At 70.6% G+C, this 54,684-nt stretch carries 60 protein-coding genes, 1 rRNA gene and 2 pseudogenes (1 of these 63 only partly in view); 31 read left to right on the top strand and 32 right to left on the bottom strand.

What is annotated here, in order from left to right; all coding sequences use genetic code 11:
- A protein-coding gene (locus AB0I73_RS24790; RefSeq protein ID WP_363040752.1) for an HAD family hydrolase crosses the window boundary here: on the bottom strand, positions 1-411 show its 5' end (the start). Its footprint begins 423 nt before the window's first position; only the first 411 of its 834 coding nucleotides appear in the window; its start codon is at positions 409-411; its stop codon lies beyond the left edge, outside the window.
- Positions 357-1,241, bottom strand: a complete 885-nt coding sequence (locus tag AB0I73_RS24785) for a GntR family transcriptional regulator (protein WP_363040750.1) — start codon at positions 1,239-1,241, stop codon at positions 357-359. The genes AB0I73_RS24790 and AB0I73_RS24785 overlap by 55 nt, the downstream gene beginning before the upstream one ends.
- 163 nt (positions 1,242-1,404) lie before the next feature.
- Between AB0I73_RS24785 and AB0I73_RS24780 the strand changes: the two genes are divergently transcribed.
- Complete coding sequence (locus tag AB0I73_RS24780) at positions 1,405-1,593, top strand: hypothetical protein (RefSeq protein WP_363040748.1); 189 nt, start codon at positions 1,405-1,407, stop codon at positions 1,591-1,593.
- A 27-nt stretch (positions 1,594-1,620) separates the two neighbouring features.
- Here the strand turns inward: AB0I73_RS24780 and AB0I73_RS24775 are convergent, their stop codons facing one another.
- The 3 genes from AB0I73_RS24775 to AB0I73_RS24765 form a co-directional block, all read right to left on the bottom strand.
- Positions 1,621-2,526, bottom strand: coding sequence for a winged helix-turn-helix domain-containing protein (locus tag AB0I73_RS24775; RefSeq protein WP_363040746.1), 906 nt, complete (start codon positions 2,524-2,526; stop codon positions 1,621-1,623).
- A 346-nt stretch (positions 2,527-2,872) separates the two neighbouring features.
- Positions 2,873-4,144 carry a GNAT family N-acetyltransferase gene (locus tag AB0I73_RS24770; RefSeq protein ID WP_363040744.1) on the bottom strand — a complete coding sequence of 424 codons (1,272 nt, stop codon included), beginning with the start codon at positions 4,142-4,144 and terminating at the stop codon, positions 2,873-2,875.
- A gap of 79 nt (positions 4,145-4,223) precedes the next feature.
- Positions 4,224-5,012 (bottom strand): hypothetical protein, encoded by a 789-nt coding sequence (locus AB0I73_RS24765; protein ID WP_363040742.1) that lies wholly within the window; start codon positions 5,010-5,012, stop codon positions 4,224-4,226.
- A gap of 177 nt (positions 5,013-5,189) precedes the next feature.
- On the opposite strand from AB0I73_RS24765, the gene dtd reads away from it, so the two are divergent.
- Positions 5,190-5,615: a D-aminoacyl-tRNA deacylase gene (gene dtd / locus AB0I73_RS24760; RefSeq protein ID WP_109379231.1), complete on the top strand. Its 426-nt coding sequence runs from the start codon at positions 5,190-5,192 to the stop codon at positions 5,613-5,615.
- A gap of 47 nt (positions 5,616-5,662) precedes the next feature.
- Here the strand turns inward: dtd and AB0I73_RS24755 are convergent, their stop codons facing one another.
- The 6 genes from AB0I73_RS24755 to AB0I73_RS24730 form a co-directional block, all read right to left on the bottom strand.
- Entirely contained in the window at positions 5,663-6,628 is a 966-nt protein-coding gene (locus AB0I73_RS24755) for a folate-binding protein (RefSeq protein WP_363040740.1), read from the bottom strand.
- A gap of 9 nt (positions 6,629-6,637) precedes the next feature.
- Complete coding sequence (locus tag AB0I73_RS24750; protein ID WP_109379229.1) at positions 6,638-7,075, bottom strand: transcriptional repressor; 438 nt, start codon at positions 7,073-7,075, stop codon at positions 6,638-6,640.
- 53 nt (positions 7,076-7,128) lie between these two features.
- Positions 7,129-7,704, bottom strand: a complete 576-nt coding sequence (locus AB0I73_RS24745; RefSeq protein ID WP_363040738.1) for an FABP family protein — start codon at positions 7,702-7,704, stop codon at positions 7,129-7,131.
- Positions 7,705-7,942: 238 nt separating this feature from the next.
- Positions 7,943-8,797: a hypothetical protein gene (locus AB0I73_RS24740; protein ID WP_363040736.1), complete on the bottom strand. Its 855-nt coding sequence runs from the start codon at positions 8,795-8,797 to the stop codon at positions 7,943-7,945.
- Positions 8,794-9,747, bottom strand: coding sequence for a hypothetical protein (locus AB0I73_RS24735; protein ID WP_363040734.1), 954 nt, complete (start codon positions 9,745-9,747; stop codon positions 8,794-8,796). Before AB0I73_RS24735 ends, AB0I73_RS24740 begins: the two co-directional genes overlap by 4 nt.
- The gene (locus AB0I73_RS24730) at positions 9,744-10,424 is read right to left on the bottom strand and encodes a hypothetical protein (RefSeq protein ID WP_363040732.1); all 681 of its coding nucleotides are present in this window, start codon (positions 10,422-10,424) and stop codon (positions 9,744-9,746) included. Before AB0I73_RS24730 ends, AB0I73_RS24735 begins: the two co-directional genes overlap by 4 nt.
- Positions 10,425-10,669: 245 nt before the next feature.
- Between AB0I73_RS24730 and AB0I73_RS24725 the strand changes: the two genes are divergently transcribed.
- Positions 10,670-11,032: a DsrE family protein gene (locus AB0I73_RS24725; protein ID WP_042174837.1), complete on the top strand. Its 363-nt coding sequence runs from the start codon at positions 10,670-10,672 to the stop codon at positions 11,030-11,032.
- A gap of 21 nt (positions 11,033-11,053) precedes the next feature.
- Here AB0I73_RS24725 and AB0I73_RS24720 read toward each other — a convergent pair whose 3' ends face one another.
- The 8 genes from AB0I73_RS24720 to AB0I73_RS24685 form a co-directional block, all read right to left on the bottom strand.
- Positions 11,054-11,323: a DUF3099 domain-containing protein gene (locus tag AB0I73_RS24720; protein WP_363040729.1), complete on the bottom strand. Its 270-nt coding sequence runs from the start codon at positions 11,321-11,323 to the stop codon at positions 11,054-11,056.
- A gap of 110 nt (positions 11,324-11,433) precedes the next feature.
- Positions 11,434-11,721, bottom strand: coding sequence for a DUF1416 domain-containing protein (locus AB0I73_RS24715; RefSeq protein WP_006139129.1), 288 nt, complete (start codon positions 11,719-11,721; stop codon positions 11,434-11,436).
- Positions 11,722-11,771: 50 nt separating this feature from the next.
- A complete protein-coding gene (locus tag AB0I73_RS24710; RefSeq protein WP_202279703.1) occupies positions 11,772-12,617 on the bottom strand; it encodes a sulfurtransferase in 846 nt (281 codons plus the stop codon).
- A 150-nt stretch (positions 12,618-12,767) separates the two neighbouring features.
- Entirely contained in the window at positions 12,768-12,875 is a 108-nt protein-coding gene (locus AB0I73_RS24705) for an Ms5788A family Cys-rich leader peptide (RefSeq protein WP_350849312.1), read from the bottom strand.
- A 231-nt stretch (positions 12,876-13,106) separates the two neighbouring features.
- A complete protein-coding gene (locus AB0I73_RS24700) occupies positions 13,107-13,847 on the bottom strand; it encodes a DUF2993 domain-containing protein (RefSeq protein ID WP_363040726.1) in 741 nt (246 codons plus the stop codon).
- A gap of 163 nt (positions 13,848-14,010) precedes the next feature.
- On the bottom strand, positions 14,011-15,216 hold the full coding sequence (locus AB0I73_RS24695) for a hypothetical protein (protein WP_363040724.1): 1,206 nt from the start codon (positions 15,214-15,216) through the stop codon (positions 14,011-14,013).
- 3 nt (positions 15,217-15,219) lie between these two features.
- On the bottom strand, positions 15,220-15,474 hold the full coding sequence (locus AB0I73_RS24690) for a MoaD/ThiS family protein (RefSeq protein WP_363040722.1): 255 nt from the start codon (positions 15,472-15,474) through the stop codon (positions 15,220-15,222).
- Positions 15,475-15,515: 41 nt separating this feature from the next.
- Positions 15,516-16,397 carry an alpha/beta fold hydrolase gene (locus AB0I73_RS24685; protein WP_363040720.1) on the bottom strand — a complete coding sequence of 294 codons (882 nt, stop codon included), beginning with the start codon at positions 16,395-16,397 and terminating at the stop codon, positions 15,516-15,518.
- 324 nt (positions 16,398-16,721) lie between these two features.
- Between AB0I73_RS24685 and AB0I73_RS24680 the strand changes: the two genes are divergently transcribed.
- From AB0I73_RS24680 to AB0I73_RS24655, 6 genes are all read left to right on the top strand, one after another.
- Positions 16,722-17,501 carry a response regulator transcription factor gene (locus AB0I73_RS24680; RefSeq protein ID WP_363040718.1) on the top strand — a complete coding sequence of 260 codons (780 nt, stop codon included), beginning with the start codon at positions 16,722-16,724 and terminating at the stop codon, positions 17,499-17,501.
- Between the two features lie 117 nt (positions 17,502-17,618).
- On the top strand, positions 17,619-18,641 hold the full coding sequence (locus AB0I73_RS24675) for a LacI family DNA-binding transcriptional regulator (protein ID WP_363040716.1): 1,023 nt from the start codon (positions 17,619-17,621) through the stop codon (positions 18,639-18,641).
- Between the two features lie 153 nt (positions 18,642-18,794).
- Positions 18,795-19,814 carry a trypsin-like peptidase domain-containing protein gene (locus tag AB0I73_RS24670; RefSeq protein ID WP_363040714.1) on the top strand — a complete coding sequence of 340 codons (1,020 nt, stop codon included), beginning with the start codon at positions 18,795-18,797 and terminating at the stop codon, positions 19,812-19,814.
- Positions 19,815-19,883: 69 nt separating this feature from the next.
- Positions 19,884-20,078 (top strand): hypothetical protein, encoded by a 195-nt coding sequence (locus AB0I73_RS24665; RefSeq protein ID WP_363040712.1) that lies wholly within the window; start codon positions 19,884-19,886, stop codon positions 20,076-20,078.
- A 150-nt stretch (positions 20,079-20,228) separates the two neighbouring features.
- On the top strand, positions 20,229-20,969 hold the full coding sequence (locus AB0I73_RS24660; RefSeq protein ID WP_363040710.1) for a response regulator transcription factor: 741 nt from the start codon (positions 20,229-20,231) through the stop codon (positions 20,967-20,969).
- Positions 20,966-22,420 (top strand): HAMP domain-containing sensor histidine kinase, encoded by a 1,455-nt coding sequence (locus tag AB0I73_RS24655; protein WP_363040708.1) that lies wholly within the window; start codon positions 20,966-20,968, stop codon positions 22,418-22,420. Before AB0I73_RS24660 ends, AB0I73_RS24655 begins: the two co-directional genes overlap by 4 nt.
- A 214-nt stretch (positions 22,421-22,634) precedes the next feature.
- Here AB0I73_RS24655 and AB0I73_RS24650 read toward each other — a convergent pair whose 3' ends face one another.
- From AB0I73_RS24650 to AB0I73_RS24640, 3 genes are all read right to left on the bottom strand, one after another.
- Complete coding sequence (locus AB0I73_RS24650) at positions 22,635-23,558, bottom strand: immunity 49 family protein (protein ID WP_363040706.1); 924 nt, start codon at positions 23,556-23,558, stop codon at positions 22,635-22,637.
- A 264-nt stretch (positions 23,559-23,822) separates the two neighbouring features.
- Positions 23,823-24,029: a DUF397 domain-containing protein gene (locus AB0I73_RS24645; RefSeq protein ID WP_363040704.1), complete on the bottom strand. Its 207-nt coding sequence runs from the start codon at positions 24,027-24,029 to the stop codon at positions 23,823-23,825.
- On the bottom strand, positions 24,026-24,853 hold the full coding sequence (locus AB0I73_RS24640; protein ID WP_363040702.1) for a helix-turn-helix transcriptional regulator: 828 nt from the start codon (positions 24,851-24,853) through the stop codon (positions 24,026-24,028). The genes AB0I73_RS24645 and AB0I73_RS24640 overlap by 4 nt, the downstream gene beginning before the upstream one ends.
- A 138-nt stretch (positions 24,854-24,991) precedes the next feature.
- Here AB0I73_RS24640 and AB0I73_RS24635 point away from each other — a divergent pair.
- From AB0I73_RS24635 to AB0I73_RS24620, 4 genes and pseudogenes are all read left to right on the top strand, one after another.
- Positions 24,992-25,255, top strand: a pseudogene (locus AB0I73_RS24635) (hypothetical protein); the annotation flags it as partial.
- A 123-nt stretch (positions 25,256-25,378) separates the two neighbouring features.
- Positions 25,379-25,705: a DUF6247 family protein gene (locus AB0I73_RS24630; RefSeq protein ID WP_363040762.1), complete on the top strand. Its 327-nt coding sequence runs from the start codon at positions 25,379-25,381 to the stop codon at positions 25,703-25,705.
- On the top strand, positions 25,702-25,941 hold the full coding sequence (locus tag AB0I73_RS24625; protein WP_363040700.1) for a hypothetical protein: 240 nt from the start codon (positions 25,702-25,704) through the stop codon (positions 25,939-25,941). Before AB0I73_RS24630 ends, AB0I73_RS24625 begins: the two co-directional genes overlap by 4 nt.
- A gap of 30 nt (positions 25,942-25,971) precedes the next feature.
- Positions 25,972-26,172 (top strand): DUF1737 domain-containing protein, encoded by a 201-nt coding sequence (locus tag AB0I73_RS24620; protein ID WP_363040698.1) that lies wholly within the window; start codon positions 25,972-25,974, stop codon positions 26,170-26,172.
- Between the two features lie 232 nt (positions 26,173-26,404).
- Here AB0I73_RS24620 and AB0I73_RS24615 read toward each other — a convergent pair whose 3' ends face one another.
- A complete protein-coding gene (locus AB0I73_RS24615; RefSeq protein ID WP_363040696.1) occupies positions 26,405-28,261 on the bottom strand; it encodes a bifunctional metallophosphatase/5'-nucleotidase in 1,857 nt (618 codons plus the stop codon).
- Between the two features lie 270 nt (positions 28,262-28,531).
- On the opposite strand from AB0I73_RS24615, the gene mshD reads away from it, so the two are divergent.
- The 8 genes from mshD (at position 28,532) to pstB (ending at position 38,621) form a co-directional block, all read left to right on the top strand.
- Positions 28,532-29,482, top strand: a complete 951-nt coding sequence (gene mshD, locus AB0I73_RS24610) for a mycothiol synthase (protein ID WP_363040694.1) — start codon at positions 28,532-28,534, stop codon at positions 29,480-29,482.
- A 721-nt stretch (positions 29,483-30,203) separates the two neighbouring features.
- Entirely contained in the window at positions 30,204-32,441 is a 2,238-nt protein-coding gene (locus tag AB0I73_RS24605) for an RNA degradosome polyphosphate kinase (protein WP_363040692.1), read from the top strand.
- A complete protein-coding gene (locus tag AB0I73_RS24600) occupies positions 32,422-33,651 on the top strand; it encodes a CHAD domain-containing protein (RefSeq protein WP_363040690.1) in 1,230 nt (409 codons plus the stop codon). The genes AB0I73_RS24605 and AB0I73_RS24600 overlap by 20 nt, the downstream gene beginning before the upstream one ends.
- A gap of 11 nt (positions 33,652-33,662) precedes the next feature.
- Positions 33,663-34,127 (top strand): NUDIX hydrolase, encoded by a 465-nt coding sequence (locus AB0I73_RS24595; protein WP_363040688.1) that lies wholly within the window; start codon positions 33,663-33,665, stop codon positions 34,125-34,127.
- A 374-nt stretch (positions 34,128-34,501) separates the two neighbouring features.
- Positions 34,502-35,629, top strand: coding sequence for a phosphate ABC transporter substrate-binding protein PstS (gene pstS, locus AB0I73_RS24590; RefSeq protein WP_363040686.1), 1,128 nt, complete (start codon positions 34,502-34,504; stop codon positions 35,627-35,629).
- Positions 35,630-35,735: 106 nt separating this feature from the next.
- Positions 35,736-36,740, top strand: coding sequence for a phosphate ABC transporter permease subunit PstC (gene pstC, locus AB0I73_RS24585; protein WP_363040684.1), 1,005 nt, complete (start codon positions 35,736-35,738; stop codon positions 36,738-36,740).
- The gene (gene pstA, locus AB0I73_RS24580; protein ID WP_363040682.1) at positions 36,737-37,801 is read left to right on the top strand and encodes a phosphate ABC transporter permease PstA; all 1,065 of its coding nucleotides are present in this window, start codon (positions 36,737-36,739) and stop codon (positions 37,799-37,801) included. The genes pstC and pstA overlap by 4 nt, the downstream gene beginning before the upstream one ends.
- Positions 37,802-37,844: 43 nt before the next feature.
- Positions 37,845-38,621 carry a phosphate ABC transporter ATP-binding protein PstB gene (pstB, locus tag AB0I73_RS24575; protein ID WP_363040680.1) on the top strand — a complete coding sequence of 259 codons (777 nt, stop codon included), beginning with the start codon at positions 37,845-37,847 and terminating at the stop codon, positions 38,619-38,621.
- Between the two features lie 111 nt (positions 38,622-38,732).
- Here pstB and AB0I73_RS24570 read toward each other — a convergent pair whose 3' ends face one another.
- On the bottom strand, positions 38,733-39,734 hold the full coding sequence (locus AB0I73_RS24570; RefSeq protein WP_363040678.1) for an inorganic phosphate transporter: 1,002 nt from the start codon (positions 39,732-39,734) through the stop codon (positions 38,733-38,735).
- An 8-nt stretch (positions 39,735-39,742) separates the two neighbouring features.
- On the bottom strand, positions 39,743-40,363 hold the full coding sequence (locus tag AB0I73_RS24565) for a DUF47 family protein (RefSeq protein ID WP_363040676.1): 621 nt from the start codon (positions 40,361-40,363) through the stop codon (positions 39,743-39,745).
- A 241-nt stretch (positions 40,364-40,604) separates the two neighbouring features.
- Between AB0I73_RS24565 and AB0I73_RS24560 the strand changes: the two genes are divergently transcribed.
- Positions 40,605-41,009: a metal-sensitive transcriptional regulator gene (locus AB0I73_RS24560; protein WP_363040674.1), complete on the top strand. Its 405-nt coding sequence runs from the start codon at positions 40,605-40,607 to the stop codon at positions 41,007-41,009.
- On the opposite strand, the gene AB0I73_RS24555 is transcribed toward AB0I73_RS24560, so the two are convergent.
- From AB0I73_RS24555 to AB0I73_RS24535, 5 genes are all read right to left on the bottom strand, one after another.
- Positions 40,998-41,213, bottom strand: coding sequence for a hypothetical protein (locus AB0I73_RS24555; protein ID WP_363040672.1), 216 nt, complete (start codon positions 41,211-41,213; stop codon positions 40,998-41,000). The genes AB0I73_RS24560 and AB0I73_RS24555 overlap by 12 nt on opposite strands.
- Positions 41,214-41,294: 81 nt before the next feature.
- Complete coding sequence (locus AB0I73_RS24550; protein WP_363040670.1) at positions 41,295-42,149, bottom strand: hypothetical protein; 855 nt, start codon at positions 42,147-42,149, stop codon at positions 41,295-41,297.
- Positions 42,150-42,490: 341 nt separating this feature from the next.
- Complete coding sequence (locus AB0I73_RS24545; protein WP_363040668.1) at positions 42,491-43,183, bottom strand: phosphatase PAP2 family protein; 693 nt, start codon at positions 43,181-43,183, stop codon at positions 42,491-42,493.
- Between the two features lie 208 nt (positions 43,184-43,391).
- Entirely contained in the window at positions 43,392-44,402 is a 1,011-nt protein-coding gene (locus tag AB0I73_RS24540; protein WP_363040666.1) for a bifunctional lytic transglycosylase/C40 family peptidase, read from the bottom strand.
- A 118-nt stretch (positions 44,403-44,520) separates the two neighbouring features.
- Positions 44,521-44,928 carry an ATP-binding protein gene (locus AB0I73_RS24535; RefSeq protein WP_363040663.1) on the bottom strand — a complete coding sequence of 136 codons (408 nt, stop codon included), beginning with the start codon at positions 44,926-44,928 and terminating at the stop codon, positions 44,521-44,523.
- A 206-nt stretch (positions 44,929-45,134) separates the two neighbouring features.
- Here AB0I73_RS24535 and AB0I73_RS24530 point away from each other — a divergent pair, with 206 nt between their 5' ends.
- The 9 genes and pseudogenes from AB0I73_RS24530 (at position 45,135) to AB0I73_RS24490 (ending at position 53,706) form a co-directional block, all read left to right on the top strand.
- Complete coding sequence (locus AB0I73_RS24530) at positions 45,135-45,980, top strand: helix-turn-helix transcriptional regulator (protein ID WP_363040661.1); 846 nt, start codon at positions 45,135-45,137, stop codon at positions 45,978-45,980.
- An 11-nt stretch (positions 45,981-45,991) separates the two neighbouring features.
- Positions 45,992-46,138 (top strand): annotated as a pseudogene (locus tag AB0I73_RS24525) (DUF397 domain-containing protein); the annotation flags it as partial.
- A 33-nt stretch (positions 46,139-46,171) separates the two neighbouring features.
- Positions 46,172-46,345 carry a hypothetical protein gene (locus AB0I73_RS24520; RefSeq protein WP_363040766.1) on the top strand — a complete coding sequence of 58 codons (174 nt, stop codon included), beginning with the start codon at positions 46,172-46,174 and terminating at the stop codon, positions 46,343-46,345.
- 208 nt (positions 46,346-46,553) lie between these two features.
- Positions 46,554-46,862, top strand: coding sequence for a hypothetical protein (locus AB0I73_RS24515; RefSeq protein WP_042174769.1), 309 nt, complete (start codon positions 46,554-46,556; stop codon positions 46,860-46,862).
- A 201-nt stretch (positions 46,863-47,063) separates the two neighbouring features.
- Entirely contained in the window at positions 47,064-47,891 is an 828-nt protein-coding gene (locus AB0I73_RS24510) for a hypothetical protein (protein WP_363040659.1), read from the top strand.
- Complete coding sequence (locus AB0I73_RS24505; protein WP_363040657.1) at positions 47,881-49,224, top strand: hypothetical protein; 1,344 nt, start codon at positions 47,881-47,883, stop codon at positions 49,222-49,224. Before AB0I73_RS24510 ends, AB0I73_RS24505 begins: the two co-directional genes overlap by 11 nt.
- Complete coding sequence (locus tag AB0I73_RS24500; RefSeq protein WP_363040655.1) at positions 49,221-50,780, top strand: SCO6880 family protein; 1,560 nt, start codon at positions 49,221-49,223, stop codon at positions 50,778-50,780. The genes AB0I73_RS24505 and AB0I73_RS24500 overlap by 4 nt, the downstream gene beginning before the upstream one ends.
- Before the next feature lie 12 nt (positions 50,781-50,792).
- Positions 50,793-52,202: an ATP-binding protein gene (locus AB0I73_RS24495; RefSeq protein WP_202279670.1), complete on the top strand. Its 1,410-nt coding sequence runs from the start codon at positions 50,793-50,795 to the stop codon at positions 52,200-52,202.
- A gap of 31 nt (positions 52,203-52,233) precedes the next feature.
- Positions 52,234-53,706: a type VI secretion protein gene (locus tag AB0I73_RS24490; protein WP_363040652.1), complete on the top strand. Its 1,473-nt coding sequence runs from the start codon at positions 52,234-52,236 to the stop codon at positions 53,704-53,706.
- Positions 53,707-53,716: 10 nt separating this feature from the next.
- Here AB0I73_RS24490 and AB0I73_RS24485 read toward each other — a convergent pair whose 3' ends face one another.
- Together AB0I73_RS24485 and rrf are read right to left on the bottom strand one after the other, a co-directional pair.
- Positions 53,717-54,301 carry a GNAT family N-acetyltransferase gene (locus AB0I73_RS24485; protein ID WP_363040650.1) on the bottom strand — a complete coding sequence of 195 codons (585 nt, stop codon included), beginning with the start codon at positions 54,299-54,301 and terminating at the stop codon, positions 53,717-53,719.
- A gap of 108 nt (positions 54,302-54,409) precedes the next feature.
- Positions 54,410-54,526, bottom strand: a 5S ribosomal RNA gene (gene rrf, locus AB0I73_RS24480).
- Positions 54,527-54,684 lie beyond the last annotated feature (158 nt).

Genomic DNA, 54,684 nt, shown 5'->3' with positions numbered 1-54,684 from the left:
GGTGGCCCGCAGTTCCTCCTCGGTGAGCCGTGCCTCCAACTCCTCCACCAGGTCGCTGCCCGGGTGCCGGCGGTCCACGGCGCGGAGCACCACGTGCGGGTCCAGGGACTCGCGTTCGGCCTCCGTCAGCAGGCCGTGCAGGCCCCGCCCCTCCAGCCGGTCGACGAGCACCTTCGCCACCCGCTGCGCCGAGTGGCCCGCGAACAGTCGGCAGACAGGGCCGTCGAAGTCCCACAGCACCGCACGGGCGCCCCCGATCAGATCGTTCAGCTCGCTCGGATCGTTCGGATCCGTGGAAGGCTTCCGGTCCCTCTCGGGCTCGTGTGTCACCGGATCGGTCCGCGTCGCATCAGAAGTCACCAGGAGAGTGTCAGGTCCGTCGTGATGGTTTCCCAGAGGGCGTCGAACCACTTCTGCGATTCCTCCACGAACGCCTGGTCCCGTTGCCCGGCCTGTCTGGCGAAGAGGAAGAGCAGGGACTGGGAGCCGAGGGCGTCGTACATGTCCAGGGTCTGGGTGCCCCACTCCTCCTCGCGCCTGGCGAGCATGTAGTACCCGAGGAGTGCCTCCTGCCCGTTGAGCAGGTAGAGCTTCACCGGCGGGGTGAAGGGCAGGGCCCGGAAGGAGACGCGGACGTCGATGCCGTGGGTGTGGCGGACTGCCTGCAGGTTGTGCTGGAGCACCTGGGCCTGTGCGTTGCGCATCTGCAACCACCGCTCGTGCACCGGGTCGCCGCCCTCGGCGTCCTCGGCGACCAGGACGGGGAAGGCCAGGTTGATCTTCCGGGACGGCAGGAGGACACGGAACTCGATCGACTCGGGGCGGAGCGTGCCCTCATGGATCAGCCGCACGGGTTCACCGAGGGCGACCATCAGGGTCTCGGACGTGTGGCACACGACGTCGATACGGACGTGCGCCGCCGAGAAGGCCTCGGTGAGGCGGGGGGCCAGGCCGACCATGGTCCGCTGGGGTTCCTCGGGGACCGAGGTCGGTACGGCGACCCGGGGCGGGCTGCCCTTGCTGACGTTGCTCAGGAGGCCGTCCTCCCGAAGGACGCGCAGGGCCTGACGGACGACGCCGCGCTCCACGCCGAACTCCACGGCGAGCTCGGCCTGGGTGGGCAGGCGCTCGCCGACCTTGAGCTCCCCGGCGCGGATGCGTTCGCGCAGGGTGTCGGCGATCTCCTGGGGCGTTTTCCTCTTGTCACCGTTCACTGCGACGTTCTCCTGGGTCACGACCAAACGCTACAACTTTGATCCATCTATGGGGAGTTGTTTGGAAGTTGTTTATAGATGCCTGCCAAGTGGGGACAACTTAGCTAGAGTTGGTTGCCAACTTGGGCAACTCGACCGGGTTGGCGGAAGTTCCTCTTCCGCCGCCGGGGAAGCCCGAAGGGGGAATTCCGTGCCTGTCCTCGCCCTCATCTCCGCGGTGGTCGTCATCACCGTCGAGCAGTACGTCGAATGGAAGTACGGCATCGCCGGCATCGTCGGCCTGCTGCTGCTCACCGCGGGCATCAAGGCCAAAAGCCCCGGTGTCAGCTCCGCGGGAGCGGTCCTGCTCGCCCTGCTGGTGGCGCGGCCCGCCCTGTGAGCCGCCGGCGCCCACGGCCGGAAGACGTCAGCTGGTGAGCACCAGCTCCGAACTGATCGTCTTCCACAGTGCGTCGAACCACAGGCGGGACTGCTCCACGAAGGCGGCGTCCCGTGTCCCGGCGCCCTGATCGAAGCCGAACAGCACGGACCGGACGCCCTGCGCGTCGTACGTCTGAAAGTTCTCCTGGTCGATCTGCGCCTCGCTGCGTGCCAGCGTGTAGTAGGCGAACAGCGCCTCCTGCCCGTTGAGCAGGTAGAGCTTCACCGGCGGGGTGAAGGGCAGGGCCCGGAAGGAGACGCGGACGTCGATGCCGTGGGTGGCGCGCAGGGCGAGCAGGTTGTGCCGGAGCACCTGGCCCTGGGCGTTGCGCATCGCCAACCACCGCTCGTGCACGGCGTGGTCGTCGCCGCGGTTCTCCACCGCCACCGGGAAGGCGAGGTCGATGTCCCGGCTGGGCAGCAGGACACGGACGTCGACCTTGGCCGGTTTCAGTCGCCCGGCGTGGATCTGGCGCAGCGGTGCGCCGATCGCGAGGGTGAGGGATATGGCGGTCAGGCAGACGGCGTCGATCTCGACGCGCTCGGCCGCGAACGCGGCGGCGATACGGGGCGCCAGGGCCACCGTGGTGGGCTGCGGCGGTGCTCCGGGGCCGGTCGGCGCGCTGCCGGGGTCGACGGCGACGGTCGCGGGGGCGCCCTTGGAGGCATCGGTGAGGAGCCTCTCGGACCGCAGGACGCGCAGCGCCTGGCGCACGGTACCGCGCTCGACGCCGAACTCCTCGGCGAGCCGGGCCTGGGTGGGCATGCGTTGGCCAGGGCTCAGCTCCCCGGACTTGATCCGGGCGCGCAACGCGTCGGCCACCTCGCGATGTGCCCTCTGTGGCCGCTGTGACCTCTTCCGTCCATTGACGGGGGCGTATTCCGGGTCCACGACCGAACCCTACAACTTCGCGCCATCTTTGGGCAGTTCAGGGAAAGGTGGTTATGAGCCGGTTCCAAGCGGAGATAACTGAAGAGAAGTTGGTCGCCAACTTGGGCGACCTGGTCGAACCTCTTGGGAGGTTGGCTCCCCACGGCGACCGTCGGGAGCACTTCTCGAGGAGCCGGCCGGGCTTCTCTCCTGGAGGGGAGCCGGGAACCCGGCCGGTCAGCACCACGGCGCGGCATCGCGACAACCACAACTGAACAGCAAGCAGCTACGGATGACGGCCCGACACCCGCCGTCGGCAGACAGGCCGGCCGGAGGAGGGAAAGGGGGAGAGCAGCAGCAGAAGTGCTCAGAAGAGGTCCGGGCACCACGGGCGCCTGGACGTACGCAGCAGGGCGTCGGCCTGACGGGCGGCGCCCGCTCGTTCTTCCCGCACCCGGCCCAGCGCCGCCAGCCGCACCGCCGACTCGTCGCCCAGCCACAGCGCCGCCAACTCGGCGACGTCCAGCGTGAGATCGGCGTCCGCCGTGGTCGCCGCGCAGACTCCGGTCCCGTCCGCCGAGGCCTCCAGCCGGTAGCGGCCACCGGCCGGCCCCGCGCCGTCCGCCACCTCCAGCACCAGCGTCCCCGCCGCGCCGTACGTCCGGGCCTCCAGCGCCCGTACGACGTCCAGCACGCGCACCCACAGCCAGTCCGTCTGGGTCGTCACGGCTGCCGCGCGCGGGTCCGGCAGGAAGGACGGGAGCAGGTCGTCGGGGGCCCGCCAGCCGCTCTTCACCTTCACGATCCAGTCGATCGAGCACAGGTAGTGCCACAGCGCGCGCTCCGCGGCCGGGCTCACCGCGAGCAGCCAGTTCACCCGCGCCGTGTTCTGCGGCTGCATGGCGTCGCCCCAGTTGTCGTCCGCCTTGTAGGAGACCATGCCCTCGACCTCGCCGTCCGCCGAGCGGTACACGGCGAAGTAGGGCTCGGTCCAGGTCGGGCGGTGGCTCAGGGCGCCGGTGGCGAACTTCCACCACTGCTCCGTACGGCTGACGGCACCCGGCTGGGCCACCCGCAGCCGCTCGTGCAGCTCCGGGCCGAGCTTGCGCACGTCCTCGGCGTCCACGAGGTCGACGCGTCCACCGTCCCCGGGACCCGCCCAGCGCGGGTCGAGGCCGCTGCGCGGGACGTCGACGGTCCACTCGGTCATCCAGGTGGCGGGGCCGAAGCCGTACCGGCCGTAGATCGGGTACTCGGCGGCGATGAGCGTCGCGACGACGTCCCCGCGCTCCTTCGCGGCGGCGAGGTCCTGGGCCATCATGCGGGTCAGCAGGCCGCGCCGGCGGTGGGTGGGGCTGACCGTGACGTTCGATATGGCGTCGGCGGGCACGACGGCGCCGCCGACGGCGGTGAGCTCCTGGGCGAAGGAGCGGAGCGTCGCGACACACCGGCCGCCGTCGAAGGCCCCCAGCGACCGGCCCGGCTGGAACTCCGGGCGCCGCGCGTCGAGTTCCTCCCGGGTGGGAGTGGGCTCGCGCAGGAACCCGGTGTTCAACGCCCGGTTCCAGTCCGCGAACTCGGTCTCGGTGATCGGGCGTACGTCGATGTCGGCACGGGAGGCGTCGGCGCTGGAGGTCATGCGTTCACGGTAGATCGCGCCCGGGCGGGGTGTCGCGCACTTTTCCGCCCGTCCGACCGCCTGCCCCGGCGCCCCCGCCTCACCCGAGCAGGTCGTCGACCTGGGCCTCCCCCTCGCGGTACCGGCGTGCGATCTCCGCGCCGCAGTCGTCCGCGGTGCGCTGCAACCCCTGCCGCCGCCGGGAGACCTGCTCCTCGTACCGCACGAGCCGGCCCATCGCGGCGCGCAGTTCCCCGTCCGTACGCGCTCCCAGGTCCGAGAGCTCCACCTCGGCGAGCATCTCCGCCGCCAGCCGCCGGGACTCCTCGCTGCGCGGGGTGCCCAGGGTCACGTGGCGGGCGGAGGAACGGTGGCGGGTCGGCGTGTCCCGCAGGATCTCCGGAAGCCGCTCCACCACGGACGCCTCCACCGGCGCGACGACCGGTACCGCGCCCCCGCCGTATGCGCCCCCGCCGGACGCGCCCCCGCCGGACGCGCCCCCGCCGGACGCGCCCCCGCCGGACGCGCCCCCGCCGGACGCGCCCGCGTCGGACGTGCCCCCGCCGGCACCGACACCCACCGGCCCGTCCACCGGCGTACGCCGGGCCAGTTCCGCCCGCAGGATGTCGATGCGCCCCTGGAGCAGCCGCCGCACATAGCTGAGGTCGGCCTCGTCGCGCTGCGCGTCACGGCGCAGCGCGCGCAGGTCGGGCAGGCTGCGCGCGATCAGCTCGGGCTCCGGTGCCGGATCGGGTTCCCATGTCGGACTGTCCGTGCGCTGGGCGGGCGGACGGTGGAAATCGTGTTCCCCGAGGCGTTCCCCGACCCCCACTCCGATCGACGCCGACAGGACAGGGCCGGGCTGCTGCCCGGTTCCTGGTGTGCTCATGTGCCTCAACCGTCCCCTCGACCGGTGTGTGCCAGCATCGTGCCACCCCTGGCGGCCGCTATGTGACCGAGTGCCCCTGATCCACCCCAGATGGGGGGTAAGGAGTAAAAATAGCCCGACCGGGGCCTCGCGCGGGCCGACGTCGGTCATCCGTTCGCCGACCGGCATGATGGACGTATGCGTGCGGTGGTGCAGAGGGTGGACGGCGCGAGCGTCGTCGTGGACGGCGAGACGGTGGGGGCGATCGAGGGCGAGGGACTGTGTGTCCTCGTCGGCGTCACCCATGAGGACACCAAGGAGAAGGCGGCCCAGCTGGCCCGCAAGCTCTGGTCGGTCCGGATCCTCCAGGACGAGAAGTCGTGCAGCGACATCGACGCGCCGCTCCTGGTGATCAGCCAGTTCACCCTTTACGGCGATGCCCGCAAGGGCCGTCGCCCCACCTGGAGCGCCGCGGCCCCCGGGGACGTCGCCGAACCCCTCGTCGACGAGGTGGTGGCCCGGCTGCGTTCCCTGGGCGCGACGGTGGCGACGGGCCGCTTCGGCGCGCAGATGCGGGTGTCGCTGACCAACGACGGCCCGTTCACCGTCCTGCTGGAGGTCTGACCCCCGGGCCCTCGGACACCCGGGCCCTCGGGCCGAAGACCCGGCGCTCAGGGCTCGACCACGGTCTCCTGCGCCGCCGCCGTGTCCCCGGCCATCAGGCGGGCGTCGACGGGGACGTTCCGCTTGATCAGCGCGAGGGCGACCGGGCCCAGCTCGTGGTGGCGTACGGACGTGGTGACGAAGCCGATCTTGCGCCCGTCCGGCCCGTCGTCGGCGAGCCGGATGTCGGTGCCGGCCGGCGGCAGGTGGACCTCGCTGCCGTCCAAGTGCAGGAAGACCAGCCTGCGCGGCGGCTTGCCCAGGTTCTGGACCCGGGCGACCGTCTCCTGGCCCCGGTAGCAGCCCTTCTGCAGGTGCACCGCACCGCCGATCCAGCCCAGCTCGTGCGGGATGGTGCGGTGGTCGGTCTCGAAACCGAGCCGCGGGCGGTGCTGCTCGACCCGCAGCGACTCGTGGGCGAGGATGCCGGCGGGCGGCCCCGCCTTCTCCGCGAACGACTCCAGGTCGGCGCGGGGCAGGAACAGGTCACGGCCGTACGGCGTCTCCCGGACGACCACGCCCTCGGGCACCTCCGCTATGGAACCGGCCGGCAGGTGCACCACCGCGAAGTCGGCGGTGCGGTCGGCGACCTCGACCCGGTAGAAGAACTTCATCGACTCCAGGTAGGCGATCAGCGCGTCCTGGGTGCCGGGCTCGATGTGGGCCCAGACCGTCTCGCCGTCGTCGACCAGGTAGAGCGCGTGCTCGATGTGGCCGTTCGCGGAGAGGATCAGCGCCTCGGTGGCCTGGTGCGGCGGGAGGTCGCTGACGTGCTGGGTGAGCAGCAGATGCAGCCAGCTCAGTCGTTCCGCCCCGGAGACGGTGACGATCCCGCGGTGGGACAGGTCGACGAAGCCGGTGCCGTCGGCGAGGGCGCGCTGCTCGCGGAACAGGTCGCCGTAGTGCGCGGCCACGCCTTCGTCCACGCCCTCGGCGGGGACGGCGCCGGACAGGTTCAGCAGGGGGCTCTTCATACCCCCAGCCTACGACTCGGTAGTTGAACGCTTCAGGGAGCAGTCCTCGCAGCGGCCGAAGATCGCGAAGTGCTTCATGTCCGTGTCGAAACCGAACATGTCGCGCAGCTTCGCCGTGAACTCGGCGGCCACCTCCACATCCGCCTCGATCACGTTGGTGCAGTCACGGCAGACGAGGTGGATGTGGTGGTGCCGGTCGGCGAGGTGGTAGGTCGGGGCGCCGTGCCCGAGGTGGGCGTGGCTGACCAGACCCAGTTCCTCCAGGAGCTCCAGCGTGCGGTAGACGGTGGAGATGTTGACCCCCGACGCCGTCTTGCGCACTTCCACGAGGATGTCGTCGGGGGTCGCGTGCTCCAGCGTGTCGACGGCTTCGAGCACGAGTTGGCGTTGCGGCGTCAGCCGGTAGCCGCGCTGCCTGAGGTCGCTCTTCCAGTCGGTGCTCACCACACCACGAGTCTAGGACGTGGAGCCCGGAACCCGGGGCCGTGCGGCCCGGGAGCTCACTTGAAGAAGGCGATTCCGTCGTCCGGCATGTCGTCGGGCAGGGCCTTGGCCCAGCGCTCGACGTCCTCCGGGGTGACGACCTTCTTCAGGTGTGCCGACATGTAGGGACGCAGCTCGACCTCGGGGGTCTGCTTCTCACCGACCCACATCAGGTCGCTCTTGACGTAGCCGTACAGCCGCTTGCCGCCGCTGTAGGGGTCGGCGGCGGCGGTGCGCGCCACCGCGTCCGTCACCAGGTCGATCTGCGGCTTCTGGTCGGCCAGCTCGCCGTACCAGATCTCGATGACGCCGTCGTCGCGGGTCATCGTCACCTCGACCTTGCGGGCGGCGTCGATCCGCCAGAAGCCGTGCTCGGACTCCAGGGGCCGGACCTTGTTGCCGTCTCCGTCGAGCACCCAGGTGTGGGAGCTGTACTCCAGGAAGTCCCGGCCGTCGTGGGTGAAGGAGACCTCCTGCCCGAAGTTGCACTTCTCGGCGCCGGGGAAGTCGTGCACCCCGGCGCCCGCCCAGTCGCCGAGCAGGAAGGCGAGCGGCACGAGGTCCTTGTGGAGGTCGGACGGGATCTCGATCATCAGTGACAGTTCCTGGACGTGGGCGGTCAGCGCTGGCCCTGGTACAGCTTCTTCACGGCCAGCCCGGCGAAGGCGAGGACGCCGACGCAGACCAGAGCCAACAGGGCTGAGAAGAAGATCTCCACGGGTGCTCCTTGAGCGGGTGCGGTGCGGTTCGTGTACACAGGTCCGGCCCCCAGCTTACGCGGCCGGGACCCGGCCCTCCGTATGAGGTGCGCCTCCACGCCCCCTCGCCGGGTCAGCTCAGCAGCCGGCTCTGCAGGACCACTGTCTGCTGGAAGGGCACGGCCCGGGCGCCGCCCTTGCGGGACTGGACGACGAGGACCAGGGTGTCGCCGAAGCCGAGGTAGGCGTGACGGACCTGTTCGGCGCCGTACGGTGCCGCCTCGACGTAGGACATCCAGTGAGCCCCGTCGGCCCGCGCCGGTCTCGGGTAGTTCTCGTCGAACTGGGACTCGTCGGTGCCGCGCAGCCGGTACTTGGGGCTGCTGGCCGGGGTCAGGCCGTCCTGGAACAGCGAGTCGACGACGGCAGCTGTGTCGAATCGCAGCAGGTAGATCCGGGTCCTGGTGCCGTCCTCCGTGGTCCAGCCGCGGGCCGCGATGTGCCGCAGACCGCGGTCGACGAGTTCTTGCCGGAACTCGTCCCGGTCCTCCGCGACCGCGTACTCCGACAGGAAGACCCCGGTGTCCAGCCAGCCGTCCTCGCCCCGCAGCGTCGCGTCGCCCTTCGCGCCTTCGGGCGCCGGGAGCACGAGTTCGCGCAGGTCGACGTGGTGGGTGCCCGCCCTGTTCGACTCGGCGAGCGGTCCGGGGCTGCCGGAGGGCAGCGGCGGCCTGGTGAGCTCGGGGTAGTCCCAGCGCCCGTCCGACTCGGTCGCGAGCCCCGGTACGTCGGTGCGCTCCATGCGCGTGATGCCGTATGCGGTGGACGTGCCGACGGCGGCGAAGACGGCGACGGCGGCGGTCCAGCGCAGCACGGCGCGCAGCACGCGGCGGTCCTTCGCGGCAGCGGGCCCGGCCTGGGGTTCTTCGGGGGCCGGGGGCTCCGAGGGATCCGAGGGAGGCGGTGTGAGGACGTGCTGCTCGGTCATACCGACTCCCCCGGCTCGGTGATCCGGTCGAGCTGTTCACGGAGCAGCATCGCGGCCTCCTTGGTCTTGAGTGGGGCGGCGCCGTCGGTGATCGCGGTGACCAGCACGTTGCCGACGTGGGCGACGCAGTACATGGTCTCCAGCTCCACCTCGTCGTCCTTCGGCGGCAGGAAGCAGTGGGCGTTCTTGTGGCCCTTGATCTTCGGGCCGTCGCGGAAGACGTCCATGGCGTCCAGGAACTCGCTCTGGAACCGTGCCGTCTCCCGGACGGCAGAACGGTTCTCCATCTGTGCGAGCTCGATGCTCATGGTGAAGACGTCTTCCGCGGGTCCCCAGCGCACGACGTCACCGGTGACGTAACTGCGCATCGCCAGGCCCGTGATGCGCTGCCGGTCGATCGCCTTCTCCAGTTGCCTGCGCTGGGTACGCGGCATTCCCTGCAGCCGCTCCTTGCGCAGGGCCGTGGCCTGCTCCCCGCTGAGCACGGCGTCGGCGCCGAACGTCCCGAGGTCGGGGCCGCGCTCGTACCCCTTGCTCCCGTAGGGCACGAGCATGCCGGCGAGACCGGTCGGAGCGGCCTTCTTCCCGTCGGCCGCCTCGGCCTCGTCGAGGTCCCAGGTGGGGGCGCCCGGGTCACGGTCGGCGTTCTCGACGGTGACGACGGTGTAGCCGGCCCCGCCGAGGACGACGGCGGCCAACAGCACGCTCCCGGCCACGGCGGCGATCCGACCGCGGCGCGGGCGCTTCTTCGTCGGCGCGGGTTCGGATGCGGGACCGGGCCCGGCGTCCGGTTCAGGCACGGCGTCCGGTTCGGTCGTGGACTCGGGGGCGGGCACGGCCTCCTCGAGGGCGGGCACGGCCTCGGGGTCGGGGGCCGACCCTGCCGCGACCGCGTCCGTCGGCCTCGGCTCGTCCGAGGAAGCGTCAGCCGGGGTGGGGTTCTCGCTCACAGCCGCTCCATCTGGCGCTCGGCAAGGCCGAGGATCTCCTTCTTGGAGATCCGCTCGGTGTCCGTGACCCATATCTCCATGTGGATGTCACCACGCCAGGCGTGCGCCTCGGCTCTGTACACGGGTAGATAGCCGGGCTCGGAGTCGGGCCGGGTGTAGACGTACGCCATCCCGCCGCCGGTGCCGGGTATGTCCCAGCTGTCCACGCCGTCCTCGCTTTCGGTCCAGTACTGGGCGCCCTCGGCGTAGTCGGCGGCGGCGGGGACCTCCTCCTGGCGGTACTGCACCAGCCGGATCTCCACGGAGGTGTCCCCCTTGCTCCAGCCGGTCACAGCCGCGCGCCGGAACTCGTCGGCGAGCAGTTCACCGAAGGTCTCGTCGGGATCCTCGAACATGGACGCGTAGTCGGCCAGCCTCATCCAGCCGTCGTCGCCCATGAGGAACTCGTCGTCCTTGGCTCCGCGCGGCTTCTTCAGCAACAGCTTGCGGAGGTCGCCGTCGGTCTTCACCCGGCGGTCCTGCGCCGCCGACAACGGCGCGGGCGCCTGCCCCTTCTCCTGCGTCAGCACCGGCTGCGCCGGTGACGGCAGCGCGGTGGGCTCGCGGTCGGCCTGGACGAGATAACCGGTACAGGTACCGGCGACGACGCCCAGTACGGCAGCGGCGGCGATCAGCAACGTCGTACGGCCGCGGGGACGGGAGCGTGGACGGACCGCCGCGCCGGACCCGGCAGGCTCCGCGTCCGCACCCGCTTCATCCGGTTTCGGCGGCCCGACCTCCTCGGCGGTCCTGGGGCCCCCCGGTCTTTCTGGATCTTCCACAATGTCCCCTCAGAACGAGAAGAGCGCGTCCCATGGCGCGCTCTCACAGAGGACTCGTGGGCCACACAAGTAGTTGTAGGCAACAGGATTACGATTCAGCCATGGCGAAGAAGCTTGTGATCAAGGTGACCGCGGGGGCCGACGCCCCCGAACGCTGCTCGCAGGCGTTCACGGTGGCGGCGGTGGCCGTGGCGAGCGGGGTCGATGTCTCCCTGTGGCTCACCGGCGAGTCCGCGTGGTTCGCGCTGCCGGGCCGTGCCGCGGAGTTCGAGTTGCCGCACGCGGCCCCGCTGCCCGACCTGCTGGACTCGATCGTCGCGGGGGGACGTCTCACCCTGTGCACGCAGTGCGCGGCCCGCCGGGACATCACGGAGAAGGACGTCATCGAGGGCGTACGGATCGCGGGCGCGCAGGTGTTCGTGCAGGAGGCGCTGGCGGACGACACACAGGCACTCGTGTACTGAGAAGCCGCGCCTGTCGGCCCCTCAGCGGGGCGGCCGCGGTCCCTTCTTGCCGTCCAGTTCGTCCCACCATTCGTCGGACTGAGGATCGCCGGAGGGGTCGTCCCACCAGCGGTCCTCGGGGCCGCGCCGGTTGGCGATCACCGCGGCGACCGGCGGGATGACCATGGCCACCACGCACATGCCCACGGCCGCCGGCACCGACCACAGCCGCACGACGCCCCAGGCCAGGACGAACAACGCGATGCACGTCCCCATCATGGCGAAGTAGACATGACGCCTGCGCGCGTACATGTCTCCAGCCTAGAACCGAACGGCGCGAAGGGCCGCCTCCCGGCGTCCGGCCCGGGGAGGCGGCCCTTCGGTCGTCACTGGTCCCGCGGACGGATCCGCGGGACGAGCCCTCACACCGCGATGGCGACCTCGGCCAGCCCGCCCTGCTGGGCGACGACCGTGCGGTCGGCGCTGCCGCCGGGCACCAGGGCACGGACGGTCCAGGTGCCCTCGGCCGCGTAGAAGCGGAACTGTCCGGTGGCGGAGGTCGGGACCTCGGCCGTGAACTCGCCGGTCGAGTCCAGCAGACGGACGTAGCCCGTCACCGGCTCGCCGTCACGGGTCACCTGACCCTGGATGGTGGTCTCGCCGGGCTTGATCGTCGAAGCGTCCGGGCCACCGGCCTTCGCACCGCACATGGCGTACTCCTGAAGTGGTCTAGTGGTCTGGAAAGGTCGGTCGGTAGGGCTTACTTGCCGTCGCCGAGCTCGATCGGCACACCGACGAGGGAGCCGTACTCGGTCCAGGAGCCGTCGTAGTTCTTGACGTTCTCCACGCCCAGCAGCTCGTGCAGCACGAACCAGGACAGCGCGGAGCGCTCACCGATGCGGCACAGGGCGATGGTGTCCTTCGACAGGTCGATCTGCTCGTCCTCGTAGAGCTTCTTGAGCTCCTCGTCGGACTTGAAGGTGCCGTCGTCGTTGGCGTTCTTGGACCACGGGATGTTGCGGGAGCTCGGCACGTGGCCGGGGCGCTGCGACTGCTCCTGCGGCAGGTGGGCCGGCGCGAGCAGCTTGCCGCTGAACTCGTCGGGCGAACGCACGTCGACGATGTTCTGCACGCCGATGGCGTCCACGACCTCGTCGCGGAAGGCGCGGATGGACAGGTCCTGCGGCTTGGCCCGGTACTCGGTCTTCGCCCGCTCCGGCACCTCGTCGCCGGCGACCAGCTCGCGGGCGTCCAGCTCCCACTTCTTGCGGCCGCCGTCGAGGAGCTTGACGTTCTCGTGGCCGTACAGCTTGAAGTACCAGTAGGCGTACGCGGCGAACCAGTTGTTGTTGCCGCCGTAGAGGACGACCGTGTGGTCGTTGGAGATGCCCTTCTCCGACAGGAGCTTCTCGAAGCCCGCCTGGTCGACGAAGTCACGGCGGACCGGGTCCTGGAGGTCCTTGGTCCAGTCGATCCGGATGGCGTTCTTGATGTGGTTCTTCTCGTAGGCGGTGGTGTCCTCGTCCACCTCGACGATGGCGATCGTCGGGTCGTCCAGGTGCTCCTGGACCCAGTCGGCGTCGACCAGTACGTCGTTGCGGCTCATGTTCTGTCTCCTCCGGGGCAGTTGCGGCGGGGCGTGCGGGCAGAGAGGCTGCGCGCCCCTGTGGGGCCGGCGCACGGACGCCCCTCAGGGGGCGAGGCGGGAAAGCGGGAAACCGGGAAACCGGGAAAACACGGACGGCGATGCGACCGCTCAGAAGGGTCGACAGAGCATGGCGGCGACGCGGCACAGGTCGACTGCCCGCCGCTTCGTGAGATCCGCTTGTCCTCGCGCTCGGAGGACGCTCGTCTGACACTGCATGCCGTCGATCGTAGGGAGGGCAGGGCGGACATGTCACCGATGTGTCACATGTTGATATGGAATTGTCCGCTACATGAGACAGCCGTGCTGCCGGGCCCGCACCCCGCACGCCCCGGGCGGGGCCGCGTGCGTCGTCACATCTGCTCTACGGACGCCTTCGTCTCGCCTGGCGGACGCCCGAGGTCCTCGGGGATCCGTCGGGGATCCCCCGGAGGGCCCGCCGCTCGCTCCCTACCCGGCCAGGCGGACGTCGGAACCCTTCACGGTGATGTGGACGCCGCCCCCCGCCGCCTCGACCTTGTCCAGCTTGATGCCGCCGGGCAGGCCGTTGATCTTCTGCTCGAAGTCGGTGATCGCCCGCACCCGCGTCTCGGCGATCTCGACGCCGCCGAACTTCGGCAGCCCGTCCGCCCGCACCCGCACGGTGTCGCCGTCCACGACCGTCACGGAGCTGAGCACGGAGACCGGCTCGGGCAGCTTGGTGCCCAGGACGGTGGCCTCCACCGTCACCTTGATCTTCCCGTTGCCGCCGTCGGAGAGGCCGACGACGCCGGCGGTGACACCGGGGGCCACCTGCGTGGAGTCGGACTTGGCGGTCTTGAGCAGCTCGTCGTAGGCGACGGTCGCGGTGCCGGTCGCGGCGGCGGCGGTGGCGGAGCTGAAGTCGCTGGAGAACTCGACGCCCTCCATGTCGGCGCGCAGGTCGGCGATGCGGATGTTCTTCGCGCCGTCGCCGGTGGTGGCCTCGTAGCCCTCGATGCCGATCTGCACCTCGTCGAGGGTGCCGCCGGCGACCTGGGTGAGGAAGGGGAAACCGTTGATGGACACGTCGGGAGTGGCGGCGAGGTTCTCCGCCGACTTGAGCCGGTCGGCCACCTCGCCCTCCGCGAAGTTGACCGCGACCCGGTCCACGATCACGAAGATGCCGCCCAGAATCACGACGACGACCAGCAGTATTCGCAGTGCGCGCATGCGGTTGGTTCCCCCACCTAGGTGCTTTCGACGGCAGTCCCCCACGGACGGCCGGGCAGCCGTCCTGCGCGAGGGTAACCCGCACGGTCGGGGAAACCCCGGGATTGTCGATCACCTGTGACAGGGGCCGCAGCTCCGCCGGTCGTCCGTGCCGTCAGTGCCGTCAGCCGGCGACGCGCCCCAGTACGTACACCGCCGGTGCCGCCGCGGCCAGCGGCAGGGCCACCCCGGCCGTGAAGTGGACGAACCGGGACGGGTAGTCGTAGCTCGCGACGCGGTGCCCGATCAGGGCGCACACCGCCGCGCCCGCACCGATCAGCGCGCCCGAGGCGCCGAACCCCGTCATCCCGCCGACCGCCGCGCCCGCACCCGCCGCCACGAGCAGCGCGACCACGACGGACGCCGGCGTCGGCAACGGCAGCGCACGCGCCACGACCGCCGCCGCCAGCGCGACCCCGCCGACCGTCACCGCGTCGGCGTCGGCCGCCAGGTGTCCGCTCGCCACGATCGCCAGAGCCGACGCGGCCACCGTCGCCGTCAGGCCGTACATCCGCTCGTCGGGGTCGGCGTGCGAGCGCAGCTGCAGCACCAGCGACAGCACCACCCACACCCCCAGCGTGCCGAGGACGGCCGACGGTGAGCGGTCGGAGGCCAGCAGCGCCACGTCGGCGACCAGCGCCCCGAGGAAGCCCAGGGCGATGCCCTGCCGCGCGGGCCACATCCCGTTCAGCCGGAACCACCCCGCGGCGGTGAGCCCCTGGAGGGCCACCAGCGGTACGAGCAGGGCGTACGTACCCAGCGCCGCCCCGCCGGCGAGCAGCAGCCCCAGCAGCGCGGTGAGCGCCGCCGGCTGCATGCCGGGCTCGATGATCGGCGAGCGCCCCTCCGCGCGGGCGCGCTGCGCGTCCGTGACCCGGGTGTTGCCGGCGAGGGTGGCGGGCCCGTACTCGGGACCGTCAGCGGGAGCGGAGGGTGCGGGCGGGGGTGTGGGTGCGGCACCGGTGGCGGGGACGGTGCCCCCCGGGGCCCCGTGGGCCGGGGCCGCGCCGTACCCGGCGGGCACGGCGGGCCCGGCGTGCCCCTGCGGGGGCGGCGGGGTCTGCGGCAGGTACGACGTCTCCTCCGCCGGGGTCGCCGCCGGGACCGGCGGCTGCATCTGCGTCTCCCACGTCTGTCCCTGCCACTGCTGCGTGTACTGCAGGGCGGCGTGCGGGTCCTCCTGGCCCGGCTGCCCCCCGGGCCACGCCTGCGGCTCGGGCTGCCGGGGTTGCTGATACTGCTGGTTCTGTTGGGGCTGGGGCCACCCGTAGGGGTCGTGGCCCCGCTGTCCCTCGTGCCCGTCGTAGCCCTGATACGGCTGGTTGGTCATCGCTCACCCTCCTGCGAACGGCGGGAGCACCTCGACCGTGCCGCCCTCGGCCAGCCGTACCGTCTCATGTTCGCGGGTGCCCACGGGATCACCGTCGACGAGGAAGGAGCACCGCCGCAGGACGCGCGTGAGTTCGCCGGGGTGCCGCTCGCGCGCCGCGTCGAGCGCCTCGGCGAGCGTGGCCGCCTCGAGCGTCTCCTCGGCCACCCCGGCCGCGGCCTTGGCGGCGGCCCAGTACCGCACCGTGACCTTTGCCATCTGCTGGTTCCTCAATCGGGTTGACGGTGAACACGGTCAGGCTAGCCCGCCCGGGCCACCACCCAGTCCCCGATCCGGTGCAACAGCCCGTCGGACGCCGCGTTCTCCGCGTGCCCCATGCCCGGCTCCACCCACAGTTCCCCGTGCTCGCCGGCCGCGGCCGCCAGCATGCGCGGATGGTCGAGCGGGAAGTAGCCGTCGCGGTCGCCGTGCACGACCAGCAGCGGCGTCGGCGCGAGGCGCGGCACCGCCTCGACGGGGGACAGCGGAACGGGGTCCCAGTCCCGGCGGTGGATCCGCGTCCGCAGCCCGTACCGGCCCACCAGCCGCCCCGAGGGCCGGGTCACCAGCCAGTGCAGCCGCCGCATGGGAGCCGTCCCCCGGTAGAACCACCGGGCGGGCCCGCTGACGGACACCACGGCGTCCGGACCGCCCGCACCACCGGCACCACCCGCGTCGAGCGCCGCGTGCCGCAGCACCACCGAGCCGCCCATCGAGAACCCGACCGTCGCCACGCGCGTGTGCCCCAGTTCCCGCGCCCACGACACCGCCGCCGCCAGATCCAGCACCTCGCGGTCCCCCACCGTGGACCGCCCGCCCGAGGCCCCGTGCCCACGGAAGGAGAACGTCACGACCGCCCCGTGCCGCGCGAAAGCCCGCGCCGCCCTGCGCACGTGCGGCCGGTCCGCGTGCCCCGTGAACCCGTGCGCGATCACGAACACCGGATCACGGGAGGGTGGGCGGAAGCCGTTGTTCCCGGCCGCCGCCGACACTGCGGCGGATTCGTACACGGAATCGATCCGCACTCCGTCCGCGGTACGCAGAAACGTCCGCAAAGACGTACCACCACGTGTTGCGCCGTGCGTCTCGGAATTCGGACGAATGGCGGAACGTGCCACATGACCTGCCGGACCGGTGCTCATGTCGGCTATTCTGCGGGGGAGAGGACTCGGGCAGCGAAGCCCCCGGGTCCTTTTGTGCTTTCGGAAGCGTTGTGCACGACGCGGGAAACCGCCGGTGTACGGGCCGTCGAACGCACGAAGCAAGCCGCAGACTCCCCCACTGCCCCGACGGCGTGGGAGGTACCCCACCGCAGGGACCGAGGAGGAACCAGACGTTATGGGCGAGCGAACCGTGCACGACCGCATGACGACCCGGAAGTGGGCAGCACCCGCGCCGGACCGGGAGCCCGACAGCCGGCTCCGCGAGCTCGGCTCCCGGCGCCGAGATCTCGAGGGAGGGGTGCGATGAGTTCACTGCTCCTGCTGACCAACGCCCTCCAGCCCTCGGCGGAGGTGCTCCCCGCCCTCGGCCTGCTGCTCCACAACGTGCGCGTGGCCCCGGCCCAGGGTCCCGCCCTGGTCGACACCCCCGGCGCCGACGTCATCCTCGTCGACGGCCGGCGCGACCTCCCGCAGGTCCGCAGCCTCTGCCAGCTGCTGCGCTCCACCGGCCCCGGTTGCCCCCTCGTCCTCGTGGTGACCGAGGGCGGCCTCGCCGCCGTCACCGCGGACTGGGGCATCGACGACGTCCTCCTCGACACCGCCGGACCGGCGGAGGTGGAGGCCCGGCTGCGGCTCGCCATGGGCCGGCTGCAGATCACCGGCGACGACTCCCCCATGGAGATCCGCAGCGGCGACCTGTCCGTCGACGAGGCGACCTACAGCGCCAAGCTGAAAGGGCGCGTCCTCGACCTCACCTTCAAGGAGTTCGAGCTGCTGAAGTACCTCGCCCAGCATCCCGGCCGGGTGTTCACCCGCGCCCAGCTGCTGCAGGAGGTCTGGGGCTACGACTACTTCGGCGGCACCCGCACGGTCGACGTCCACGTACGGAGACTGCGGGCCAAGCTCGGACCCGAGCACGAGTCGCTGATCGGCACCGTCCGGAACGTGGGTTACCGATTCGTTACGCCGGAGAAGGGCGAGCGGGCCAAGGAGGGCAAGGCCGAGGCCGCCGACCGGCGAAAGGCGGCGGATACGGACGAGAAGGCCCTCCGGGGAACCACGGAGTCACGGACGCAGGCGTGAGATGTCGCGCGCGTTCGCGGGCACGCGCCGCTTCCCCGCTGTTTCCCGCTGTTCTCCGCTGTTCACGGGCTCCTTCTTGCTCTGCCAGGACCGGTTATATCCGCGTAGACTCCGCGCGTGGCCAAGGTGACAAGGGATGACGTGGCGCGGCTGGCGGGTACCTCCACCGCCGTCGTCAGTTATGTCATCAACAACGGACCCCGGCCGGTCGCCCCGGCCACGCGCGAGCGCGTACTCGCCGCGATCAAGGAGCTGGGGTACCGGCCCGACCGGGTCGCCCAGGCGATGGCGTCGCGGCGCACGGACCTGATAGGCCTGATCGTCCCGGACGCGCGCCAGCCCTTCTTCGGGGAGATGGCGCACGCGGTCGAACAGGCCGCGGCCGAGCGCGGGAAGATGGTGCTCGTCGGGAACTCCGACTACATCGGCGAGCGCGAGGTCCACTACCTGCGGGCGTTCCTGGGGATGCGCGTCTCCGGGCTGATCCTGGTCAGCCACGCGCTCAACGACCTCGCCGCCGCGGAGATAGACGCCTGGGACGCCCGGGTCGTCCTGCTGCACGAACGCCCCGAGGCCATCGACGACGTCGCCGTCGTCACCGACGACCTCGGCGGCGCCCAGCTCGCCGTCCGCCACCTGCTGGAACACGGCTACGCGTACGTGGCCTGTGTCGGCGGCACCGCGGAGACCCCCGCCGTCGGCGACCCGGTCTCCGACCACGTCGAGGGCTGGCGACGGGCGATGAAGGAGGCCGGCATCCCGACCGAGGGCCGTCTCTTCGAGGCCCCGTACAACCGCTACGACGCCTATCGCGTCGGTCTCGACATCCTCTCCGGGCCGAACCGCCCGCCCGCGATCTTCTGCTCCACCGACGACCAGGCGATCGGCGTGCTGCGCGCGGCCCGCGAGCTGCGCATCGACGTGCCCGGCGAGCTCGCGGTCGTCGGGTTCGACGACATCAAGGAGGCGGCGCTCACCGATCCGCCGATGACCACGGTCGCCTCCGACCGTTCGGCGATGGCCCGCGCGGCGGTCGACCTCGTCCTCGACGACGGGCTGCGGGTGGTCGGCTCGCAGCGCGAGCGGCTGAAGGTCTTCCCGTCCGGACTGGTGGTCCGCCGCTCCTGCGGCTGCGCGTAGCGGTCAGACCGCCGGCCGGACCACTGTCCGGGCCGACGACCGGGCTGCCGACCGGGCCGCCGAGGGTGTCTTTATATCGGGCATACGATGTTCTGTCGGACTTCTCAGGGGGCACTCAGGGTGCTCTCATGGTCGGACGGGAGGTTCGTTGACATGACCGAATCCTTTCGCCGCGGCGGCGAGCACGAGAACCCGCACGCGAGCGGCCCGCAGCACCCCTCCTCCTCGGTGAACCCCGGGTGGCCGCCCCCGCCGGCGTTCGCGCCGGGGCATTCGGCCACCGGTCCCGCCGGGCCCCGCCGGAAGCGGAACCGGGGCCCGGCCGCCCTGCTCGCCACCGTGGCGATCGTGGCGGCGGCCGTGGGCGGCGCCACCGCCTACGGCATCCAGGAGCTGACCGGCAACGGCATCGTCACCTCGTCGAGCGCGAGCAGCGCCCCAGCGGTGCCGACCGGTCAGAAGGGCACGGTCTCCGGCGTCGCCAAGACGGTCAGCCCGAGCATCGTCGAGATCAACGCCACCTCCAACGCCGGATCGTCCACCGGCTCCGGTGTGATCATCACCAAGGACGGCGAGATCATCACCAACAACCACGTCGTCGCCGGTGCCTCCTCGATCAAGGTGCGGACCAGCGACGGCACGACGTACACCGCGGACCTCGTCGGCACGGAGAGCTCGAAGGACCTCGCTCTGATCAGGCTGAACGACGCCTCGGGCCTGAAACCGGCCGCCCTCGGCGACTCCGACCGCGTACAGGTCGGCGACGGGGTCGTGGCGATCGGCTCCCCCGAGGGCCTGACCGGCACCGTCACCAGCGGCATCGTCTCGGCGCTCAACCGGGACGTGACCGTCTCCACCGACGGAAACCAGAGTCAGCAACAGCAGGGCGGCTGGCCCTTCGGGTTCGGCGGGCAGCAGTTCAACGGCGACACCGGCGGGTCCACGACGACGTACAAGGCGATCCAGACCGACGCGTCCCTGAACCCCGGGAACTCCGGCGGCGCGCTGATCGACATGAACGGCGCCGTCATCGGCATCAACTCCGCGATGTACGCGCCGAGCGGCAGCGGCTCCTCCTCGTCCGACGCCGGCAGCGTGGGCCTGGGCTTCGCCATCCCGGTCAACACGGTCAAGGCGGACCTCCCGGCCCTGCGGTCCGGCGCCATGAACTGACGACGCCGCGAACCGCCGCCTCACCCGGTACGCACCGATCCGATTCGGTTCCCACCCGAGGAGCCCGACATGATCGCACAGGCCAAGCAGATCAAGCAGGTCACCCACGAGGTCCCCGGCGCCGACCCGGCCGGTCTCGCCCTCGCACTGGAGGTCGCGGCCGAGCTGCCCGCCCCGGTGCGGCGGGCCCCGGAGGTCGCCCCGGCCACGACCCGCCGCAGGACCGCCAACGGGCACGGACACCGCCGCACCGCGCGCGGCTGATCCGCGGCGCCCGCGCCCCGGGCACTCGTGCGAGCCTGGGATCCTGAGAGCTCGAGTTCCCCACCGCGCGTTCCCCCTCCAGGCCAGCAGACCAGCAGCCCGACACACCACCGGCCCGACACCCCGGCAGACCAGAGGATCCCCGACCCCATGAGCCCCGCAGACGGCGACCGTGACCGCGACCCCCAGCGCATCCTGATCGTCGACGACGAGCCGGCGGTGCGCGAAGCGCTCCAGCGCAGCCTGGCCTTCGAGGGATACGGCACCGAGGTCGCCGTCGACGGTGCGGACGCCCTGGCGAAGGCCGCGGCCCACCGACCCGACCTGGTCGTCCTCGACATCCAGATGCCCCGGATGGACGGCCTGACCGCCGCCCGCCGCATCCGGGCCACCGGCGACACCACACCCATCCTGATGCTGACCGCCCGGGACACGGTCGGCGACCGGGTGACCGGGCTGGACGCCGGGGCGGACGACTACCTGGTCAAGCCGTTCGAGCTGGACGAGCTGTTCGCCCGTATCCGCGCGCTGCTGCGCCGCAGCTCGTACGCGGCGGCCGTGGCCGGCGCCGCGGAGGAGAACGACGTCCTGGCCTTCGCCGACCTGCGCATGGACCTGGCGACCCGCGAGGTGACGCGGGGCACGCGACGGGTGGAGCTGACCCGTACGGAGTTCACGCTGCTGGAGATGTTCATGGCGCACCCGCGCCAGGTGCTCACGCGTGAGCAGATCCTGAAGGCGGTCTGGGGCTTCGACTTCGAGCCCTCGTCGAACTCCCTCGACGTGTACGTCATGTACCTGCGCCGCAAGACCGAGGCGGGCGGCGAACCGCGCCTGGTGCACACGGTGCGGGGCGTCGGCTACGCCCTGCGGCAGGACGGCGCGGAGTGACGGCTCTGGCCCGCCGGTTCCGCGCGCTGCCCATCCGGGCGCGGCTGTCGCTGCTGGTGGCGGCGGCGGTGGCGTTCGCGGTGGCGGCGGTGTCGGTGACGTGCTGGTTCATCGTGCAGGGGAAGCTGTACGCGGAACTCGACGACGACCTGCAGTCGTCGGTCGTCGTGTTGGACAAGAACCAGCTCGACAGAATCGTCGACACCTGTAGCCAGACACCTTCATGGACGGACGCCATCGGCCCGCAGAGCGGGAGTTACGGCCAGTTGGTGAGAACGGACGGCACCGTTTGCCTGCTGCCTTTCGCCTCGGCCCCGGTCAAGGTCACCGGCGGTGACAAGGACGTGGCGAAGCACCCGGACCCCGACTCCGCACGGTTCCGCAACGGCGTCGACAGCAACGGTGACCAGGTACGCGTGCTGACCACCGCGGTCACCGTCAAGATCCCCCTGGGCCGGGGCACGGCCAATGACTACGCCTATGTCGCCGCCGTTCCCCTCGACAGCACCCAGTCGACGCTCAACGACCTCGCGCTGATACTGCTCCTCGTCTCCGGCGTCGGAGTGCTCGGCGCGGCCGCGGCGGGGCTCGCGGTCGCCCGCGCCGGTCTGCGTCCCGTCGACAAGCTCACCGAGGCCGTGGAGCACGTGGCGCGCACCGAGGACCTGGGCGTCCGCATCCCCGTGGAGGACGACTCCGAGGACGAGGTCGCCCGCCTCTCCCGCTCCTTCAACTCGATGACGTCCGCCCTGGCCAGCTCCCGCGACCTGCAGCAGCAGCTCATCGCGGACGCCGGCCACGAGCTGCGCACCCCGCTCACCTCCCTCCGTACCAACATCGAACTCCTCACCCGCAGCGAGGAGACGGGCCGCCCCCTGCCCGTCGAGGACCGGAAGGCCCTGCTCGCCTCGGTCAAGGCGCAGATGACGGAACTGGCGGAGCTCATCGGCGACCTGCAGGAGCTGTCCCGGCCGGACACCGGCCAGCACGGGGGCCGTGCGCAGATCGTCGCCTGGCAGGACGTCGTGGAGTCGGCGCTGCGCCGCGCCCGGCTGCGCGGCCCGGAGCTGACCATCACGGCGGACCTCCGGCCCTGGTACGTACGCGCGGAGCCCTCCGCGCTGGAGCGGGCCATGGTCAACATCCTGGACAACGCGGTGAAGTTCAGCCCGGAGGGCACCACGATCGACGTACGGCTCACCGACGGCGTCCTCACCGTCCGCGACCACGGCCCCGGCATCGCCGCCGACGAACTCCCCCACGTCTTCGACCGGTTCTGGCGCTCCCCCACCGCCCGCGCCCTCCCCGGCTCGGGCCTCGGCCTGTCCATCGTGGCCCGCACGGTCCAGCAGGCGGGCGGCGAGGTCACCCTGACCCGCGCGGACGGCGGCGGCACGACCGCCACGATCCGCCTCCCCGGCGCCCCCACCCCACCACCCGAGGTGCCGTGACGGGACAAGGCCGCGAGCCGGGCGGTCACGGCTTCGCGGGGCCCTCTTCCCGCTCCGCCGGGCTCAGCTGCCGCGAGAGTTCGCGGGACAGGCCCCACGCGTCGGCGTCCGTATCGCGCACCCTGGACGACAGCCGTGCAAGCGGGACAAGCGAGCCGGCCGGCGGTCGAAGTCCCACCCGGAACCCCCGCCCGAACGGGGCCGGGACGCTGATTCACCTACTGACCGACGGAGCGCCTTCCGGGGCTTTGAGCAAGGCGGGCGGCAGGTAGGCGGATCGGACGCGCAAGTCCCAGCCGTGTACCTGGACTGCCAGTGCGGCCAGGGCGATGGTCTTCTGCGGAAGCAGGCTGCGGAGCGCCGCATCGGGCGGTGCGCTCTCCCGGTGCTGGGCCAGACGATGCGCCAGAGCCTGTTCGAAGGCTGACTGGTTGTCCTCCAGGAGCACGCGCAGCAGTCGCTGATCCGGCGTCAGGGTGCCGAGGGCATTCAGCCGGAGCGCTGCATCGAGGCGTTCGTCGACCTCCGGCATGCGCAACGTCACCGACGGCCGGTCCCGGGGCAGGTGCCCGCGATCCTGGGCCAGATAGCAGGCGAGGGTGTCCATCTCCGCCAGTTCCGCCGGGTCCGACTTCGACTCCAGCTTCGAGTACGGCACTCCGTCCTGGATCGTGGACGCGTGCTCACGCAGCAGGAGCCCGATGACACGGTCCTGTTCCCACACCATGCCGCTCATCAGGCACAACGCAAAGGCATCCAGCCAGTCCCTCGCGGTGGAGGCGTGCTCCACCGCGGCCTCGAAGTCCGTGTCCTCACTGCTGATGCTCTCGCCGATCAGGGGAAAGAGGATTTCCTGGTCACCGTTGGGATAACAGCCGAGCTCCAGGAACCCCAGGGCGCACTCCGCCGCAGTGCTCAGGACGCTGCTGAGCGAGGCGCCGCCGAGCCGGGGGTCCACCACCGTGCGGGCGGCGAGGTGATCGAGAAGGTCGTCGCGCATGGCCTGCAACTCCGTGTCGGAGTAGCAGTCGTACTGCATCGTGTGCCAGCGGCGCCTGGTCCGCCACTCGATGTCTTCCAGTGCCTGCTCGACACCCCGCTCACTCACGCCATGCCGAGCCACATCCTTGATCGTCATGCGTTTCATCCTGGCAGCCACCACTGACACCGCAGGCCCCCGGCCTCTCCCCGTGCGCGAGGCTCGGGCCTCTGTCAGGAACGTCGCCCACGCGTCGGAGCCGAAGGCGAACACTGTGCCGTCCGCGCCTCGCTGCCGCGGGCCGGGACGAGGCCGGTGCTCCTCCAGTACCGCGTGGAAACCGTGAGCACATCGGCCTCTGCTGTCCCCATGTCACTCATCTGAGCGCTTGAGTGACATTCGGCCGCCAAGTGCTCACGGTTTTCAGCAGGTGGGTGCCTTGACCTCCGCCAGGAAGGGCGCCCACGAGGCCGAGCCGAAGACGAGCACCGGGCCGTTCGGAGCCTTGCTGTCACGGACCGGGACGAGGCCGGTGCAGCCGTGGGCGACCTCGACGCAGTTGTTGTCTCCCCCGTCGCTGTGACTCGACTTGCGCCAGACGGCGATGCTGAGGTCGGGAGTCTGCTTCATGATCGGTGCTCCTCCAGTACGTCCCGGATGAACGTCAGCGAGTCCGACGGGGTCAGCGCCAGATCCCGCAGCCGATCGTAGGACAAACGGTGGCGCAGAACGTCCCCCGGATCGTCCATCAGCAAGCCTCCGCTGTCACCTTCCGTGTAGGCCACAGCGCTTCCGTCCTTCTGCCACAGCAGGGTCAGTGAACCTCTCCCCATGAGGTCGTGGATCCCGGCCGAGAACGGCAGCACCTGGACAACGACAGTGGGCCACTGCGCGATCGTTTCGATGTGCCTCAACTGACCCGCCCACGTCTCCGGGCCGCCTGCGGGACGGCGGAAGGCGAGTTCGTCGATGACGAAGCGGACACTCGGGGCCGGACTCTTGCTCAGCAGAAGTTGTCGGCCCAGACGGGCGGCCACCTGTTCCTCAACGGCCTCGCGCTCCTCATCCGTTGCCCGGGGCCCGGACAACACCTCCCTGGCGAAGTCTTCGGTCTGCACCAGACCGGGCACACTCGGCGTGTACTTGTGCATGACCCGCGCCGTCGTCTCCAGCCGCATGAACTCCTTGTACTTGTCCTTGAAGGCGTCGATCCGCGCCAGCTTCCAGAGGCTGACCAGCAGGTCGCCCGACCCGTAGTACCCGTCGAGATCCTCCATGACCGTCACCTTGGACAGTCGCTCGCCCGACTCCAGGCGGCACAGGTAGCTCTTGTCGTACCCGGACCCGTCGGCCAGTTGCCCCAGGGACCTGCCCTCCTTCTCCCGCAGGAACCGGAGCGTCCGCCCCAGCACCGCGCGCCCCGACTCCGCTCGCGTGTCCGTCTCTTCGGCCATGACACCCCTGCCCGTTGTCCGGAATGACGGACAACGCCGCCCCTCTTCCGCAGCGCACGTGCGATCAGTGACGATCGAGACACAAACGGTGATCACCGTCGGCCGACGCTTCGAAAGAGCACCGGCATGAGAGAACGCATGAACCGCACCCCACTCCGCCTCCTCCCCTGGACCACCCCCGACGGCAAACCCTGCTACCTGAGCACCGACAGGGACGACAGCCGGCTCTCCCTGCTCGCCGACGGCATCGAGGCGGCACAGTTGGACTCGGGTGAGCAGGTGCTCGCGGGTGCCAGGGCCGTGCTCGGCGACCCGGAGGCCGGGGAGCGGGCGGTGCGCTTCGCGCTCACCAGGGCGACGGAGTCCCTGGACGACGTCCTGCGGGTCGCGGTCAGCCGGGGGGGAACGCATCGGGGCGGGTGGTGGCAGGTGACACACCCAACCAGCCCCGTCCGGTATCTCCCGCGTTCTACCGTGGACCTCCGGCCCCCACGTCACACCCCGGCCGGAGATGAGGAGCCGACCATGGCCCACGAGGTGGATCCGAACTCCTGCGAAAGGACACCCGAAGCGATCCGAGCGGCCCTGCAACGGCGCCGGGACTGGTTGCAGGCCTTCGAGCAGGAGTGGCTGAGCGCCGCCGCCGACTTCGACCAGTCGGCGCTCGACGCCGTGATCGACAAGTGGTTCCCCTTCGCCTGCGCCTGCGCCACCCCGGGCTACCTCGACGACGTCGAACAGACCGTCAAGCGCATGACGGAGGAGGACACCGACGGCCTCGTGTTCCGCGACGCGCAGGGCCACGGCTATGACGCGGACGGCCGGCCCGTCGAAGCGGGCGGGCGCCGGTGAGCGCGTACTCCATCCGGTACGTGGACCGCGCGGCGGTGCGGAAGGCCGCGTTACCGGACGCCCAGCGGACCTCGCTCGAGAACCTCGAGAAGCTGCTCACCCTCAACCCGTTCGGTCCGCCGGCGCTCAGCAACCGCGACAACAGCTGGTCCGCGGGCTTCCAGGGCGGTTTCGTCACCTACGTCGTGTCCAACCGCCACGTCGTCATCAACGTCATCGACCTCGTGGCCCTCTGACACCGAGGACGCGTGTGACACGCTGGGATCATGGAGACACCCCCGAACGGCCTGCCTGTCTACCGCGTGCTGACCGGTCCTGACGACGTGGCGTTCTGCCGTCGTGTGAGCGAGGCCCTGGCGATGGGTTACCGACTCCACGAAGGGCCGTCGGTCACGTTCGACGGCGACCGGGTGATCGTCGCGCAGGCGGTCGTGTGGCCCGGAGCGGGAGACACCGCCGCGACGTGACGGGCACGCGCCGGGCGTGCGCACGGTCGGCCCGGCCGGGCGTCGTCCTCATCCGATCGAGTGAGCCGGAGCCGTTTCCCCGGTCAGCCGTACCGCCGCGCCTACCGTGATCGGAGAGGCGATCACCGGCCCCGAGCGGACCTGACCCGGAACGGGACGGAGGGGCCCGGCACCCAGGGGCCTCGTACGGCCTGCCGGGTGTGCCGGACCCCTCTCAAGGGCTGTCCGCCGACTACTGCACGACCGTGATGCGGTCCGCCGCAGGCGGGGTGAGCGGGGTCGTGGGGGAGGAGTTGGCCGTCAGGTACTGCTCCAGGGCCGTCAGGTCGTCGTCGCCGACCAGGTCGGCCGTGCCCTCGCCGAGGGTCGGGAAGCCGTCGCCGCCGCCCGCGAGGAAGCTGTTCGTGGCGACGCGGTAGGTGGCGGCCGGGTCGATCGCGGAGCCGTTCAGCCTGATGGAGTCCGTGACCACCCGGTCCGCGCCGGTCCTGGTCAGGTCCAGGGTGTAGGTCAGGCCGGCGGAGATCTGGAGGATCTTCGGCGCCGCCCCGTTCGCGCCGCTCACCTGCTCCTTGAGAGCCTGGATCAGCTGCGCGCCGGTGAAGTCCTGGAGGTTGACCGTGTTGGCGAACGGCTGGACGGTGAAGCCCTCGGCGTAGGTGACCACGCCGTCGCCCTCGGCGGCGCTCGCCGCGTAGGTGAGGGGAGCGCGGATGCCGCCGGGGTTCATCAGGGCCAGGTCGGTCTCCGGGTCCAGCGTCCGGCCGTACGCCAGTTGGGCGTCGGCGATCAGGTCGCCGAGCGGGGACTCGACGGTGCCGTCCTTGACGATGTCACCGGAGATGTAGCCGATCGGGCGGTTGCCGATGGGGGCGGCGAGGGTGTTCCACTTGTCGATCAGCCGGGTCATGTCCGGCGCCTCCGGGACGTCCCGCGTCACCACGTGGTTCGCCGACTTCACGGCCGTACGGGCGATGTCACCCGTCGCACGGTCGTACGTCAGCGTCGTGTCCGTGTAGAGGCGGCCGAAGGACGCGGCCGAGGTGACCATGCGGGGCTTGCCCGCCGGGTCCGGGATCGTGCACACGTACGCCGCGTGGGTGTGACCGGTGACCAGCGCGTCCACCTGGGGCGAGACGTTCTTGGCGATGTCGGCGATCGGGCCGGAGATGCCGTCGCCGGCGCCCGGGGAGTCGCAGTCGTAGTTGTAGGAGGACGAGGCGGGGAAGCCGCCCTCGTGCACCAGGGCCACGATCGACTTCACGCCCTGGCGCTGGAGCTCCTCGGCGTACTTGTCGATCGTCTCGACCTCGTCCTTGAAGGACAGGCCCTTCACGCCCTCCGCCGAGACGATGTCGGGGGTGGCCTCCAGCGTCACGCCGATGAAACCGACCTTGACGCCCTTGTGCTTCCACACCCAGTACGGCTTCAGGACGGGCTTGCCCGTCTTCTCGTTCAGGACGTTGGCCGCCAGGTACGGGAAGTCGGCGCCCTTGAACTTCTTGTCCGTGTAGCAGCCCTCGACGGGGTGGCAGCCGCCGTTCTGCAGGCGGCCCAACTCCTTGGCGCCCTCGTCGAACTCGTGGTTGCCGACGGAGGTGACGTCCAGGTCGAGCTTGTTCAGCGCCTCGATCGTGGGCTCGTCGTGGAAGAGGCCGGAGATGAGGGGGGAGGCGCCCACCATGTCGCCACCGGCCGCGGTGACGGAGTAGCGGTTGCCCTTACGGGCCTCGCGCAGGTGGGTGGCGAGGTACTCCACGCCGCCCGCGTCGACGGTCGTCGTCGTACCGTCCGGGTGCAGTTCGGTGACCCGGCCCGAGGAACCCGTCGGGGGCTCCAGGTTGCCGTGCAGGTCGTTGAAGGACAGCAGCTGCACGTCCTGGTAGCGGCCCGGGTGGCCCTGGTGGTGGCCGTGCCCGTGCGACGTGCCGCCCCTGCCCTCACCCGCGCTCGCCGCCTCCGCGGGCAGGGTGGCCGCGGCCAGCGCGCCGACGGTGAGCACACCGGCGGCGGTCACCAGGAGACGGTTCGTACGGCGTCTGCGGCGCGGACGGTACGTCAAAGACGTGGACGTGGGTGTGGCTGGCATGCGCCCCCCTGCGGGTCTGCGTGGGTCGGAGTCGGTCGGGGTCTGTCTACGCGGGACCGGGCCGGGCCCGCGTGAGGCGCGCGCCGACCACCCGGCGCAGCCTAAGGTCAACGCGCGTAGCGCGACAGGGGGTTCGTGGTTACATCCTGGTTATCTTTCGCGTTCCGGCACCGGTCGTGCCGTGCCCGGGTCCGGTCGTACCGTGCGGTCGGGGCCGCGTCCGATGCCGCCGCCGTCCGTTTTCGGCGCCCGCCGCTTACCCTCGTACGCATGACCAGCGACGACTTCGCACGGCCGGGCCGCACCCGCTCGCTCCAGACGCACACCGCGCTCTCCCCGAAGCAGGTCGAGGCGGTTCTCGCCCTGCTCGACGAGGCCGCCCGGACCGATGGCCAGCAGGCGGTGTCCGAGCAGGGGCGGTTGCAGCTGCGCGGCGGGGAACGGGCGGGCGTGACCCATCTGTTGCTCTCCCTCACCCGCGAGGGAAGCGAGGGCGAGGACGACGAACTCGTCGGGTACGCCCAACTGGAGGACACCGACCCGGTCGAGCCGCCGGCTGCCGAGCTGGTCGTGCACCCCTCTCACCGGGGGCAGGGGCACGGGCGGACGCTCGGGTCCGCGCTGCTCGCCGCCTCCGGCAAGCGGCTGCGGGTGTGGGCGCACGGCGGTCACTCCGCGGCCCGCCATCTCGCCCAGGTCCTCGGTCTCACCCTCTTCCGCGAACTGCGGCAGATGCGGCGGCCGTTGGCCGGACTGGAGCTGCCCGATCCGGTGCTGCCGGAGGGCGTGACGGTGCGGGCCTTCGTCCCCGGACAGGACGACGCCGCCTGGCTCGCGCTGAACGCCGCCGCCTTCGCCCACCACCCCGAGCAGGGCGCCCTCACCCAGCGCGACCTGGACGACCGCAAGGCCGAGCCCTGGTTCGACCCCGAGGGCTTCTTCCTCGCCGAGCGGGACGGCCGGCTCGTCGGCTTCCACTGGACCAAGGCGCACCGGGCGGAGGGGCTCGGTGAGGTGTACGTCCTCGGCGTGAGCCCGCAGGCCCAGGGCGGCGGCCTCGGCAAGTCCCTGACGACGATCGGCCTGCGGTACCTGGCGGGGCAGGGGCTGCCCACCGCGATGCTGTACGTCGACGCCGACAACAAGGCGGCCGTGGCCGTCTACGAACGGCTGGGCTTCCTCACCCACGAGACGGACCTGATGTACCGGACGGAGACCTGACGGACCTGACGGACGGGACAGACGGAAGGGACCGGGGGACCGGGAAGGCCGGACTCGCGACCTGCGTACCGGCTCCGCCCCGCACACCGTCCAGGCCGCCGCGGCCGCGCACAGCAGGATCGTCCGGCGGTCGCGGTCGGCCGCTGTCGCTGCGGCGGACGGCGGACGCGGCGCCGGCCAGGGCCGGGGTCGCCGCCGCCTCGAGGGTGACGCCGCCGACCGGGAGCCGTACGGCGGGACGAGCAGCGGTGCGGCCGCGTCCACCGCGGAACCGCCGCCGGCGCGACGAGGACCAGGCGCAGGGCGTGCCGGACGACGCCCCCGGCTCCGGCCCGCCGTCTTCGCCGAGGGTCCGGATCCAGCCCCCGGCGCGAGCCCGCTCGGAGCGGGCGCATACGGTCGGCGGAGGGCCCGGGAGCCGACCCGGGGCGGGCGACACCGTCACCCCGGTGCGGGGCACATGATCGACATGGGGGCACACCGCCGGGAATGCGCGGTTCGCACCCCGGACGCGCTCCCCGCGAGCCGCCTCCCGATATCCCGCACGTCATGTCTCCGTAACCGCTGATTCAGACAGTCTTGCGACGCTCAGCGAATGAATCCCGCCGCCTCAGAGCCGCCGCCGCCCCGGAGGGGCGACTGGGACGTCCCAGGGGCACCACCCGTCCCACCCGCGCTTTCCGACGCGCCCGTGAGGCTGCCGGCGCGGAACAATGGATCCATGAGCCAGCCGAACGCCGACACAAAGGCACAGGTACAGCACGCGCAGCCCTCCGTGGGCTCCATCGCCGCACACCGGCCGCCCACCGTGGCCGGTACGGTCTCCGACCTGGCACCCGACATCGACGCGGATCTCGACGCCTACGAGGAGTCGCAGACGGGCGGCGAACCGCTGCCCCAGGGCCGGTTCCTCGACCGTGAGCGCAGCTGGCTCGCGTTCAACGAGCGGGTTCTCGAACTCGCCGAGGACCCCGCCACCCCGCTGCTCGAGCGGGCCAACTTCCTCGCGATCTTCGCCAGCAACCTGGACGAGTACTTCATGGTCCGGGTGGCCGGTCTGAAGCGCCGCATCGCCACCGGCGTCGCCGTCCGTTCGGCCTCCGGCCTCCAGCCGCGCGAGGTGCTGGAGATGATCTGGGGCCGCTCGCGCGAGCTGATGGCGCGGCACGCCGCCTGCTTCCACGAGGACGTCCTCCCCGCGCTGACGGACGCGGGCATCCACCTGGTCCGCTGGAGCGAGCTGACGGAGAAGGAGCAGGCCCGCCTGTTCACCCTCTTCCGGCACCAGATCTTCCCCGTGCTGACCCCCCTCGCGGTCGACCCGGCGCACCCCTTCCCGTACATATCGGGCCTGTCGCTGAACCTGGCCGTGGTCGTGCGCAACCCGGTCACCGGCCACAAGCACTTCGCCCGGGTCAAGGTGCCGCCGCTGCTGTCCCGCTTCCTGGAGAGCTCCCCGGGCCGCTACGTCCCCCTCGAGGACGTCATCGCCGCCCACCTGGAGGAGCTGTTCCCGGGCATGGAGGTGCTGCAGCACCACGCCTTCCGGCTCACCCGCAACGAGGACCTGGAGGTCGAGGAGGACGACGCGGAGAACCTGCTCCAGGCCCTGGAGAAGGAACTCATGCGGCGCCGCTTCGGGCCGCCGGTGCGCCTCGAGGTCGAGGAGTCCATCGACCGCGACGTCCTGGACCTGCTGGTGCGCGAGCTGAAGATCAGCGAGGCCGAGGTGTACCCGCTGCCGGGACCGCTCGACCTCACCGGCCTCTTCCGGATCCACCGCCTCGACCGGCCCGAGCTGAAGTACCGCGCGTTCATCGCAGGCACCCATCGCGACCTCGCCGAGGTCGAGTCGGCCTCGGCGCCCGACATCTTCGCCGCGCTCCGCAGCCGGGACGTGCTCCTGCACCACCCGTACGACTCGTTCTCCACGTCCGTGCAGGCCTTCCTGGAGCAGGCCGCCGCCGACCCGGACGTCCTCGCCATCAAGCAGACCCTGTACCGGACCTCCGGTGACTCCCCGATCGTCGACGCGCTGATCGAGGCCGCCGAGGCCGGCAAGCAGGTCCTCGTCCTGGTCGAGATCAAGGCCCGCTTCGACGAGCACGCCAACATCAACTGGGCGCGCAAGCTGGAGGAGGCCGGCTGCCACGTCGTCTACGGCCTGGTCGGTCTGAAGACCCACTGCAAGCTGTCCCTCGTGGTCCGCCAGGAGGGCGAAGCGCTGCGGCGTTACTGCCACGTCGGCACCGGCAACTACCACCCCAAGACGGCCCGGCTCTACGAGGACATCGGCCTGCTCACCGCCGACCCGCAGGTCGGCGCGGACCTCTCCGACCTGTTCAACCGCCTCTCCGGCTACTCCCGCCGCGAGACGTACCGGCGGCTGCTCGTCGCGCCCAAGTCCCTGCGCGACGGTCTGATCTCACGGATCGACAAGGAGGCCCAGCACCACCGGGCCGGTCGCCCCGCCTACGTCCGCATCAAGGTCAACTCGATGGTGGACGAGGCGGTCATCGACGCCCTCTACCGGGCGTCGCAGGCGGGGGTGCCGGTGGACGTGTGGGTGCGCGGGATCTGCGCGATCCGGCCGGACGTCGAGGGCCTGTCGGAGAACATCCGGGTCCGTTCCGTCCTCGGCCGCTTCCTCGAACACTCCCGTGTCTTCTGCTTCGGCAACGGCGGCGAGCCCGAGGTGTGGTTCGGCAGCGCGGACATGATGCACCGCAATCTGGACCGCCGTATCGAGGCCCTGGTCAGGGTCACCGACCCCGCCCACCGGGCGGCGCTGAACCGGCTGCTGGAGACCGGCATGTCCGACGCCACCTCGTCCTGGCACCTCGGCTCGGACGGAACGTGGACCCGACACGCGGTGGACGCGGACGGCCGACCCCTGCGGCACGTCCAGGAGATGCTCATTGACGCCCGGAGGCGCCGGCGTGGCACAGCAACACCTTGAACCGACGGATCCCGACCCCCTGCTCGGCCCGGTGACCGGCCCGGTGCCCGCGGGGGCCCTCGCCGGTTATCTGCGGGCCCAGGCCACCGAGTTCCTGCGCGCGCTGCGCCTCCACCGGGAGGCGGGGGCGGGCGCGGCGTCCTCGGGGGGTTCCGTCGAGGCGACGCTCGCGCTGCGCCGCTCGGCCCGCCGGATCAGCGGCAGCCTGCACACCTTCCAGGCAGTCCTGGACCCCGACTGGTCCGAGGCGATGCGCCCGGAACTGGCCTGGGTCTCCGGCACGCTGGCCCTGGAGCACGCCTGCTCGGCGCGCCTGGAGCGGCTGCTCCTAGCCCTGCACCGGCTGTCGGGCACGGTGTTCCCGGCCCAGGCGGGTACCGGGAGCGGAACCGGGGCGGCCCGGTCGTCCCCCTCGACCGCCGTCGCCACCGTCGCCGCCGGGGCGGGCGCGCGTACGGCGACCGCCTCCGGCCCCGCCGGGACGGCGGCCGCCACCGCGGTGTCCGAACGCGGCAAGCTCACCATGGGTGCCGCGAAGGCCGGTGCCCTGCTGGACCGGCAGCTCACCCTGGCCCGGACCCGGGCGCACTCCACGGCGTTGCAGGCCCTCGGCTCCTCCCGTTTCCACGCGGTCGCCGACAAGGTCGCCGTGCTGGCCAGCGAGGTTCCGCTGACCCCGGCCGCCGGCTCCGCCGACCTGCGCCCGCTGGCCGAGGCCGCGCGGGAGCGGCTCGTCGACGCCGTCGCCGCGCTGCCCCTGGTCACCGCGGGCAGCCCGTACAACGCGGAGGCTCTGATGCACGGGCTGTCGCCGGACCCGGCGCCGCATCCGCAGGACGTCCCCTGGCACCAGGTCCGCCTGCTGCTGCGCCTGCACCGGTACGCCCGCGAGGTCCTGTGCGCCGCCGTCCCGGCCCCCACCGGTACCGAAGACCCCACGGACCGCACCGACCTCATCGGAGGCACCGACGGCACCGCCCCGGCACCGCCCCCGAACGTCGGCCTCGTCGCCGCGGGCGAAGCCCTGGACCGGCACCGGGACGCCTCCGAGGCGTCGGCGGCCGCGGCGCACGCCGCCCGTACCCCGCGGATCGCCCCGGCCACGGCGTACGCGCTCGGCGTGCTCCACGCGGACCAGCGGCACGACGTGGAGGCGGCGCGGTACGCGTTCCAGCACTGCTGGCAGACGGACGTCGTCGGCTCGTTGTAGGGAGGCGCCCGGTGAGCCCGTCCGACAGCTCCCGCCGGCCCCCGGACCCGCGCCCGGCCGCCGTCACGCTCACCGTCCAGGCGGCCGGCTGTGTCCTGTGGCGCCGCTCCCCCGTCAGGGGGACGCTCGAACTGTGTCTCGTGCACCGTCCCAAGTACGACGACTGGTCCTGGCCCAAGGGCAAGCTGAAGCGCGGCGAGGACCCGCTCGCCGGGGCGCTGCGCGAGGTCGCGGAGGAAACGGGCCACTGGGCGGTGCCGGTCGCGGAGCTCCCGTCGGCGCACTACGTGGCGAACGGCCGGCCGAAGCGGGTCCGGTACTGGGCCGCCGAGGCCGTCTCCGGCACGTTCACCCCCAACGACGAGGTGGACCGCATCCTCTGGCTCCCCCCGCACATGGCCCGCCGCCGGCTCACCACGCCGAGGGACGCGGACCTGGTGGACGCCCTGCTCGCCACCTTCCGCCCGGCCCGGTAGCGTCCGCCCGCCCCTGCGACAGCCCCTCTGTCACCACCCGCACCACCCGCATCACCCCCGGGCAACGCGCGGGCAGCCCTCCGGCCACGCCCGGACGACGACCCGGCCGCGGTCCCCCGACGCACGGGACTGCCCCGTTCCGGCCCGGTATCCACCCGTGTCCTGGGCGTGAGCTTTCCGTGACCTCACCGCACCGTCCTCAGGGGTTCACCTCTCGTTCATTTACGCCCATCGGCGCCGTCACCTCTTCTGCCTAATTTCGGCCTTACGCGATGCGAACCGCCCGCCGATCGGGCACCAGCGTCGCCCAGACTTCTGACTTCAGACTTCGCACGCCGCCGATTTCAGGACGGCGGCACCTGGAAGGAACTCAAGTGAAGCTTCAGCGCAAGAACCGGCGGGCCCTCGCTCTCGGCGCTCTCGCCGTCTCCGGCGCCCTGGCCCTCACGGCGTGCGGGTCGGACGACACCAGCGGCGGCAGCGCCAGCGGCGACTCCTCCGCCAGCGCGCCGACCGGCAACATCCAGTGCGACGACGCCAAGGGCCAGCTCCAGGCCTCCGGCTCCTCCGCGCAGAAGAACGCGATCGACGCCTGGGTCAAGAACTACACGGCCGCGTGCAAGGACGTGCAGATCAACTACCGTCCTGACGGTTCCGGCGCCGGCATCACCGCCTTCCTCCAGGGTCAGACCTCGTTCGCCGGCTCCGACTCGGCGCTCAAGCCGGAGGAGATCGAGGACTCCAAGAAGATCTGCACCGACGGCCAGGCCATCGACCTGCCGATGGTCGGCGGCCCGATCGCGATCGGCTACAACGTCCCGGGCGTCGACGAGCTCGTCCTGGACGCCGCGACCATCTCGGAGATCTTCGACAGCAAGATCACCAACTGGAACGACAAGAAGATCGCGAAGCTCAACCCCGACGCGAAGCTCCCCGACCTGAAGATCCAGGCGTTCCACCGCTCCGACGAGTCCGGCACCACGGACAACTTCACCAAGTACCTGAAGGCCGCCGCGCCGAAGGCCTGGCCCTACGAGCCGAGCAAGTCGTGGGAGGCCAAGGGCGGCCAGTCCGCCCAGGGCTCCTCCGGTGTGGCGCAGCAGGTGAAGCAGACCGAGGGTGCGATCTCGTACTTCGAGCTCTCCTACGCCAAGGACATCAACACCGTCGACGTGAAGACCGAGGCCGCCGAGCCGGTCAAGGCCACCATCGAGAACGCCACGGCCGCCATCGGCGCCGCCAAGGTCGTCGGCACCGGCAAGGACCTCGCGCTGGAGCTGGACTACACCCCCGAGGCCGAGGGTGCCTACCCGCTCGTCCTGGTGACCTACGAGATCGCCTGTGACAAGGGCAACAAGGCGGACACCCTGCCCGCCACGAAGTCCTTCCTGAACTACATGGCCTCCGAGGACGGTCAGGGCCTGCTGGCGGACGCCGGCTACGCCCCGATGCCCGAGGAGATCATCACCAAGGTTCGCGACACCATCTCGAACCTGAGCTGACCCCGAGTGCGGTCCGGCTCCCGACCAGGGGCCGGACCGCACCGTCCGGTGCACCGCCGCCATGGGGCCTCGACCGACCGGAGGCCCCGCAGACCGGAGAACCCTGATGAACATATCGACACAGCAAACCGCTCCACCCTCCGTTCCCCCACCGCCCAGGGCTGAGCAGAAGCGCGCCGCCCGCGGCGCCACCCGCCCCGGTGACCGGATCTTCCTCGGGCTCTCCCGAGGGTCCGGCATTCTCGTGTTGGCGATCATGGCCGCGATCGCGGCCTTCCTGACCTACCGCACCGTTCTCGCGCTCAGCGAGAACGAGGCCAACTTCTTCACGTCCTTCGAGTGGAACCCCAGCGGCAACCCGCCGGAGTTCGGCATCGCGGTCCTGGTCTACGGCACCGTCGTGTCGTCGATCATCGCCATGATCATCGCGGTCCCGATCTCGGTGGGCATCGCGCTGTTCATCACGCACTACGCCCCGCGCAAGCTGGGCGGCCCCATCGCGTACGTGATCGACCTGCTCGCCGCCGTGCCGTCCATCGTCTACGGCCTGTGGGGCGCCCTCGTCCTGGTGCCGAACATGGCCGGCCTCTACGGCTGGCTGAACGACTACCTCGGCTGGACCGGCATCCTCGAGTGGAACGGCGGCGCCGCGCGCTCGCTGTTCACCGTCGGCGTCCTGCTCGCCCTGATGATCCTGCCGATCATCACCAGCGTCAGCCGTGAGGTCTTCCGGCAGGCGCCGCAGATGCACCAGGAGGCCGCCCTCGCCCTGGGCGCCACCCGCTGGGAAGTGATCCGCATGTCGGTCCTTCCCTTCGGCCGTTCCGGCGTGATCTCCGCCTCGATGCTGGGCCTCGGCCGCGCGCTCGGCGAGACGATGGCCGTGGCCATGGTGCTCTCGCCGTCCTTCGACATCAACGCCAGCCTGCTCGACCCGGGCGGCGGCACGTTCGCCCAGAACATCGCCAGCAAGTTCAACGAGGCCACCGTGACGGGCCGGGACGCGCTGATCGCGTCCGGTCTGGTCCTCTTCGTCATCACCCTGCTGGTCAACGGCGGCGCCCGCCTGATCATCGCCCGCCGCAAGGAGTACTCGGGGGCCAACGCATGAGCCACGCAACCATCACCCCGAAGTCCGCGAGCTCCCTGCGCGGTGCCACGCTCCCCAAGTGGTTCTCCTGGGCGGTCGCCGCGGCCTCCGTCGCGCTGGGCCTGGGCATCAGCAGCCTGGCCGGCCTGCACAGCAGCATCCAGTGGGCGCTGATCGCCGCGGTCCTCTTCGTCCTCGGCTCCTACGCCGTCTCCGCGGCGGTCGAGGGCAAGCGCCAGGCGAAGGACCGCACCGCGACCAGCCTGGTCTGGGTCGCCTTCCTGATGGCCGTCATCCCGCTGGCCTCCCTCATCTGGGAGACGGTCAAGCGCGGCGTGAAGGTCCTCGACGGCTACTTCCTCACCCACTCCATGGGCGTCGTCGCCGACAGCGAGCCCGGCGGCGGTATCTACCACGCCGTCCTGGGCACCCTGGAGCAGGTCGGCATCGCCACCGCGATCTCCGTGCCGATCGGCGTGCTCACCGCGATCTACCTGGTCGAGTACGGACGCGGCAGGCTCGCCAAGGCCGTCACCTACTTCGTCGACGTCATGACGGGCATCCCGTCGATCGTCGCCGGTCTGTTCATCCTCACCCTGTGGATCGTGATCCTGGACATGGGCTACTCCGGCTTCGCCGGCTCACTGGCCCTGAGCATCCTGATGATCCCGGTGGTCGTCCGCTCCACGGAGGAGATGCTCAAGCTCGTCCCGAACGAGCTGCGCGAGGCGTCCCTGGCGCTCGGCATCCCGAAGTGGCGCACCATCCTGAAGGTCGTCCTGCCCACGTCCATCGGCGGCATCACCACCGGCGTCATGCTGGCCATCGCCCGCATCACCGGTGAGACCGCCCCCGTGCTGCTGCTGGTCTGGGGTACGAGCGTGATCAACGCCAACCCGTTCTCCGACCCGCAGGCGTCACTGCCGATGTACATCTACCTGCAGTACGCCAACAGCGGCGGCTCCGGCGCGGCCTACGACCGTGCCTGGGCGGCGGCCCTGACGCTCATCGCGTTCATCATGATCCTCAACCTCGTGGCCCGCGGCATCGCCCGCTGGAAGGCCCCGAAGACCGGTCGCTGACGCGGCCATCAGCGACACGGACCCGAAAGAAGCAGTGATCCACATGGCCAAGCGCATCGACATCAGCGGCCTCAACGCCTACTACAGTTCCTTCCTCGCCATCGAGGACATCTCGATGACCGTCGAGCCCCGCTCCGTGACGGCCTTCATCGGCCCGTCCGGCTGCGGCAAGTCGACCTTCCTGCGCACCCTCAACCGCATGCACGAGGTCACGCCCGGCGGCAGGGTCGAGGGCAAGGTCATGCTCGACGACGAGAACCTCTACGGCGCCGGCATCGACCCGGTCGCCGTGCGGCGCGAGGTCGGCATGGTCTTCCAGCGCCCCAACCCGTTCCCCACCATGTCGGTCTACGACAACGTGGCGGCCGGTCTGCGCCTGAACGGCAAGTACAAGAAGTCCGAGCTGGACGGCATCGTCGAGAAGTCCCTGAGGGGCGCCAACCTCTGGAACGAGGTCAAGGACCGCCTGAACAAGCCCGGCTCGGGCCTCTCCGGCGGCCAGCAGCAGCGGCTGTGCATCGCCCGCGCGATCGCGGTCGAGCCGAAGGTGCTGCTGATGGACGAGCCCTGCTCCGCCCTGGACCCGATCTCCACCCTCGCCATCGAGGACCTGATCGGGAAGCTCAAGGAGCAGTTCACGATCGTCATCGTGACGCACAACATGCAGCAGGCGGCGCGCGTCTCCGACCGCACCGCGTTCTTCAACCTGGCGGCCGTCGGCCAGCCGGGCAAGCTGATCGAGATCGACGACACGGAGCGCATCTTCTCCAACCCGTCGGTCCAGGCCACGGAGGACTACATCTCCGGCCGCTTCGGCTGATCACGGACCCCTCACGGTGCTGCATGGCGGTGCCACCGTGAGGACGCGAAGGGCCCGCCCCCCGGTAGTGGGGGCGGGCCCGAGCGCTTTTCGGCCTGCACGAGGCTCGTGCTACATGAGGATCACCAGGTAGACCAGCCCGTAAGCGGCCGCCGCCACCAGCGCCGCCGCGGGCATGGTGATGAACCACCCCAGGACGATGTTCTTGGCGACGCCCCACCGCACCGCGTTGATGCGCTTCGTCGCCCCGACACCCATGATCGCCGACGTGATCACATGCGTGGTGGAGACCGGCGCCTTGAACAGGTACGCCGTGGCGAACATGATCGACGCGCCGGTCGCCTCGGCCGCGAACCCCTGCGGCGGGTCCAGCTCGATGATCTTCCGGCCCAGCGTCCGCATGATCCGCCAGCCGCCCGCGTACGTACCGGCCGACAGCATCACCGCACAGGCGACCTTCACCCAGACCGGGATGGGATCGCCGTAGTCCTCGACGTCCGCGATGACCAGGGCCATCACCACGATGCCCATCGTCTTCTGCGCGTCCTGGAGACCGTGCCCGAGCGCCATGCCCGCCGCCGACACCGTCTGCGCGATGCGGAAACCGCGCTTGGCCTTGTGCGGGTTGGTCCGCCGGAAGATCCACAGGATCGCGGTCATGACCAGGTAACCGGCGATCAGACCGACGATCGGCGACACGAACATCGGGATGACGACCTTGTCCAGCACCCCGTTCCAGTACACGGTCGTCCCGCCGGCCAGCGCCGCCCCCACCATGCCGCCGAACAGGGCGTGCGAGGAGGAGGACGGCAGTCCGAAGTACCAGGTGATGAGGTTCCAGGTGATCGCGCCGACGAGCGCGGCGAACAGGATCCCCATGCCCGTCGAGCCCTCGGGGGTCTGGATCAGCCCCTCACTGACCGTCTTGGCGACCCCGGACCCCAGGAAGGCGCCGGCCATGTTCATGACGGCGGCCATCGCGAGGGCCACGCGCGGGGTGAGCGCACGGGTCGAGACCGAGGTGGCGATGGCGTTCGCCGAATCGTGGAAGCCGTTCGTGTACGTGAAGAAGAGCGCGACCCCGATGGTCACGACCAGAGCGAAGGTGTCCATGAAGGGTCTCAGGACTCCTTGACGGCAATGGTCTCGACTGTGTTCGCCACGTGCTCGAAGGCGTCGGCCGCCTCCTCCAGGACATCCACGATCTGCTTCAGCTTGAGCACCTCGATGGCGTCGTACTTGCCGCTGAAGAGATGGGCCAACAGTTTCCGGTGGATCTGGTCGGCCTGGTTCTCCAGACGGTTGACCTCGATCCAGTACTCGGTGAGGTTTTCCATGGTGCGCAGGTTCGGCATGGCCTCGGCCGTGAGCTCGGCGGCCCGCGCCAGCACCTCGATCTGCTGGTCGACGCCCTTGGGCAGTTCCTCGACGTTGTAGAGGACGACCAGGTCGACGGCCTCCTCCATGAAGTCCATGATGTCGTCGAGGGACGAGGCGAGGGAGTAGATGTCCTCGCGGTCGAAGGGCGTGATGAACGAGGAGTTCAGCTGGTGGAAGATCGCGTGCGTGGCGTCGTCACCCGCGTGTTCCGCGGCCCGCATACGCTCTGCGATCTCGACCCGGGCGGGGCCGTCCGCCCCGAGCAGTTCCATCAGGAGTTTCGAGCCCGTGACGATGTTGTCCGCGGACGCGGCGAACATGTCGTAGAAGCTCGTCTCCCTGGGGGTCAGACGAAAGCGCACGTGGGGTCCTCGGGGTGCATCGGTTCGGTGAGGCTGGTGCCGGGCGCACCATCCAGCCACAACTGTCGGGCCGCCCACCAGTGTCACCCATTCGGTGTCGGACGACAGGCACGGGGGCGGTCCGAGGGCTGCAGCGCGGCTGCCGCCCATGGGCGGCAGCCACAGTGCCTATACCCAGCAAAGTTCGCTACCATATACCCGCCAGGGGTATATGTCGCCCGCCACTGCACAGGAGGACGCGATGACGACCACCGAGACCGGCGCCGGCGCGCCCTCCTCCCCGGACACCGCGGACGTGACGGACACCACGGACGCGACCGAGACGGCCGATCCCGCAGTGATCGTGACCGACCACGACCGGGGCATCCACGGCTACCACCACCAGAAGCAGGAACACGTCAAACGCCTGCGCCGCATCGAGGGCCAGATCCGGGGCCTGCAGCGCATGGTCGACGAGGACGTCTACTGCATCGACATACTCACCCAGGTGTCCGCCTCCACCAAGGCGCTGCAGTCCTTCGCACTGCAACTGCTGGAGGAACACCTGCGCCACTGCGTCGCCGACGCGGCCCTCAAGGGCGGCGACGAGGTCGACGCCAAGGTGAAGGAAGCGACCCAGGCGATCGCCCGCATGCTACGGACGTGACCTGAGCGAACCGATCGAACCGATCCCCGGCTCCGTGCACACCTCGGCCACCTGCAGCACCTTGTCTATGCTCTCCAGGCTGAGCCGCCCCTGGGCGGCGGAGGCGGCGATGATCAACTCTCCGCACAGCTCGATCTCGGCGAGGGCCACATAGTCCCGAACCGACCCACCACCGAGCGGGGCCACACACGTCACCTCATCCATACCGTCATACGGGCAGAGGCCCCCTAGCGTAGGCAGCACTCCCCGCCCCGCGCATGGCACGTAAGGGCTAGTTCACGCCGGTCATTCCTCGGCGATCCGGCCCGCGTAGATGTCGGCGGGCTCCGGGAGGCGGACGTCGGCGGGGGCGCCGAAGTCGTAGAGGAGGGTGGTGGAGGCGACCGCGACCGGCTCCTCCCGCTCGCCGTTCATGAAGCTGAACCGGTGGCGGACCTTCCGGATGCGCCCCTCGTCGTCCAGGTAGACGTCGAAGGGGACCACGGCGGTGGCGAAGCCGGTCGCCGCCGCGCCCAGCGGCCCCTTGTTCGCCTCGGAGGCGGCGCGCGCGGCCTCGTGCAGGTCCGCCGTGCCCCGGTAGTGCCGCACCTCGGCCCCGGCGAGCTCCGTCCTGCCCACGAAGGTCGCGGACCGCGTCCCGCGCAGCAGCTCGGCCGCGGCGAACGGGTCGGTGACGCCGCCGGTGACGAGGTTCCCGTCGGACAGCGTCCGGGTGTCCACCCGCACCCACTTGTCGGCGGGCACTCCGGCGCCCCGGTTCTTCATGAACAGCGCGCCCGGAGCGAGCAGTTCGGTGATGGGCCGGCGCACCGACGTACCGGACGGGTCCTGCGGCAGCAGCACCTTCAGCCGCCCCAGCCGCTTCCGGTAGTCGTACACACCCTCCCCGCGGATGGTCACCCGGGTGCCGCCGGTGGCCATCTCCATCGAGGTGCGCGCCTTGGAGCTGCCCGCGTCCACCAGCGCGTCCGCGGCCCCCCGCACCACCGCCGCCGCCGCCGAGCCGCCGGGCGAGCCGCCGGTCGCGGCCCCGCTGCTGCCGCCGCAGCCCGCGAGGCCACCGAGCACCAGACAACCGACAGTCCCGAGGGCAACGACCGCACCACCGGTCCGCCCACGCCGCAGTTCCCGTCCTGCCATGCTCCGCCTACCCCCGCTACGTCCGACACGGGCCGCCTGTTCTCCCGGTTAACGACCGGTAGGGGACCCCGTCACGCAGACACTCCGGGAGCGGTACCTTTGTCGGGTGGAACAGCAGGGAGCCCCGGTAAGCCTCCAGGAACACAGGACAACCACATCCGAGCAGGGGCGCTTCTGCGTCGCCCGCTGCGTCTGCGGCTGGCGCGACCCCGCGAGGAGAGCCAGAAGCCTGGCCCGTACGGACGCCGAGAAACACTCGGTGGAGTGACCCGGACCGGGGAACCGCCCCGGGGGCCACTCCACCTCATGACACTCATGGCGTACGTCACACGGGACGACGGCTACGCCGCCAAGTCGCGCTCCCCCGGCCCGGACTGCCGGGCCTCTCCCCGGGTCATCCGCGCCTCGGTCCCGTTCCCTTTGATCAGCCACGCTCCCCGCCGTGACTGCTCGATCGTCCGCATCAGCGGGGTCAGCAGCGCCATGGCGGGCGGCGACAGCAGCAGCGCGACGGCCGTACCGAGCGCGAGCCCGCCCACGACGTCCGTCGGGTAGTGCACGCCCATGTAGACCCGGATGAACCCGCCCAGCACCCCGAGCACCAGGCCGATGATCCCGAGCCGCCGGTTGGCCAGGAACAGCCCCACCGCCAGCGCCATGCAGAGCGTCGCGTGGTCGCTGACGAACGAGTAGTCGGTCTTGCCGTCGACCAGGACCTCGAGCCCCTCGTGGTCGAGGAAGGGCCGGCGCCGCTCCACGAACTCACGTATCGGCACGTTCACCAGGACCGCGACGCCCGCCGCGAGCGGGGCCCACACCAGAGCCGCCACGGCCGGGGCCGCGTCCTCGCCGCCCCGCTTCCTGACGCCCCACCAGCACCACAGCAGCAACCCCAGCAGGGCGAACAGCAGGCCGAACTCACCCACGAACTCCATGAGGTGGTCGAACCACGGCGGTGCGGCCTTCGCCAGGCCGTTGATGTCATAGAGCAGGTCGACGTCGGGGTTCGACCCGGAATCTGCGAGTCCAGCCATGGTGCTGAGGCCCCTTCGTCATGTCTTCCGGCGCACCGTGCGTGCGCCTCTACCCCACCCCCGTGGTGTAGATCCGCTGGCCTGTTCGGCTACGACAACAGGAACGCACGGCCCCCGCCGATACGTTCCGCCCTCCATCGAATGATCACTCAGACGTTATCGAAGAGAGATGCGTCGTCGCAGCTCAGGGGAGTGGTTCACGCATCGCTCAGACCGTCATGGGGAGCGCTTTCGCGCCATCTTCGGTGACGCGGGTGGCACCGAAGTAGTCAGGTGTGTCGATCGGGTCGAATCGGATCACGGCGCCCGGACGCGGCGCGTCGATCATGTACCCACCGCCGACGTAAATGCCCACATGCCGGATGGCCCGCGAATCGGTGAGGTCGTCCGAGAAGAAGACCAGATCACCGGGGAGCAGTTCGTCCCGCGCGGGATGCGGTCCCGCGTTGTACTGGTCGTTCGCCACCCGCGGGAGCGTGATCCCCACGCTCTCGTACGCGGCCTTGGTCAGCCCCGAGCAGTCGAAGCGTCCTCCCTGGTCAGCGGTGCCGTTACCGCCCCAGAGGTAGGGCGTGCCGAGCTTCTTCTGCGCGTAGTCGATGGCCCCGGCGGCCTGCCTGGAGGGGTCGACCCGGCCGACCGGCGCGGCGAAGCTCTTCTCCAGCGAGAGGATGCGCTCGACGTAGTTCTGCGTCTCCTTGTACGGCGGCACGCCCTGGTACTTGATGACCGCGTACGCCCCGGCGTTGTACGAGGCCAGCATGTTTTCGGTCAGATTCCCCGGCACGTCCTTCACATAGCCCGCGAGGGCGCAGTCGTACGTCGCCGCCGAGGGAATCGCGTCGTTCGGGTCCCACACGTCCCGGTCGCCGTCGCCGTCCCCGTCGACACCGTGGGTGGCCCAGGTACCGGGGATGAACTGGGCTATGCCCTGCGCCGCCGCGTGACTCTGCGCCTTCGGGTTGAACCCGCTCTCCTGGTACAACTGCGCGGCGAGCAGCGCCGGGTTGATGGCCGGGCAGAGATTGCCCCACTTCTGCACGAGATCCTGGTACGCGGCCGGCACGGTCCCCTTCGCCAGCGTCTTGACGGCACCGCCGCCGACCCCGCCCGCGAGGTTCCCCGCGACGAGGAAGACGCCGACGGCGAGCAGCATGACGAAGGCGAGCGCGGAACCCACAGCGACGCTTGCCGCGATCCAGGCCTTACGCACCGTCAACCGCCCATCGTCGCCCCGGAGTCCGCTGCCCACGTCAGCATAGAGGCGCCCGCCCCTCTCCGGGGTGATCACGGGAGAGACGGGAACACATGTGCCGCGTGGGACAGGACGCACGGCCTCAGCCGCACTCCGCCCACAGGCCCTTCCCCACGGTCAACGCCCCCACACCCCACGAGGACGCACAGGCCCGCACCAGCGGCAGCCCCCGGCCGTTCTCCGCCTCGTCCGGCGGTACGTCGAGCGGCGCCCCCTCGCCGAACCCGGGCGGTACCCGCGGGTCGGTGTCCCACACCCCGATCCGCAGCCGCCCGTCCTCGGCGGCGCGCAGCCGCAGGGCGTAGGGGCCGGTGGTGTGCACGTGGGCGTTGGCGAGGAGTTCGGCGGCCACCAGCTCGGCGGTGGGCGCGAGTTCGGCGAGACCGTGCGCCCCCAGCACGGTCCGCAGGGTGACCCGGGCGATGCGCGGAGCGCGGGGATCGTGCGGGAGTTGAAGGACGTACGACCAGGGCGGGTTTACGGTGGGCATGGAAGTCTCCGATCACTGACGGAAGTTGGCGGGTTGCGTACGGTGGTGACCCAGTGGCATGCCGATCCGTCGATCGGTGCGCTTCTGGGGCGGAGGCGCCGAGAATTAAAGTAACGCCGCCCCAACTAACGTGTTAGCTAGATATCTGAATCTGCATTAGTTTCCATCCTTGTGGGTGACCGTAGCGCCAGGGAGGCGTCAGGACCGTGAGAACCAGTCCAACCGGCCGTCGGCTCCGATTGGGCGTGGAGCTGCGAAAACTGCGGGAGCGCGCAGGGCTCACCGCGACAGAGGCCGGTCAACTTCTCGGCGTGAAGCAGAACCAGATCAGCAACACCGAGGCCGGGCGCATCGGCGTGAGCCCCGAGCGCGTGCGCACCCTGGCCCACCACTACAAGTGCGGCGACACTGCTCTCATCCAGGCACTCAGCGACATGACGGCCGACCGCAGACGCGTGTGGTGGGAGGAGTACCGGGAGATCCTGCCCGCCGCACTGCTGGACCTGGCCGAAGTCGAGCACCACGCGACCCGTCTGCGCGGTGCCGTGACCGTGCACATCCCGGGACTGCTCCAGACCGCCGAACACGCTCGTGCGCTGTTCCGTCACGTGGTGCCCGAGTTCTCGCCCCCGGACATCGAGCACCGGGTGTCGTTCCGCATCAAGCGTCAGGCCGTGCTGTACCGCGACTCGCCTGCCCCTTACCAGGCCATCATTCACGAGGCCGCCCTACGGATGCAGTTCGGCGGCCCCACCATCGCCGCCGCGCAACTGCGGCACCTGCTGGACATGAGCGAGCGGGAGCACATCATCCTGAAGGTGCTGCCGTTCGCCGCCGGAGGCTTCCCGGGATCGGGGCAGTCGATCTTCTACTCGCACGGGCCCGTCCCCCAACTGGACACCGTCCATCTCGACCAGTCGCACGGCCCCGTCTTCCTCGACGCCGAGGCCCAACTGGACATGTACCGAGTACTGCTCGAACGGCTGGACTCCCGGGCCCTCACCCCGGAAGCGTCCCGCGACGTGATCCACCACCTGCTCCGAGACACGTGAGAGGAACCGCGATGCCCCCCTTCAAGTGGCAGAAGTCGTCTCTGTGCGGCACAGGCGACTCGTGCATACATGTGGCGGCCACCCCTGGGTCCATCCACATAACAGAGTCCGCCGACCCCAACGGAGCGGTACTCACCACCACGCCGGGCAGCTTCCTGAGTCTCCTTCAGATACTCAAGGAAGAAAGGGAGGTGACGAGCGACCAGCCCACCGCCATCGACGTGACCGCCGACGACAACCTCACCGTCCGTATCCACGCCGGCGCGACCCCCGGGACCACCGTCACCACGGACCGACACCGGTGGGACGTCTTCGTCCTCGGCGTGCGCGCGGGTGAGTTCGACCATTTCGTGGCCGAACCGTGATACACAGAGTGACGATACGACTCATCACCCATCGACTCGCTCCCCTCCCAGGGACCGGCGCGCGCCGGTGAGAAGCTTTCTTCATACGAAACCCGCCAACTAATGATGCCGAGTCGACATCCGACGGCGTCATCGTCGGCGACAATGAGGCCTGACCTCTGCATGCCCGCAGGGGGCACGGAACGACCCGACAGGGGCGGTGACTTACATGTTCTTTGCGGCCGACGAGGGAGACATCAACACCATCATCGGCGGGATCGCTCCCGACTGGGGCCCCTTCGGCAGCTTGGGCAACGAGGCCAAGGTCATGATCGAAGTGGTCATGGCGCTCGCCATCCTGATCTGCCTGGGAATCGCCATCTGGGGAGCGGCGAAGCAGCGCATCGGCGCGACGGCGCTGCGCGACACCTTCAGCGCGGAGCAGGGCAAGGGCCTGATCATCGCGGGCCTGACAGGGGTCTTCATCATCGGCTCTCTGGGCACGGTGTTCACCATCGTGTACGGAATGGCCGTGTAGGAGACCCCCCATGCCTCCGACCGGGCCCGTCCGGCCTCTCCTTCCACCCCACCCGCCCGTCGCGCCCACCGGCTGAGGTTGCGTTTCCCTGATGTCGACTCATAACACCGCGCCCGCGCGGGGACCAGCACGGCTACCGTCGTACATGGAGTACGCGGAGTACGAGGTGTTTCCGCACGACGCTGAGGGGGCGTACGCGGCATGAGTCTCGGAGACGAACACGGGAACTCCGGTGGGTACGGCGGCACGGGCCAGACCCACACCCGCCTGCCGGAGACCGACGTCAGCCCGTACGCCGGCGGGCGCAGAGGTGGCCGTACGTCGTCGCGCAGCCTGGTCACGGTGGTGGGCGTGGTGGTGCTCCTGATCGCCGCGATCGCCTTCGCGAACCGTGGAGGAGACGATTCCTCATCGGGCGAGGACGACGACTCCCCGAAGGCGGCGGCGACGGCCCCCTCCGGGGAGAAGCCCGTCCAGTCGGCGAACGCCGGCATCCCCTCAGGCTTCGCCCACAACCGCCAGGGGGCGGAGAGCGCGGCGGCGAACTACGCGGTGGCGCTGGGCTCGGCCGAGATGTTCAACAAGAATCGGCGCGACGCCATACTGGGCACGGTCATCGTCCCCACACGGGTCGCGGACTTCAAGGCCAGCCTGGACAAGGCGTACACGCCGGAGTTCAACAAGAACGTGGGCCTGAACGAAGACGGCACCACACCCAAGGGCGCCACGTTCGTCTCCCGTACAAGCCCGATCGGTACCAAGGTCACCGAGTCGTCCGACAACACCGCGACGGTCGAAGTCTGGTGCAGCGGCCTCCTGGGCCTCGCGGGCGAGAGCTCCACCAACCCGGTCACCAGCAGCTGGTTCACCATCACCATTCAACTTGAGTGGACCAACGACAACTGGAAGATCGTGACCCACTCCCAGAAGGATGGCCCCGCGCCGGTTCCCGGCGACGAGCGGGCCTCCAGCGCCGAAGAGATGGCTAAGGCCGTCGAGGAGTACGGAGGGTTCACGTATGCGCGGTAATCGTCGCCTGCTCAAGCTGGCCGGCATCGTCGCGGCCGTTCAGGCATCAGCTGTCCTTTTTGCCACGCGTGCCTTCGCAGAACCCACACCGACGCCAACGGGCAGCAACGACCCCTGCGACCTGATCCACGGCCCCGCCAAGGACTACTGCGACCGAGACGGCGGAGGCGGCTCCGGTGGCGGGTCCGGCGGAGCCGGCAGCCTCAACGACCCCACCACCGCCCTCGACCCCCTCGCCGCCCTGGCAAGGGGCTGCGCCGACGCCGCCGCCTGGACGATCAAGAAGCTCAGTGCCGCCGTCGACGAGACGGCCGCCGTGGACTTCACCAACCCGACGTTCCGCCAGCAGTACGCCGTCGTCTTCGCGGCGTCGACGATCCTGACACTCCTGCTGTGGCTGCTGGCCGTGGCCAAGCGGGCCGTACGAGGCGTCCCCCTCACGACCGCCCTCTCGGAGGCCATCGGCTTCCTCTGGCTCACGGTGCTGGCCTCGGCGTTCACCCCGCTGATCCTCTACACCGTCGTCTCGGCCACCGACAGCGTGACCGACGTCCTGGCAAAGGCGACGGGCAACCAGACGGACACGTTCTTCGGCACGTTCGCGGGCGCCCTGGAGAAGGGCAAGGACATCGGCGGCGGCCCGATCATGCTGATCATCGTCTCGCTGGTGTCGATCCTCGCGGCCGGCGTCCTCTGGCTGGAGCTGGTCATCCGCGCGGCCCTGCTCTACGTGGGCGCGCTGCTCGGCACGGTCGTGTACGCGGGGCTGGTCGACAAGAACCTGTGGGGGCACGTCCGGCGCTGGGCGGGCATCATGATCGCGGTGATCCTGGTGAAACCGGTCATCGTCATCGTGCTGGGCCTGGCGGGCGCGCTGTCCTCCGACGACGGCCCCAACGCCTTCTCCGCCGTGGTGTCGGGTCTGGCGATCATCCTGCTGGCCATCTTCGCCAGCGCGATGATCTACCGCTTCGTGCCGGGCTTCGGCGACGAGATCGCGAACTCCCGCAACAACCGCATCATGCAGGGCGCCGAGAGCAAGGCCGCCGCGGTCATGAGCTCCCCGGCGACCATGGTCGCGCAGGGCATCAAGACCCACAGCACCCGCGCCGACAGCAACAGAGGCGGCCAGTCCTCGTCGTCCGGCGGCGCGCGCCCCTCCAATCCCGCCTCCGGCGGAGTCGCCGCGCACAGCTCGCGCCCCTCGAACGGTGGCGGCGGATCTGTCCCCTCCGCCACACCCGCACCCCGCTCGGGCAGCCCGGTGACCACGCCGCACGCCGGCCGGAGCAACAGCAGCAGTAACAACAGCACGGGAGGTGAAGGGCGTTGACGACCGAGTCCCACCTGTCCCATCCGGTCACGCCCCGCCGTACGTATCTGATCGGCCGGGCCCGGCCGAACGCGATCGTCGGCCGCAATCGGGAGACCGGGGAGATCGCGCTGATCGTCCTGGGCGCGTTCTCCGGCATGATGGCCGGTCTCCTCGTCCCCGTGCTGTCCCTGCGGATCGTGCTGCTCGCGGGCCTCCCGATGATCGCGCTGGCCGCCGTGTACGTGCCGTACCGGGGCCGCACGTTCTACAAGTGGTTCGAGATCAACCGGAGCTACCGGCGGACCGTGCGCCAAGGCACCACGTACCGCTCGGGTGCCGTGGAAGCGGGCACCCGGCTGGACGGCCGGGAGGTCGAGGTCGGGCCGCCGCCCGGGATCGGGCGGATCACCTGGCTGGCCGCCCCGTTCGGGCCCGACGAGATCGCCGTACAGCTGCACGCGGACCGCAAGACGGTCACCGCGGCCATCGAGATCGAGGGCCCCGGCGTGGGCCTGCGCGACTCCGAGGACCAGGAGGCGCTCGTCGACCGCTTCGGCACGCTGCTCAAGCACGTGGCGAACGGCGACGGCTTCGTGACCCGCATCCAGATGCTCGCCCGCACGCTGCCCGCCGACCCCGACGCGCACGCCAAGGACGTCTCCCTGCGCGGGGACGAGAAGGCGCCGCCGTGGCTCCAGCAGTCGTACGACCAGCTGCAGTCGATGGTGTCGACCAGCAGCGAGCAGCACCGCGCCTACCTGGTCGCCTGCATGCACTACACGCGTGAGCTGGCCGCCGAGGCCAACGCGATGGCCCGCGCGGTGCGCACCCAGGGCCGCCGCAAGGTGGACCGGGACGCCGGACTGGCCGTCGTCATGGCCCGTGAGCTGACCGACATCTGCTCCCGGCTCCAGGAGGCCGACATCCGCGTACGGCAGCCGCTCGGCCAGAGCAGGCTGTCCTCGCTGATCCACTCCATGTACGACCCGGACCACCCGATCGACCACATCCAGGCGATGACCAAGCGCAACGCCTGGCCGGCCGAGCTGGACGCCATGGAGCCCACCTACCTCCAGGCCAAGACCCGCGAGTCCTCCACCCGCGCCCCCTGGTGCCACGCCACGGCCTGGATCAAGGAGTGGCCGATGACCCCGGTGGGCGTCAACTTCCTCGCGCCCCTCCTCGTCCACACGCCGGACGTGATCCGCACCGTCGCCGTCACGATGGACCTGGAACCCACCGAGGTCGCCATCGAGCGCATGCTGACGGAGAAGACCAACGACGAGGCCGAGGCGTCCCGCGCCGCGAAGATGAACCGCACGGTCGACCCGCGGGACATCGCCGCGCACGGCCGGCTCGACCAGCGCGGCGAGGACCTCGCCAGCGGCGCGGCCGGCGTCAACCTCGTCGGCTACATCACCGTCTCCTCCCGCAATCCCGAGGCGCTGGCCCGCGACAAGCGGACCATCCGGGCCTCGGCCGGAAAGTCGTACCTGAAGCTGGAGTGGTGCGACCGCGAGCACCACCGCGCCTTCGTGAACACACTCCCGTTCGCCACCGGCATTCGAAGGTAGGGGCTGAGTCCGATGCGGGATCCGCTGTCCGTCGTCACCGACGCCTTCACGTCCTTCCTGTTCGGGAAGGTCGAGACGACACGGCTGCCGGTGCGCACGTCCACCGGCCAGGCGCAGGCCGTCTACCTGCCGACGGCCGCCCCCGGCCTCGGCGACTCCGGCGTCATCATCGGCCGCGAGGTCTACTCCGGCAAGGGCTACATCTACGACCCGTTCCAGCTCTACGGCCAGCAGCTCCCCGCGCCGCACTGGCTGGTCCTCGGCGAGTCCGGCAACGGCAAGTCGGCCCTGGAGAAGACGTACGTCCTGCGCCAGCTGCGCTTCCGCGACCGCCAGGTCGTCGTCCTGGACGCCCAGGGCGAGGACGGGGTCGGCGAATGGAACCTCATCGCGCAGGAGCTGGGGATCACCCCCATCCGGCTGGACCCGACGGCCGCCCTGAACCACGGCATCCGGCTCAACCCGCTCGATCCGACCATCACCACGACGGGCCAGCTCGCGCTGCTGCGCACCATCATCGAGGTCGCGATGGGGCGCGGCCTGGACGAGCGCTCCGGCTTCGCGCTCAAGGTCGCGCACGCCTACGTCACCGAGACGATCGTCGAACGCCAGCCGGTCCTCACCGACATCGTCGAGCGGCTGCGCCACCCCGAACCCGAGTCGGCGGAGGCGATGAACGTCGCCATAGACGACGTACGGGCCTGGGGCCTGGACGTCGCCCTGGTCCTCGACCGGCTCGTCGACGGTGACCTGCGCGGCATGTTCGACGGCCCGACGACGGTCGGCATCGACCTGGACGCGCCGCTGATCGTCTTCGACCTGTCCCACATCGACCGCAACTCCATCGCCATGCCGATCCTGATGGCGATCGTCGGCGTCTGGCTGGAGCACACCTGGATCCGCCCCGACCGGAAGAAGCGCATCTTCCTGGTCGAGGAGGCCTGGCACATCATCAACAGCCCGTTCGTCGCCCAGCTGTTCCAGCGGCTGCTGAAGTTCGGCCGCCGGCTCGGCCTGTCCTTCGTCGCGGTCGTCCACCACCTGTCCGACGTGGTGGACGGGGCCGCGGCCAAGGAAGCCGCGGCCATCCTGAAGATGGCGTCGACCCGGACCATCTACGCCCAGAAGGCCGACGAGGCACGGGCGACGGGCAGAGTGCTGGGCCTGCCCCGGTGGGCGGTGGAGATCATCCCCTCGCTCACCCCGGGCATCGCGGTCTGGGACGTCAACGGCAACGTGCAGGTCGTCAAACACCTGATCACCGAGACCGAGCGCCCGCTGGTCTTCACCGACCGCGCGATGACCGAGTCCTCCGCCGACCTGTCCCACGACGCCCTGCTCGCCGCCGAACTGGAGGCGGAGGAACGGGCGGCGGCCTTCGTGGAGCAGCACGTCGGCGACTCCCGGTCGACGGTGGCGTAAGGGCGTCGGACGACAGGGGAAAGGAACACGCGTGAGACCGGAGGGCCACGGCAACGGACGGAACGGCCAGGGCGGTGTCCCGGACGGGCTGCTGGTCGGGCTGCTCGCGTTCCTGCTCGGCATCACCCTGCTGGTCTGGACGGCCACCGGCCTCGCGGGCCTCGTCGCCCGCGGCTCCTGGCCGTCCGGCGTCACCTTCACCCGCACCCCGGTCGCCATGCGGCACCTCGTCGCCGAGCCCCACGACATCCCGGGCGCCTGGCCGGACGCCCCCGCCTCCGCCCTCTCGGGGTACGGGCTGTTCTGGGGCCTGTTCATCGGCCAGCTGATGCTGCTGCTCGTCCTCACCATCTTCGTGCTGGGCACGGTGGCCCGGTGGCGGGCGCTACGGGCCCGGCGGAAGGCGGAGCGGGCGGCGGGCGCGACCGCGGCACCGGAGCCGGTCCAGCACGAGGTACCGACACCGAGAGCGGCACCCGAGCCCGTACGGGAACGGGAGCGGGAAGCAGCACCACTCCCCGGCACGGCACCACCCCGGGAAGCCGCCCTCGCCGAAGCCCTCCCGCCCTCGGCGGCCGCGGCCCACCCGGTGCTCTACGGCTCCCCGGACACCCGGCACACCACCGCCGCCTCGGCCGTACGGGACGCGGAGGGTCCCGCCCTCGTCGTCACCTCCGACCCCTCCCTCTGGGCGGAGACCAAGGACGCGCGGGCTAAGCTCGGCCCCACCCACCTCTACGACCCGGCCCACCGCTGCGACACCCCGGCCCGCCTCCACTGGTCCCCCACGGCCGGCTGCGAGGACAAGGAGACGGCCGTCGCACGCGCCACCGCCCTGCTGGCCCCGGTCCGCCCCGCCTCCCGGCTCGACCAGGCCGTCGGCGACACCGCCCAGACCCTCCTGCGCAGCTACCTGCACGCCGCCGCCATCGACGGCCGCACCATCCGCCACGTCCACCGCTGGGCGCAGGGCACCCAGGTCCAGGACGCGGTACGCGTGCTGCGGACCAACCCCAAGGCCGCCCCGGGCGCCGCGGGCGAACTCGAGGCGACCCTCACCGCGTACCCGGAACGCCGGGACATCGCCCAGCAGCTGACGGCCCGTGCGCTCTCCGCCCTGCTCACGGTCAACATCCGCGAGGCCTGCACTCCGAACCGAACTGATGCCCTCGCCCTGGATTCCTTCGTCCACGAAACGGGCACGCTTTATGTGGTGGGTGAATCCATCGAGGATCCCCGCACCCAGCCGGGTGCGATGCCGTTGCTGACGGCCCTCACCGCAAGCGTGGTCGAGCACGGCCGGCGCATGGCCGAACGGTCATCCTCCGGTCGGCTCGACCCACCATTCACGCTGGTCCTGGACGACGTCGCGGCCGTGGCCCCCCTCCCCCAGCTCCCGGAGCTCCTGGCCACCGGCGCGGACCGGGGCATGCCCACCCTGGCCCTCCTCCGCTCCCGCGAACAGGCCCGCACCCGCTGGCCGCACGACGAACTGCCGGTGTAGGCACCGCAGGTCAGCGCTCGACGACCAGCTCCAGCTCGTACTCGTCCGGCTTCCCCGCCAGCGGCAGGCTCACCCCGCTCTCCACGAAGCCCGCCTTGCGGTAGAAGCCGAGGGCACGCGCGTTGTCCGGGTGCACGATGAGCCGCACCCGCTCCAACCCCGCCCCCCACGCCCACTCCAGCGCAGCCTCGAACAACGCCTTGGTGAGCCCGTTCCCCCGGTGCTCGGGCCGTACGAACACCCCGACAAGATGCCCCTGCCGCCGCTCGATGGTGAACCCGGCCAAGTCCGTCGTACCGGGCTCCTCGACCAGCACGACGACCGACCCCACCCAGGTGCCGTCCGCCGTCTCCGCGATGAACTGCCGCATCCCGTCCGCACCCTCGGCCGCCCGCGCCGTCCGCTCCTGCCAGTACGTGTCGGGCCGCGTCACCGCCGTCTCGTACGTCTCCAGGAAGGCGATGTCCGCGACCGGGTCCCGCAGCGCGATGAGCCGCAACGCCTTCACCGAGGCCCACTCCTCGGCCCGCACCTGCCGGATCACATAGTCCCCGAAGGCGGTGCCGATCCCCGCCCCGGAACGCGTAGTAGTCATACCGGCCACGGTAGTACCGGGGTACCCCCGTCCTCACCCGAATTACTGCCCGTAGCCCTGAAATGCAGAAAGCCCCGCACCTGTCGGTGCGGGGCTTTCCCACAATTTGTTCGGCGGCGTCCTACTCTCCCACAGGGTCCCCCCTGCAGTACCATCGGCGCTCTGGGGCTTAGCTTCCGGGTTCGGAATGTAACCGGGCGTTTCCCCCACGCTATGACCACCGAAACACTATGAAACTGACAACCGCACCACGCCATGAGCGCGGGGTCGTTCGTGGTTTCAGAACCGACACAGTGGACGCGAGCAACTGAGGACAAGCCCTCGGCCTATTAGTACCGGTCACCTCCACCCATTACTGGGCTTCCAGATCCGGCCTATCAACC

This window comes from Streptomyces sp. NPDC050388 (assembly GCF_040655635.1).
Lineage (GTDB): Bacteria > Actinomycetota > Actinomycetes > Streptomycetales > Streptomycetaceae > Streptomyces.
Note: the sequence above shows the minus strand (reverse complement) of the source record. Positions and strands in the feature narration are given on the sequence as shown.

Coding starts and splice junctions, on each gene's coding strand:
- AB0I73_RS24615 (WP_363040696.1), bottom strand. CDS start 28,261: ATGCCAGCCACACCCACGTCCACGTCTTTGACGTACCGTCCGCGCCGC.
- AB0I73_RS24680 (WP_363040718.1), top strand. CDS start 16,722: ATGAGTTCACTGCTCCTGCTGACCAACGCCCTCCAGCCCTCGGCGGAG.
- AB0I73_RS24535 (WP_363040663.1), bottom strand. CDS start 44,928: ATGCCCACCGTAAACCCGCCCTGGTCGTACGTCCTTCAACTCCCGCAC.
- mshD (WP_363040694.1), top strand. CDS start 28,532: ATGACCAGCGACGACTTCGCACGGCCGGGCCGCACCCGCTCGCTCCAG.
- AB0I73_RS24640 (WP_363040702.1), bottom strand. CDS start 24,853: ATGGCCGAAGAGACGGACACGCGAGCGGAGTCGGGGCGCGCGGTGCTG.
- AB0I73_RS24560 (WP_363040674.1), top strand. CDS start 40,605: ATGACGACCACCGAGACCGGCGCCGGCGCGCCCTCCTCCCCGGACACC.
- AB0I73_RS24700 (WP_363040726.1), bottom strand. CDS start 13,847: ATGCGCGCACTGCGAATACTGCTGGTCGTCGTCGTGATTCTGGGCGGC.
- pstA (WP_363040682.1), top strand. CDS start 36,737: ATGAGCCACGCAACCATCACCCCGAAGTCCGCGAGCTCCCTGCGCGGT.
- AB0I73_RS24715 (WP_006139129.1), bottom strand. CDS start 11,721: ATGTGCGGTGCGAAGGCCGGTGGCCCGGACGCTTCGACGATCAAGCCC.
- AB0I73_RS24620 (WP_363040698.1), top strand. CDS start 25,972: ATGGAGACACCCCCGAACGGCCTGCCTGTCTACCGCGTGCTGACCGGT.
- AB0I73_RS24670 (WP_363040714.1), top strand. CDS start 18,795: ATGACCGAATCCTTTCGCCGCGGCGGCGAGCACGAGAACCCGCACGCG.
- AB0I73_RS24650 (WP_363040706.1), bottom strand. CDS start 23,558: ATGACGATCAAGGATGTGGCTCGGCATGGCGTGAGTGAGCGGGGTGTC.
- AB0I73_RS24515 (WP_042174769.1), top strand. CDS start 46,554: ATGTTCTTTGCGGCCGACGAGGGAGACATCAACACCATCATCGGCGGG.
- AB0I73_RS24570 (WP_363040678.1), bottom strand. CDS start 39,734: ATGGACACCTTCGCTCTGGTCGTGACCATCGGGGTCGCGCTCTTCTTC.
- AB0I73_RS24690 (WP_363040722.1), bottom strand. CDS start 15,474: ATGGCAAAGGTCACGGTGCGGTACTGGGCCGCCGCCAAGGCCGCGGCC.
- AB0I73_RS24495 (WP_202279670.1), top strand. CDS start 50,793: ATGCGGGATCCGCTGTCCGTCGTCACCGACGCCTTCACGTCCTTCCTG.
- pstC (WP_363040684.1), top strand. CDS start 35,736: ATGAACATATCGACACAGCAAACCGCTCCACCCTCCGTTCCCCCACCG.
- AB0I73_RS24665 (WP_363040712.1), top strand. CDS start 19,884: ATGATCGCACAGGCCAAGCAGATCAAGCAGGTCACCCACGAGGTCCCC.
- AB0I73_RS24660 (WP_363040710.1), top strand. CDS start 20,229: ATGAGCCCCGCAGACGGCGACCGTGACCGCGACCCCCAGCGCATCCTG.
- AB0I73_RS24745 (WP_363040738.1), bottom strand. CDS start 7,704: ATGATCGAGATCCCGTCCGACCTCCACAAGGACCTCGTGCCGCTCGCC.
- AB0I73_RS24765 (WP_363040742.1), bottom strand. CDS start 5,012: ATGAGCACACCAGGAACCGGGCAGCAGCCCGGCCCTGTCCTGTCGGCG.
- AB0I73_RS24485 (WP_363040650.1), bottom strand. CDS start 54,301: ATGACTACTACGCGTTCCGGGGCGGGGATCGGCACCGCCTTCGGGGAC.
- AB0I73_RS24720 (WP_363040729.1), bottom strand. CDS start 11,323: ATGTACGCGCGCAGGCGTCATGTCTACTTCGCCATGATGGGGACGTGC.
- AB0I73_RS24705 (WP_350849312.1), bottom strand. CDS start 12,875: ATGCAGTGTCAGACGAGCGTCCTCCGAGCGCGAGGACAAGCGGATCTC.
- AB0I73_RS24550 (WP_363040670.1), bottom strand. CDS start 42,149: ATGGCAGGACGGGAACTGCGGCGTGGGCGGACCGGTGGTGCGGTCGTT.
- AB0I73_RS24755 (WP_363040740.1), bottom strand. CDS start 6,628: ATGAAGAGCCCCCTGCTGAACCTGTCCGGCGCCGTCCCCGCCGAGGGC.
- AB0I73_RS24630 (WP_363040762.1), top strand. CDS start 25,379: ATGGCCCACGAGGTGGATCCGAACTCCTGCGAAAGGACACCCGAAGCG.
- AB0I73_RS24545 (WP_363040668.1), bottom strand. CDS start 43,183: ATGGCTGGACTCGCAGATTCCGGGTCGAACCCCGACGTCGACCTGCTC.
- AB0I73_RS24605 (WP_363040692.1), top strand. CDS start 30,204: ATGAGCCAGCCGAACGCCGACACAAAGGCACAGGTACAGCACGCGCAG.
- AB0I73_RS24510 (WP_363040659.1), top strand. CDS start 47,064: ATGAGTCTCGGAGACGAACACGGGAACTCCGGTGGGTACGGCGGCACG.
- AB0I73_RS24685 (WP_363040720.1), bottom strand. CDS start 16,397: ATGAGCACCGGTCCGGCAGGTCATGTGGCACGTTCCGCCATTCGTCCG.
- AB0I73_RS24645 (WP_363040704.1), bottom strand. CDS start 24,029: ATGAAGCAGACTCCCGACCTCAGCATCGCCGTCTGGCGCAAGTCGAGT.
- AB0I73_RS24505 (WP_363040657.1), top strand. CDS start 47,881: ATGCGCGGTAATCGTCGCCTGCTCAAGCTGGCCGGCATCGTCGCGGCC.
- AB0I73_RS24710 (WP_202279703.1), bottom strand. CDS start 12,617: ATGAGCCGCAACGACGTACTGGTCGACGCCGACTGGGTCCAGGAGCAC.
- dtd (WP_109379231.1), top strand. CDS start 5,190: ATGCGTGCGGTGGTGCAGAGGGTGGACGGCGCGAGCGTCGTCGTGGAC.
- AB0I73_RS24695 (WP_363040724.1), bottom strand. CDS start 15,216: ATGACCAACCAGCCGTATCAGGGCTACGACGGGCACGAGGGACAGCGG.
- AB0I73_RS24555 (WP_363040672.1), bottom strand. CDS start 41,213: ATGGATGAGGTGACGTGTGTGGCCCCGCTCGGTGGTGGGTCGGTTCGG.
- AB0I73_RS24770 (WP_363040744.1), bottom strand. CDS start 4,144: ATGACCTCCAGCGCCGACGCCTCCCGTGCCGACATCGACGTACGCCCG.
- AB0I73_RS24725 (WP_042174837.1), top strand. CDS start 10,670: ATGGCGAAGAAGCTTGTGATCAAGGTGACCGCGGGGGCCGACGCCCCC.
- pstB (WP_363040680.1), top strand. CDS start 37,845: ATGGCCAAGCGCATCGACATCAGCGGCCTCAACGCCTACTACAGTTCC.
- AB0I73_RS24740 (WP_363040736.1), bottom strand. CDS start 8,797: ATGACCGAGCAGCACGTCCTCACACCGCCTCCCTCGGATCCCTCGGAG.